Genomic DNA, 57,671 nt, shown 5'->3' with positions numbered 1-57,671 from the left:
TTTTTCGTGTTGTGGATTTTGTGTTTGCGGATTTTATTTTTGCGGGGGTAGGTTTTGGATAAGGTTTTGGGAAATATTTTTAGAAAGCATAAGCCCATTTGCATTATCCCCGCTAGAGGTGGTAGCAAGCGAATCCCGCACAAAAATATCAAACATTTTTGTGGCAAACCTATCATTGCTTATTCGATACAAAATGCCCTAAAATCTAATCTATTTTCTAGCCAAGATTTTTCGCATTTTTCGCAATCATCGCAATCATCACGCCAACATTTATCGCCAAAATCATCGCCACAAGACACACTTACGCAAAATCTATCTATTCAAAATCCATTCCCCCAAAATCCATTTATAATCGTTAGCACCGATGATAAAAAAATCGCTAAAATCGCGACAAAATACGGAGCTAGCGTGCCATTTATCCGCCCTAGCAATCTAGCAAACGACACCGCAGGGACACTTCCTGTGGTGGCTCACGCGATAGATTTTTTGCGCGATTTTGGAGGGGATTTGGGGGTGGAGATTTGTGAGCAAACGCCTGTATGCGTGCTATATCCTACCGCACCGCTTATTGATTTTAGGCATATTTTGCGAAGTTTTGAGATATTTTTGCGCGCTAGGGAGAAGTGTGAGTATGTGTTTTTTGCAAATGAGATAGCAAAAAATCCTCTGCGTAGCTTTGTGCTAGAATCTAATTTGGCAGGGGATTTGAGTGAGGATTTTAGCGGGGATTTTGGGCAAGATTTAAATGTAGATTTTGGCAAAAACATTGGCAAGCCAAAAATGCTTTTTAAGCAATATGAGAGCGTGCACTCGCAGGATTTGCCACGCGTATATGTCGATGCGGGCGTGCTTTATTGGGGCAAGGCTAGCACTTTTAGCGCGCAAAAGCCTATCTTTTCTAGCCACTCACTTGCCATAAAGCTAGATTCTAGCCACGCACAAGACATAGACACCATTAGCGATTGGAATCTAGCAAGGGCGAAATTTTTGGCATTACAAAAATCTAGCAAAGCTAAAAAAGCATAAACTAAAAAATGACTAGCAAAAAACAATCGCCACGCATTCACTGCGCAATCCTAACTAGCTTTGGGAAAAAGGCAGGTGGAGGGCATTTGCACCGAGCGCAAAAAATCGCCCACATACTAAAATCATATCTTTGTGAAAAATCTAAAAATATAGATTTTGCTATCCTAAATAGCGAGGAAAAAGGACAAAAAAATTGGATTTTTTTGAGTGAGTTTCGCGCTATTATGGCTAAATACGCCTTTATCATTATCGATAGCTATGAGATGAAATCTAGGCATTTTAAAGCCCTGCTAAAAGAGCAAAAAAAGCAAAAATCTAACAAAGTTTTGATACTTGATGATGGGGCGAAGTTTTTGGATTTTGTGCGTGAGAGAGTTGCAAAAAAAATGCGTGCAAAAAGCGAGCAAAAAAAAGCAGATTTTGCAAACGCGCTAAGGGGGATATATGTGCTAAATGGTGGGCTATCTAGCGAGAATCTTTTGAAGGATTTTACAAAAAAGCTAGCAAAAAAAACGGCAAAAAAAATCAATAATTTGGGTGCAAAAAAGACAAATAATTTGTGCGTAAAAAATCGCGCTTCAAATGCTATGGCTAATCGCTTAGATTTTGAGATTTTGCGTGATTTTCTTAAAAACAATGTCTTTTATGGTGCAAAGTTTTTTATCAAAAATACAGATTTTGATTTTGCACAAAAATTCGCACAAAAGAGACTTATAAAGCCACGCATCAAAGATATGTTAATCACATTTGGCGCAAGCGATAGCCTAAACTACACGCAAAAAATATCAAATATGCTACATAGAATTATCTTGCAAGATACAAAAATATCTAGCATTGTAGATTCTAACATTTGCCTACATATCGTGCTAGGCGGGTTTTATCCGCATAGTTTTTATCCAAAATCTAATATGGCAAGCCCAAAATCTAAGCAAAAATCTAGCCCCTCAAGCCAACGCATAAAAATCACTCACAAAATCTACCAAAATCTATCCTCAAAAAAACTTGCTAGGGTGATGAGAAAATGCGACATAGCAATAAGTGCGGGGGGGCAAAGCCTCTATGAGCTAGCACAAAGCACGCTTCCATTTGTCATTATCCCCACTGCTAGTAATCAACTAGCACAATCTAGCGCGTTTGCCAAAAAAACAGGGGCGATTTTGTTAAAAAACGCACCCCCAAATACACGCCCAAACACGCATAATAACACAAAAAATCATAAGATTTTGCGACAAAATCTAGCCACTTCTCTTTGTAGCCTTAGCCAAAAAAAGCGCGCAAAAATAAGCCAAAATCTAGCCAAACTAGAGCTAGGAAAATCCTCCATCAACATAGCGCGTAGATTTTTGGAGCAAGATTTAGACTAAGGCTTGCCCCACGCAAAAATATCGCAAAAACTTAAAATTTACAAAAAGTGGATAAAATCCTGCGAATTGTGTTTTCACATTTGTGTTTTACACAAAATCTACATTTTGGAGTATCTAAATGAACAAACAACATAACGCAACAAATGGCGCGATAAGCGCGACACACACAGCCTTTAGGGCAAAAGCAAAGCTAGCAAGTGTGCTAATGGCTAGCTTTTTGGGATTTGGCGGGGTAGATTTTGCGTTTGCAAAAGTGCTAGCCACAGTCGATGGAGTGCAGATAACTGATGCGGATTTTGATGAGATAAAGGCGCAAAATCCAAACTTTGAGTTTGACAAACTCACAAAAGAGCAAAAACAAGAGTTAGTAAATAGCGCGGTGATTAGTGTTTTAATCGCTAAAGAAGCGCAAAAAAATAAGCTAGATTCTACCCCAGAATTTACCCAAACCTACAACAAAATCACAAAAAACATAAAAGATAGGCTTCTAGTAGATATATGGCAACAAAAAGAAGCGCAAAATATCGCTAGCAAAATCACCGTAACCGACCAAGAAGCAAAGGCGTTTTTTGACAAAAACAGCGCGCAATTTTCTAAGCCAAATGTAACGGCGCGACATATCCTTGTCAAAACCGAATCAGAGGCAAAAAAAGTCATTGACGAGCTAAACAAAACTCCCAAGAACAAGGTAGAGCAAAAGTTTAGCGAAATCGCAAATAAGCAAAGTATTGACGCAGGAAATAAGCAAGTCCAAAACGGCGGGCTTATAGGTAGTTTTACCAAAGAGCAAATGGTAAAACCTTTTTCAGATGCGGCGTTTGCTATGAGCGTGGGCAACTACTCAAAAAGCCCTGTGAAAACGGATTTTGGCTACCATATCATCTATGTCATCGACAAGGCTGATAAATATGATTTTGACAAAATCAAAGAGGGGCTAAAACAAGAAATAGGACAACAAAAACTAATCGAAGAAATGCAAAAAAAGGTGGATTCTCTCCGCGCCAAAGCAAAGGTGCAAATTTCTTTATAGGGTTTTTGTAAGTTTGTAGAGCTTTGCAAGTTTTTTACGAAAGTAAAAAAAACGAAAAATCACATTATAAATTGCATTTTGGAGGGGGATTTTGGCTTAGATATGAGCGATTAAATAGCTTGGTAGGGAATCAAATAGGGGTTTTAAGATACACGATAACCTTAAAGTGAAGTAGATTAAAGGGGTTTTTATGTCTAGTTGCTTTAAAGTTTTTATCAAAATATTTTTTAGTTTTTTATGTTTTTTCTTGCTTATTTTTTATCCTGCCTTACTTTGTGCTAAATCAAAAAACTTAGACACAGAGTCTGCCAACATTGATTTGACTTATCAGACATTGCCACATCGGCAAAATCTAGCAACGCAAGATATTTTTGATATAGATTCTATGATGAGTGCGCACGCCACTTCACTTCTATCAAAAAAATTTGTCCAAAAACTACAATCCAAAAAAATCATCGCCATTTCAGACATAGAAAACACCACACAAGAATCTATCGACATAGAATCTATGATGATTGGTTTTAAACAAAGCGTTGTGGAAAAATTTGTTTTTACAAATGCGATTGCTAGCAATGCAAATAAGGCTGATAAACTTATCAAGGATTCTCGCACATTGCGAAACAATGCCGAATACAACCAATACACTACCAAAGAGGAGGGAGGCTTGCTAGCACCTGATTATTCGCTATCGGGCAAAATAAGCAAGAGGGCAAAATCCATAGGCAAAGAAGTGCGACTAGAATATGCGATTTTACTAAGGCTTACGGATTTAGCCACAGGCGTGGAAGTATGGAGTAATATCGCAAAATCGACTAAAATCTTGCCTAAAAATGTAGCCCAAAAATATCTGCAAGAATCCAAAAACCAAAAATCTACCGCTACACCAAACACGCCAAAAACAACAATAAGCAATAGCGAGTGGGAAAAGGCTTATGAAAAATGTTTGAGTGAGGATTTTGGTGCGTGTCAAAGATTGGTAGATAATGGTTTGGCAAATGTCGAGCAATGCGATAAAGAATCGTGTAATAAAATAGGGACTATTTTGCGTAATATTGGGCGTTTAGATGAAGCAGTGGAGTATTATAAGCGGGCTATTAGTTTGGGGGATTATGAGGGGTATCGTTATTTAGGGATTTTAGATAGTTCTTTTAAAAAAGATTTTACTAATGCAAAGAAAAACTACGAAATCGCTTGTGATAAGTATAAGGAAAAAGAATCTTGTTTTTTGTTGGCAATAATGTATGAAAAAAATGAGGGCATTCCACAAGATACACAAAAAGCTACTTATTACCATAAAAAGGCGTGTGATTTGGGTAGCGAAATTTGCAAATCTTTCAACTTACTAAAAACAACCTTGCAAGAATCAAAGCAACAATGGGAGGATTGCACAAAATATAAAAACGCTAGCGCGTGCAAAAAAATCATTGATAGTGGTTTTCCAAGTGCGGACAAATACGATGATAAGCAAGCCTGCAATGACATAGGAATAATTTACAATTTAGCAGGGTATCCCAAGCAAGCAATCCCCTACTATGAGAGAGCTATTTCTTTAGGATATGATAAGGCATATTTTAATCTAGGACTTTTATATCAACAAAACAACGATAAGGAAAAAGCAAAGAAATATTATCAGCCCGCTTGCGATAAAGGCATATACGAAGCGTGTTACGCGCTAAGCGCATTTTTTATAGAGGAGCGAGATTTTTTCAATGCAAAGAAAAATTTTGAAATTTTATGTGATAAATCAAATAGCAGTTTCAAAGGCGATGCTTGTGCTTTGTTAGGGACAATGTATGTTAATGGCGAGGGGGTAAGACAGGATTATAACAGGGCATTTGAATATTACAAAAAATCTTGCGAACTTAAATCGCCTGCGGGGTGCAATAATTTGGGCGTGGCTTATTATTTTGGGCAGGGCGTAAGAGAGGATTTTTCATTAGCAAAACAATATTATGGCAAGGCTTGTGATTTGGGTAGCCAAAAGGCTTGCGATAATTATAAAAGACTAAACTTGCAACATAATCACTAAAGCTACTTTTTGTCATATATTTGGCATTGTTAAAAACAAAGTATCTAAAATGAAACTGCAATTTTACAAAGCCTAGATTTTTGCAATGATGATTCATTAGTATTTACCCACCCCAAACCACTCCCGTAAGGGGTGGGGGTTTTTTAGATTTCACCGCCGTCATTATAGGCAAGGATTTACTTCCGTCATTGCGAGCAGTTTGGATTCTTTAGAATCAAAACTGCGTGGCAATATACAATGTAGAATAAAAATAGATTCCCACGCAAATCCTACTTTTGACAAAGTCGCATTTGCTTGCAAGGACGGCAAAAAACGCAGAATCTAAAAATTCACCCTCCATTGCAGATAGGGAAGTGTAGATTGCCACAAATCTAGCTTTTTTACAAAATTTAGATTTGTAGCCTAGACTCATAGCAATGATAAAAAGCAATGGATTGCCATAGCTTCCTATGAAAGTCTAGCAATGCCAAATAAAGAGAATCCAAAAACTCAATAATCCCCCAGCTAATGCGGAAAATCATATAGTATTTTTTGAAATCGTTGGGCTATGTCTTGCGCCCGCGAAATCATCTCATTAGCAGGTGTGCTATCAAACACTTCTTCACAAGAGCTCTTAAAAAGCCCTAGCCAAATCTCAAAAAACTCTCTAGGAAATGGCTCTAAATCCAAATGCGCTTTAAGCGGTGCGCCGTGATAGTCCTGCTCGCCTAGAAATATGCCTCCCCAAAAAGAAGCGATTTTTTGTTTGTGCGCGCTCCAGCTTGCCTCATCAGTGCCTATTTTGGCATTAAAGATTTTGCCTAGATTCTCATCTTTTCGCACTTTTGCGTAGAATATATCCATAAGTTTGGCGATTCCCTCTTTGGTTATTTGGGGGTTTTTTGGTGGTGTGTGTGGTGTGGTTGAAAACTGCATTTTGCGTCCTTTTTGTGAAAAATACTTCGTATCAAAAGCTATCAAAACCTGCCTTATAAAAAACCTATAAAAAACTTGATAAAAAACCTGCTAGGTTTTATCACAAGATTCTAAATATAGCGCAAAATCTTATTGCGCTATATTTTTGATTCTCTTTTGGCATAAAATGTAGCCTTAAACTCCGCCCATTTATCGTGCAAAATCGCCTCTCTAGCCCCGCGCATCAGCTCCAAATAATAATGCAAGTTATGGATACTAGCAAGACGATGATAGCTTAGCTCATTTGCGCGAAAAAGGTGGTGTAGATATGCGCGAGATACGGTTTTGCACGCGTAGCATTCGCAATCGCTATCGATTGGCGATGTGTCAAATCGATATTGCTGATTTTTTATGTTGATTCTCCCAAATGTGCTAAAAAGCGTGCCATTTCGTGCATTTCGTGTCGGCATCACGCAATCAAACATATCCACCCCCCTTGAAATGGCTTCGATTAGATTTTCGGGTGTGCCTACGCCCATAAGATAGCGCGGTTTATCGCGTGGCAAAAGTGGCGTGCTAAATTCTATCGTGTCATACATTTCTTGTGCTTCCTCGCCCACTGCTAGCCCCCCTAGCGCGTATCCATCAAAATCTAGCTCCACTAGCTCGCTAGCACTTTGTAGCCGAAACTCTTGGCTTACGCCACCTTGCACGATTCCAAAGATATGATTTCCCTCTGCCCTGCCATCATCTTTTTTTTGCTCATAGTAGATTTTGCTCTGCTTAGCCCATTTGGTAGTCGTTTCTACGCTTTGTTTTAGCCTAGCGTTATCCGCGGGCAATGCGATTAAATCATCTAGCACCATCATAATATCGCTATTTAGTGAGAGTTGCATATCTAGCACGCTTTGTGGCGTAAATAAATGCCTGCTTCCATCGATATGTGAAGCAAACTCCACCCCTTGTGGAATCTTTTTGGCATTGCCCCCTAGACTAAATGCTTGAAATCCGCCCGAATCGCTTAAAAAACTCCCGCTAAACCCGCTAAATCTATGCACACCTCCAAATCTATCAAACACCTCTGCGCCCGGTCGCAAATATGTGTGATAAGTGTTTGCCAAAATGATTTTTGCACCTAGTAGCGATAAATCATCTGCGCTAAGGGCTTTTACGCTAGCTTGCGTCCCCACAGGCATAAATACAGGCGTTTGCACCACTGAATGTGCCAAAGACAAAGTCCCAGCCCTAGCATTGCCACTGCTAGCTTCTAGCGTGAAAATAGACATTTTTTCTCCTTTTTGTCGTATATTTGTGGTGTTTATCGCTATTTTGGTTGTGATTTTGGCTTTATAAAAAAGCGCGTTAAAAATGCGCGTCTAAAAATGTGTATTGTGTATAAAAACTAAAATGATTTATATGTGTTACTTGGTTTTGGTATAATGTCCGTTTTTGCATTTTTGTTGGCATTTGTTTAGTAGCTTTGATTTTGTGTATTTTACGGATAAATCTATTAGAAATTAAGGATAAAGATTTTGAAAAAAGTCGTGTTGATTTTAGATGGCATTGTAGCAAAAAATTTCCTAGAAACCACCGCCCAAAAGTATTTTAGCAACAATTTATACATAGTCATCGCCAAAGATTCTAGTATGTTTCCAGAGAAAATCCCAAGCGCGTTTAGCTGCTATGAGTTTGACTATACTTCATCATTTCATTTAGAGCAAGTGCTAGTAGAGCACACTCGCGCTGAAATTAGCAATATTTTTATCATTATCGAAAATGTAGAGGAAAAACAAGCCGTCTTTAAAATCTGCAAAAAATTATGCAAGGATTCTAGGATAGTAAGCCTTAGCAAAGGGTTTAGCGAGAAAATCTTGCAAAAAAAAGATGACAAAGCGATATTTATCGATGAGACAAACTTGATAGTCGCACAATGCGTCTCAAGACTGCCAAATGTGCCTGTTATCCCGCGTGGATTTGGGCTAGGCAAAGGCGAGATTATGGAGATTGGCGTGCCATTTGGCTCTTTGCTTGCGTATCGGCATATCGGCTCTATCCAGCAAAAAAACTTCAAAATCATCGGCGTATATCGCCAAAATGAGCTGATTTTAGCGACATTTTCGCTTGTGGTGCAGCCTCAAGATATTATGCTTGTCGCAGGTGAGCCAAAGGCATTAAACAACCTTTATAAGCAAGTAAAATCTGATATTGGGCAGTTTCCATCTCCATTTGGGAGAGATATTTATGTGTATGTGGATATGTTTGCCCAAAGCAGTGAAGCGATTTTAAAAGAAATCGATGAGGCGATATATCTGCATTCTAAAATCCGCTCTACTAAGCTTTTTGTCAATGTCTTGCGCCCGCGAGATTTTGATACTATCGATAGGATAAAGCAAATGTGTGGCGTGGATTCTAGTATAAGCCTTATTTTTGATTATCAAAATCTAGATTTTAGGCAAAAGCTAAGCATCGATAGTGAGAAAAAAATCGGGCTTATCATAATAGGGGAGCAAATCTTTAGCAAAAGGGGCAATAGAGCGGCACTTTTTCGCACAAATTCTCCCGTGCTAAAATCTGCCAAAGAAAATCTAAAAGAAGCCACAACTTGCTTTGTCGTGCTAAATGAGCAGATGAATAAGGGCGAAAATATATCCTCTGTCATCTTTGATATAGCCGTGCAGATGAAGCTACAAATCGAAGTATATGACTTTGACCCAGATGCTTTGCACCAAGAGGATATTATCAAAGATTATGCAGCCCTTGCGAAAAGCTTCGGGGCAAAAATCGATTTTGTAAAAACAGAAAACAAAAATCCTATTTTTTATCTAAACGAATTAAAACAATCTAGATTGCATTTTTTGCCATTTGAAGAGTGCATAACAAAAAGTAGATTTTTTGCAGGATTTTCTAGCAAAATCGAGCAATTATCGGTATTTTTGGATAGACACCCACAGCTTTTAGTGCCAATCAGCAGGTAGATTTTGGCTAGATTTTGCTTTTTTGTTTTGCAAAATTTTGCACGATTTTTGCAAATTTTTTGAAAAACAACATTTTACAAGGAGTCATCATTGAAAGCAAAAAAACACAAAAAAACACGCACCGCAAAAGACACCCTCCAAGACATACTACTAGAAAATGCCCACAAAACTATCGGGCAGAATGTGAAAAAAGCTAGAGAAAGCGCAGGGCTAACCCAAAGTCAGCTATCTAATGCCATAGGACATACAAGCGTAAGTATCATATCTTGCGCAGAGATACACCACAAAGGGGGGCATTTTAATATCGAGCATTTGCTAAAAATCGCTTCGGTGCTAGACATTGATGTAAAAGAATTTTTTAATGGCGTAAAGATGAATGCGTAGGCAATGTATGGGTAAATCAATGTGGTAGAAAATCTAAACACAAATGAAAATATTTTGGCTTTTTTAGAGCTTTGATATGACAATTTTGTAGCCATTTGGCTTAACTCAATATGACAAGATTTTGCGACTTTTGACAAAAATCACAAAAATTTTGGGAATCTATTTTTATGACAAGATATTTTGGATACTTCGGCTATGTCTAAGTATGATAATTTGTGTAAGGGCGATGATTATAGATTGCAACGCGTGGCTTACGCCACGCTCGCAATGACAAAATGCGTGGCAACTCAAAATCTTATCACACTAAAATCTGTCATAATGATGGCGAAGTCTGAAAGTATCCAAAAAGCACATTTTGCAAAATTTTGCAAAATAATGTGATTTTGTGATTTAATGTGAGTTTGCAAAAAATTGGGTATTTTGGCTTTTTTAAAGCCAAAATATAACAAAAATCATTTAAATACTTTGGCTTGGAGCAAAAACAAAAGTATGGCAAAAAACGACATAGATTGCCACGCATTAGATTTTGCCAAAATGCAGAATCTAATTTCTCGCAATGACGGCAAAGATTCCCACTACATTGCAGAGGTGGCTAGGGGGTGAGTTTGTCATAGAATGTGGTAAACCATAAACATAATTTGCATAAGGCAAAAAATGACAAAAAGCTCTCAACAAAAAGCCCCAAATGTAAAATCTAATAGCTAGATTTTATGGCTGTTTTATGCTTAGAAGCGTGTCTATCATTTTGTCGATGGTGGTTATGACTTTGGCATTTGCGGCATACCCGCCTTGAAACTTTATCAAATCCACCATTTCCTCATCGATACTCACTTGCGTGATAGATAGATGCTCTTTTTTTGTGGCTTCAAAGACGGATTTTTTGGTATCTAGCGTGCGTTGGGTTTCCTCTGTGTCGGTGGCTATGCGTCCCGCGGCAAACTGATAAAACTCATTTACGCCCATTTTAAATGCCTGCTTTGTGTGCTTGTTGTAAAAATCGATTTTGTCGTATTGGAGTTGTTGCATCATATTTGCGATTTCAAAATTGCCCGCTGTGGGAGTTAGCCACGGACGGATTTGTGTGGCGTCTTTTTCATAGTCTCTATGTAGCCTCATATCTCTAGCACTATTTCCTTGCAAAAATTTGTTGATTCCCATAGCACCTGTGAAGTTTGTGCCATTGTCTTTGATAGCGACATATAGCCCTTCGCGTGGGTTTGTGGATTCGATGACAAATTGTCGCACTTCTGGGTCAAAAATCGCCCTAAAATAGTCATCAAAATCGTTTATGTCGTTGTTGTCGTTGTTGTCATCATCGTTGTGATTGATAGCGCGGATAATGTCGTGCATAGTGGTTGTATTATCGATATAGATTCTTTTTGTAGCGATTACATCGCCTTTTGTGTTATACGCCATCAAGTCAAACGAGCCGTTTTTGAAATTGTAGTTGGTATCTTTTAGTGCTTCATATCGTCCAAACTCCACCCTCTCGCCCACAAGGCTAGTGGCAGCTGATTGGGCGTAAATCGCGTTTGTAGCTTCCATAAATCCTTGCGCAAATGTATCAAGCAAGTCAATATAATGCTGTATATGCCCGATTTTTGTGCCTTTGTATCCTGTGTTATACAGCGCGATTAGCGAGCCTGCTTTGCCCTCATCTAGCTTGTCTGTAATATCCACATCTTTAAAATCATAAGTATGCCAATACGCGCGGTTTAGGTGCTCTGCGTTGTTTTCTTTGTCTAGCTTTATGGGGTGGAAAGTGTAGCCATCTACCATATTAAACCCTTTGGCGATATTCATCACATAGTTTTCATCAAAATCCGCATTTCTAGCTTGGAGCAAAGAATCTGTGCGGAGGTGGTTTTTATACACGCGCCCGCCTATGATTTCGATTAGGTGAAATTCATATTGGTCGCGTCTATCGCGCAATTCATTTGCTTGGCGGTATTGTTTGGCATCTTCCATTTCTTTGATTTTGCCATTTAGGTGGGCGATTTCAGAGCCTAGACGATTTGCCTCATTTACGAGGGTTTCTAGATTTTCACTTGCTTGGCGTTGGAGATTTACTAGCTTTACGCGGGTATCGCGGATATTGCGCGTAAGCACTTGGGTAGCTTCGGCTAGGACTTGCTTTTGGGCTGGGTCTTGGGAGTTTTTGGAGACATCTTTCCACGCGTTAAAATACGCTTCTAAGTCATTGTAGATTCCCACACCATCGACATCGGGGAAATACGCCGAAATCTCACGCAAAAAATCAAAGCTATTTTGAAAAAACGCCATTTCAGAGCCAGACTTGGTATATCTATCAAACACAAAATCATCGTGGATTCTGCGAATCGCTGGAATATCTACACCGCGCCCGATGATAAGCCCTTGGTGCATCACAAGCGGTCGCTCTGGCTGGGCTATCACGCGCTTGCGACTATAAAACTCATCACTTGCATTTGAAATGTTGTTGCTAGTGGTATCCACCATCACTTGGTGTCCCACAAGCCCCGTGTAAGAGGTATTTAGCGAAGATAGAATCCCACCCATAGTCTAAGCCTCTATTTGCAAAAGATTGATACTAGCGTTTGGAGTGGATTTTTTGTCGCTATAGCTTTGGGTTTCTTTGGGGATAAGTTTGTCCATAAGTGAGGTAAAAAACTCACTCACGGCAAAGACGATTTGCGCGTAATTAGAATTTAGCTTTTTTAGCTCTTTTAGTGCTTCGCCCATCTCATCAAAAAGTTCCTGCGTGCTAGAATCGATTAGCTCTTTTATGTCTTTTTGTGGATTTTTGGTTTTTAGAGTTAGCATTTCTTGGCTAATTAGTGCCTTTTTGGTTTCAAACTCTTTGATAAGCGCGTCTTTTTTGGGATTGCGCTCAAAGATTTCTTCGTGCCTAGCGGCTTTTATGGATTCTATGTCTTGTTTTGTGTAGTCGATAAGTGTGCGAAGGTCGGTGATAGCACCTTGAATGTATTGCATAACCATTTTGTATCCTTATTTGCCCCCTCTCGTGTTTTTGTCCGCCTTTTGGATTCTTGTGCCTTTGACACAAGATAGGGCAAACTCACGCAAATAAGGAGGTTTTGGTTATATATTAAGCAAATCTAGTGCCATTTTTTCGGAAGTTTTTTGCAAGTCAAGTTTGTATTCTTTTGCCGCGATAGAATCCCTAATTTCAGCGATTCTGTTTTGGGCTGCGACTTGGGCTTCATCGCTTTTGTTACTGCGGTGGGCTGATACTTTGGTATCTTCGTCCTTGTATGCGTTAGCGTTTCGCGCATTTAGCGAAGCGATGTTTGAGCTTATGGTATTCATTTGCACTCCTTTGTGTTTAGCATTGTTTGCTTGATATTTGTGTGTATGTGGGCTATATCGGTAGAAAATCCAAAAGATTTAAGCCAGCTACTCTCACTTTTTTATGGCTTTATTCATCTCTTTGGCAAAACTCTCCACGCTTGTCGCACCTTTTGACCCGCTATCTTGAAAAAGCGAGACATTGGGATTTACCCGATAAGTAAAAAACCCGACAAACACCATAACATAGCAAAACAAAAAAAAGCATAGCGTTGGGAAAATCCAAGTTTTCACATCCATTTTGCAACCTTTTTAAGTAAGAAATAAAGTGAAGTAGAGAAATGCCCCGCTATAATATAACGCAAGATACGCACACAAGGGCAAGCAAACGCTATCAACATACAAGCGATGCCCACACTCACGCGATAATCTCGCCTTACGAGGCACGATTATATAACAAAATCGGCAAAAGGTGGATATTTTTTGTCTCATTTTGTGCTAATTTTTGCATTTTTTGGGCTTTTTTGCAAAATTTAGCGTGAATTTTGCGATTTTTTGATTATTTTGCAACTAAATAATCTATCAACCAAGCTTAAAATCTATACATATACGAAAATGAAACCAGATTGGTAGGTTTTATTGTGGCAACAAAGTTTGTTTGTGTTGTTGGAGTGCCAGTGCCTGCTTTATTTTTTATGGTAGCCTCACTAGATTTTATATTTTTATCATTATATGTCTTGTATGTATAGCCTAAACCAAACTGATGATGATAGTTTTTAGTAGTAAATAAAAGTCCTATACTAACGATAGCTCCATAAGCATTAAATTTATCAAATGGATATTCTCTTTGCAGGCTTCCATTCCAACCCTGACTACTTCCAGCAAACGATTCGTTGATGTTGCCACCACTAAAATGGCTCATTTCAAACCCTGCTCCTAAGGATAATCCAAAAATCCTTGTGAATTGTAAAAGATATTGTGCCTGCAATCCCCAATTAAAAGCATTAAATGAACTGCTATTCATTGAAGTGCTACCACCATCTCCAGCTCTCGTATAAGTAAAATAAGGCACGATTCCACCATAGCCTAAATGTGCTTTTAATCCTAATCCCATTTTTTCTATGAAATACCACTGATACCCCAAAATAAGATTTCCAACTCCTCCAATCCCGCCTTTTTCATCGATGCTATCGGGGGCATTGCTATTGCCGTGATATATTTTCCCAGATATGTTGCTTGTGCTTACTACTGCCCCAACTTCAAATCCCACAAAACACGCACTCAAACTATGCTTACCACTGCATAGGGATTTTTTTGTGTTACTAGCTTCGCTAGACTCGTCATTACTATTTTGTGTGTTTTTGTTTGATATGTGTTCTTGCTTTTTGCTTGATTGTTTGGGCTGTTTAGCATTATTTTGTTTAGGATTTTGGGCGTCTTGCTTGGCTTGCTCGACTTGTTTTTGTAGCTCTAAAAGTCGCAGTTCTTTTTCTAGTCTTTCTATTTCATCATCAGTATTTTTAGAGGGTTTTGCTTGAGAAACACTAAGCGTTACAGCGACAATACAAAGACTTAAGATTTTGATAAATCGTGAAAAATCTAGGCGATTACGAGAGAGAGAGAGAGAGTAGTTGGCGTTTGTTTGATAATTGCTTTACGCAGTTGTTGTAGCCTTCAAAGCTATTGCGAATTAACAACTTGTGAGTATTCATTTTATGCTCCTTGCTAAAAATATAGTCTTTGCAAAATGCAAAGTTGCGAAGCATTGTAGCGTATTAAATTCATTTTTAAGGCAAACCGCTATGTAAATTTATGTTTTAAGTTTTGAAGTTTTTATCCAAAATAGTTTTGTTTAATGCGTTTGCTAATAAATGTGCTAGCATTTCATTTCATTTTAATTGATTCATAATCAAATCTATGCTTAAAGGCTATCATAACAACTAGATTATAAAATGCAAAAAAAAAGGAAAAAAGTGTCAAAAACCTCCACAAATTTCGTTGATTTTACTTACGCATTTATTTTTCTAAGCACCAAGACGCGCAAAGAAATCGCTCCATTTGAGGCGATTTTGTGTGCTCTAGCAAGAGAGCACGATTTAGATTTTGCTAGCGTTTTTTGCACAAATCAGCATAGCACAAAGCCAAATAAGCTACATTTTTTTGTCCGCCCATCTTTAGATTTTCTAAACCCAAAATCTAATCAAAATCCACAAAATCTAATCATTTCCTTTGCAAATGCTATAAGCGAGAATCTACCTTTGAGTATGGATTTTGTATTTGGCGAGATAAAAAAAGCTAGCGAGCTACAACAAGATATGCCAAATATACTGCCAAAAAGATTTTCTAGCACCTTGCCAGCCCTGCTAAAAAAAGCAAAATCTATCCCCACAGTGCTACAAACAAAAAAACTTTTGCAAGATTTTGAAGTAGCTTGCAATGCAAAATCTAGCACAAATCAATCCCTGCTAAATGCGACATTAAAGCCATTTTTTGTAGATATAAGCATAAATGATAAAAAAATAGATTTTGCCAAAAATAAGGCAAAATCTAGCGAATTGAGTGAATTGGTTGTAGAGATTTTGCGTGTGAGTGAGGCGTTAGCACAGGGGCAGTCCGTGCAGATACAAACCACTAGAGGCGATATTTGTTTAAGCACAAAAGACAAAACCCCGCTTGTAATGTTTTTTGAGCTAGGTGCGGTGCAAAGCTATATGCGTGTCCATAAAGCCCAAATAAGCCTGCTAGGGAGCTTTGAAAAGCCGAGTATGAAACTATGCCCAAAAGAAGTGTTTGGGAAAGAATTTTTCCCTAGCGATAATGCCACAAACAAAGACATTGAGTGCATACTAGCATTTGAGCCACTTTTGGCATTGCTAGGCGTAGGGGCTAGGCTAAATGGCGTAGAATTTGCATTTGTAAGCCCGCTAAATGCAAAAACTTTTGGCACAAAACCGCTTGATATAAGTATTTTTAGCAACGCAAAAACGACAAAATCTAAATGCGATTTTCAAAAAAAATCCACAAAAAAAGATTCTAACTCCCCAAAATCTAACAACGCAGAATCAATAATGCTAGATTTTGCGCTAGATTCCACTCTTTCATACACTATCCCCCCTCATAAGCGCGTAGTATGCGACAAAAACGGCATATATATCGAGGATAAATACACTTCATTAAACCTATTTTCGCTTATTCGCAAGCATTATCCACAAACGCTAGAATCTAGCCTAAAATCTAGCACAAATAATCCCCCAAGTAACGCCACCAAAGCAATGTATGCCTCTCAAATGCTTGTAATCTATCTCTCAAAATCCAACAATAGCGCGATATGGGTGTATAAAGCAAATCCGCCACAAGAGGATTTACCCCAACAAAACAATCAGCCACAAAAAAAAGAAGCACGCACACAAAACCAGCCACAAAAAGACACATTTAGCGAGATTTTGCACATAGATTTTCCTACAAATCCAAGTGAGATTTTAGCACGCCTAGCCACATACAAAAACGGCGATAAACTAATCGCAAATTTTAAAGCGCATTTTGGTGCAAAATCATTAGATTTTGGCAACCCCACAAACGATGCCACAAGCAATATTGCGCACGATACCAAAAACAATGCCAAAGAAGATTCTAGTCAAAATCTAATCGCATTTTTTGCTATCATCGCCAAAGTGCTAGGCTATTGCGATAAGCACACAAATACCCAAGAGGGCATACAATCCTTGCTAAATAATGCCAAATTGTTTTTGAGAGATAAAGGACCTCGCATAGACTACAAAACGATAAAAAATCAACAAGGTAGATTAGAGCTAGATATGCCAAAAATCTTGCGAAGTGCGATGAGCTTCGCGCTGGCGGGCGTGGATAGCGCGACTTTGTGCTATGGGGTGGTGGATTCTTTGTGCGAATTTGTAGGGGGGCTAGCTAGAGATATGTCTCAAAACTACGCTATTAACAAAATCTTTTTATGTGGCGATATGCTAGTAGAATCGATATTTTTAGATAAAATCCTGCACTACATTCCAAAAGATTTAGAAATCATCTTGCCCCAAGATGGCTTTGTAGATACGATATAATCACGCAACCGCGCAACCGCTCAACAAGCGCAAAATCAACAAACAAAAAGGATAAAACTATGCAATGTGAAATGCTTTTTTCCAAAATCCACCGCGCAACACTAAGCGAGGCAAATATCAACTATGTAGGTTCGATTACGATTGATTCTGCGCTCTGCGAGGCGGCGGGACTGCTAGAGGGTATGAAAGTCGATGTGGTAAATGTCAATAATGGAGAGCGATTAAGCACTTATGTGATAAAAGGCGAGGCAAATAGTGGCACAATATGTCTAAATGGCGCAGCCGCACGAAAAGCAAGCATAGGCGATATAATCATCATCATAGCGTATGTGAGTATGGATTATGAGCTAGCAAAAAGCCACAAGCCAAAAGTCGTATTTGTCGATGGCAAAAACCACATAACAAAGGTAGAATCACATATTGATTCTTATCCAAATGAGTGATTGATAGCATACAAAATACAAAGCTAGCAAAAGCAAATAATAGAATTTGATTTTTTAGATACAATACACAGCACAACAAATTGAGGTATTTATGAGTAAAAAAGACGGCGTGAAAGCAAATATAAATTTGTCTATCGCGCTAATGGTGCTACTTATATGAGCGTTATTTTTTGTTTTGGCATATCTTTTTATCCATTTTAGGACATTGATATTGCTTGAATTGTGTATCGTGGTATTTGTTGCTTTTTCACTTGTGTGTGGTGTAGTATGCGCATCTTTTTTGTATATAAAAAATGTTAGAAAGATAGAGAAAATGAAATGACAGCTGGAATGATTGCTTTGATTTTTTGCGCATTTGCATTTGTTTTTGCAGTGGGCGTGGTGTGTTTTGCGCTTTATAAAGCATAGATAGCGTTTTTTGGTGCAAAATGTGAAAAATTTAATGAAATAAAGGAACAACAATGTTTGATATGAAAAATCTAAGTCAAATGCTAGGCGGAATGCAAGAGCAAATGCAAGAAATGGAAAAACAAAGCAAAGAAATGATTATGACTGCAAAAAGCGGTGGAGGGCTACTTAGCGTGAGTATCAATGGTGCGGGCGAAGTGGTGGATATAGCCATAGATGATAGCCTGCTTGAAGATAAAGAGTCATTGCAGATTTTGCTTATCTCCGCGCTAAATGACGCGTATAAAAATGTCGAGGAAAATCGCAAATCGCTAGCCTTAGGAATGCTAGGCAAAATGAGTCCTTTTTAGGATTTTGTCAAAATCTAAAATCATCGCAAATCCATAAAATCTACAAAATCCACACATAAAATCAACAACCAAAATCTATGCAAACGGAGCAAACAAAGTGCAAAAACTAATCATCATTGATACTTTTGGATTCTTTTTTCGCAATTTTTTCGCGCTCCCACCATTGCGCAACAAAGATGGATTCCCCACAGGGCTTCTTATGGGGTTTGCAAATCTCATAATGAAACTACACAAAAACAACGAGGGGGATTTTGTGGTGTTTGCATTAGAAGGCGAGGGGGTAAATAAGCGCAAAGAATTTTATGCCAACTATAAAGCAAACCGCGCAAAAGCCCCTGAAGACTTAATCTTGCAACTCCCAATCGCCATAGAATGGATAGAAAAAATGGGCTTTGTAAATCTATCTATCAGAGGCTATGAAGCCGATGATGTCATAGCCTCTCTTGCCACGCTTGCCGAGCGCAAAGGGCTACACACGCAAATAATAAGCCACGACAAAGATTTATACCAGCTAATAAATGAGCATATTTACTTGCTAGACCCTGTGAAAAATAAGGAAATCCACGAGGAAGAATGCTTTGAAAAATTTGGCGTGTATCCCAAAAATTTTATTGATTATCAAAGTTTGGTAGGCGATAGTAGCGATAATGTCCCGGGCATAAAAGGCATAGGCGCAAAAACTGCTTCAAAGCTAATAGAGCGATTTGAAACGCTAGAAAATATCTATGAAAATACAGAATCTATCGCGCAAATCGTGGGTGAGAGGCTAGCAGGCGTGATAAAAGATAGCAAAGATTCTGCGTTTTTAAGCAAAAGGCTTGTGAGTTTGGAGAGGGGACTTTTTAGCGAGTTTGACTTCTCAAAATCGCTAATGCCCCCAAAAAACCCGCTTAGCAAAATCCTAGATGAAATGAAAAAATATGAGTTTGCCAAAATCGTGCAAAGACTAAGCAATGAAAATCCAAGCGTATCTTTTAGCCAAATCATCGCACAAGATAATGCAAATAATGGCGTTTTAAGCGATGCAAAAAATGGGCTATCAAAAAAGGGATTAGCAAAAAAAGGACTAGGGGGTGTGGAAGTAGAATCTAGCCCAAAAATCCACACCATAAACGATGGGCAAACAGGGCAGATTCAAGCACCAAATGTGGATTTTGGGATTTTTGGCTATGTGAGAGAATCTAGCCTAGAATCAACAATAAATGAAAACCTAGCAACATCGCCATTTCACTTCAAAGCGACAAAAATACAATCATTTGCAGAGCTAGAAAATATACTAGATTCTATCCCGCAAGATTGTCTAATCGCGTATGATTGCGAGACTACCGCGCTTGATACCAAAGAGGCAAATATCGTAGGTTTTAGTTTTTGTGCTGATGGGGTAAATGCTTATTATGTCCCCATAGCCCATAGCTATCTAGGCGTAGAATCCCAGCTAAGCATAGATGAGGCAAAAAAAGCAATCCAAAAGATTTTTGCCCACTCTCTAATCGGGCATAACCTCAAATACGACTTAAAAATCGCTCAAAATCTAGGAATCAACTACGACTATAAAAATGGCAGAATCTATGATTCTATGGTGCTTGCGTGGCTTTTTGATAGTGTGAGTAAAGTCGGGCTAGATGAGCAGATGAAAAAATGGTTTAATTATTTGATGATAAGTTTTGGCGAGGTTTTAGGCAAGCTAGATGATTTTTCTCAAGTGCCAATCCCAAATGCCACCAAATACGCCGCTGAAGATGCCGCAGCTAGTTTTAGGCTATTTTTTCGGCTAAAAGCCGAGCTAGATTCTAGGGGATTGTCGCATATATTTGATTTAGCGCAGAATGTAGAATTTCCTTTTATCAAAGTGCTACTTGCGATGGAAGAAGAGGGCATAGCTATCGATGAGGTGCATTTTAGGGATTTGCAAGAGAGATTTGCCAAAGAAATCGCACATATCGAGCAAGAGATTTTCTCTCTTTGTGGCAGTGTGTTTAATCTAAATTCCCCAAAACAGCTTGCTTCTATGCTATTTGACACGCTAAAGCTAAAAGCACAAAGGCAAATAAAAGGCGGATATAGCACTGATGAGAAAACTTTGCAAACTTTGCTAGATGCCCACCCCGCTATCCCTAAAATCCTAGAATACAGAGAGCTAGCCAAACTAAAAGGCACTTATGTCGAGCCTATGCTAAAACTCCAAAAAAACCACAAAATCTACACTTCATTTTTGCAAACAGGCACAGCCACAGGGCGACTTAGCTCAAAATCCCCAAACTTGCAAAATATCCCCGTGCGAAGTGAGCAGGGCAGGCTTATCCGCGCAGGATTTTGCGCTAGCGATGATTCTAAGATTTTGCTATCGATTGATTATTCGCAAATCGAGCTTAGGCTTTTGGCACATTTTTCCAAAGACCCCGTGCTTTTAGAAGCGTTTGCCAATGATTTAGACATTCACTTGCAAACCGCAAAAATCATATTTGGCGAGAGTAGCGCAGAGCAAAAGCGCAATGTCGCAAAAAGTATCAATTTCGGGCTTATCTATGGAATGGGCGCAACAAAACTATCCCAAACGCTAAAGATTCCACTAAAAGAAGCAAAAAGCTATATTCAAGGATATTTTCTCTCTTTTCCCACGGTCAAAGATTTTCTAAAATCCAAAGAAGAAGAGATTTTGCAAAAAGGCTATGCAGAGACTTTGCTAGGGCATAGGCGGTATTTTAGTTTTTCAAATGCGACAGAATTTATGAGGGCAAATTTTTTGCGCGAGGGAATCAACTCAATATTTCAAGGCAGTGCAGCAGACATAATCAAACTAGCAATGCTAAAAATCCACACTCTTTTGCAAGAAAAACATAGCGGTGTAAAAATGCTTTTGCAAGTGCACGATGAGCTAATATTTGAGCTAGACAGGGAGGGAGCGGAGCAAAAAGCAAAAGAGCTAACCAACATAATGGATAATATCTACACGCTAAATGTCCCACTAAAATCAAGCTACGCGCTAGGCAGGACTTGGGCAGAGCTAAAATAAGCCAACGCAAAAGAATCTACATAATAAAGAATATTAGCAAGTTAAAAAACACTAAATGGAATTTATGCTATAATCCGCAAGTTGCTTTTGACATAGGATTTTAAGGTAGTAGCGGAGTTTGTGATAGAGAGTTTGCAATAAAAGACAAAAATAACCAAAAGGATAAAAAATGACAAAAAAACCTATGAGTGTATTTGTGATTTTAGGGCTTGGATATGCGGCATTGGTAGCGATAATGTTGCTTGTGTGTATCTATGCGATAATACAGATTGGTTCTATTAGAGACAAACTCACCGAAATAAACGAAGTAAATTCTGTCAAACAACGCATTGCGATTGATTTTCGTGGAAGTGTGCATGATGAATCTATCGAAGTGCGCGATGTGGTGCTAACAGATATAAATGACACCGCCACGCTAAACAAACTAAACCGCTCCATCTCACAGCTCCAAGACAAATACGAAAACGCACGAACTAGAATGAAAAACACTTTTGAAAACAAAAAAGATGGGCTTGGCAAGGTAGAAAAAGAGATTTTGGGACGCATAGATGATATAGATTCACGCGCCCGCCCCATCATCGCACAAATCCTTGATGCAAAAAAAGCTGGCGATGATAGCTCTGCGATAAACGCGCTAAACAAAGCTCGCCCGCTGTTTGTAGAATGGCTTGCGACAATCAATGAATTTATCGATTTAGAAGAGAGCAAAAATCAAGCGGTTACCCCTGTGGTGCAAAATGCCGTAGCGGTGTTTCGCGGGGTGTTTATCATCAGTGCGATTTTAGCCATAGTCGCTAGCGTGCTTATCGTGTGGTTTATCATAGGCTATCTTGTGAGGCTACTAGGCGGAGAGCCAAGCGTGGCTTCGCGCAGTGTGAAACTAATCGCTAGCGGGGATTTGAGCGAAAATCTATCTAACAACATAGGTATGCTAGGCGAAATCGCAGCTATGCAAGAGAGGCTAAAAAAAATCGTGGGAGAGATTTTGCTATCTGCAAATGATATTTTTAAAAATACCCAACTTGTCGCAAGTGCTAGCTCGGATTCTCAAAAAGCCTCTATCACGCAAAGTGAGACGGCTAGAAACTCCGCAAAACAAATCGTAGAAATCTCTGAAGGCATAGCCCAAATCGCCCAAATCGCCAAACAAACAGAGGAAAACTCCGAAAAAACCCTAGCCCTATCTCGCAAAGGACAAGAGGCAATGACCGATACACAAGAGACCGTAGAAGCCGTTACGCAAATGGTAATATCCTCTGCAAACCAAATCCTAGAGCTAGAAAAACAATCTAGTGAAGTAGGCTCATCAGCCTCTCTCATCGCAGAAATCGCCGACCAAACAAACTTGCTAGCTCTAAATGCCGCTATCGAAGCGGCTAGAGCTGGAGAGCACGGCAGAGGGTTTGCCGTAGTCGCAGATGAGGTGCGCAAGCTAGCCGAGCGCACAAGCGGTGCTACTTCGCAGATTTCAGCGATGATTTCACATATCAACCAAGAAATCCAAACCGTAGCCCAAGCGATGAATCAAGCCGTCCCACAGGCACAAAAAAGTATCGAGCTAGCCACGCAAACCGCTTCTGTGCTAGATGAGATAAAAGAGCAGGCGACAGATTCTCTCACAAAGGCAAAAGATGTCAGCGACTCATCAAGACATCAAGATGAAAGCGTGAAACATATCCGCGAAGAAATGGACGAAATGGTGCAAATCTCACGCAACACCACAGAACTTATGAATAAAACTTCTAGGGCGGTAACGGATTTGGAAAATATCTCTACAAAACTCAAAGAAAATATTGGATTTTTCAAAGTTTCTTAGCAAACATTTTTCAATGCTTTTTTATGCTAGATTTTGCATTCTTAAATAATGCTAACAACATTGCAAAATCTAGCTAACAGCTTTAATCCAAATCGTTTTTCACAAACAAACTAAGCAAGACTCATTTATCTTTACTTACGATAAAGCCACGCATTACAAACAGGACTTATGGGACATTTATGTTAAAAATCGTAAAGCATAATCTAAGTGTATATTTTATGGTGCTTGCAAGTTTGGATTTTGCGCTTGTGGGGGCGTGTGCGAAAATTTTAAGTAGCGAGGGATTGCCTAGCATAGAAGTGGTATTTTTTAGAAACTTAATCGCTGCTATTTATCTTTACTATCTTTTTACAAAATCCACGCTCAAATCAAAAGAGGGTGGGCATTTTGGGCTTTTGGTATTTCGCGGAGTGGCAGGCGTGCTATCGCTTTATTTATTGTTTTACAATATCGAGCATATCACGCTAGGCGGGGCGTATTCTTTCCAAAAAACTGCGCCTATTTTTACGACACTGATTGCGTTTTTGATTTTTAAAGAAAGCATAGGATTTAGAGGCTGGATAGCCGTGCTAGTAGGATTTTGTAGCGTGTTGCTTATTTCGCAACCTTTTGCAAGTGAGGAATTTCACACAGGATTTGAGGCAAAAAATTGTCTTTTAGGCTTGCTATGTGGATTTTTATCGGCATTATCTGTGGTGAGTGCGCGCAAACTTAGGCATTTTTATACTACGGAGAAAATCGCGCTATCATTTATGCTAGTTGGCACGATTGTGCCATTAGCTTCGATGGTAGTTGGCGAGTTTTACGCGCCAAATGAGCTAGATTTTATCATCTGTGAGTTTAGCCTGCCAAATCTAAAATCTATCATTTTTATCATCATTATGGGGATTTTGGGTGCATTGTATCAAATCCATTTGACAAAATCCTATGGCATAGCCAAAAAGGCTGGAATCGTAGCAGGCGTTAGCTATCTTGATGTAGTGTTTTCGCTTATTTTAGGACTATTTTTGGGAGATAGTTTCCCTAGTGTTATGGTGCTTATGGGGATTTTAGGCATTATTGGTAGTGGGATTATATTGGTGCTTAGCAAAATCTAATGATTTTCTTTTATAAAGTAAAATGTGAAAATTTTATGAACACATAAGGCTAGCTATGTTAAAAGTCATCAAACACAATCTTGGCGTATATTTTATGGTGCTTGCAAGTTTAGATTTTGCGCTTGTGGGGGCGTGTGCGAAAATTTTAAGTAGCGAGGGATTGCCTAGCATTGAAGTGATGTTTTTTCGCAATATCATAGGCGTAGCCTTTATGCTATACTTGCTTAGCAAAGTCAAAATCCACAAAGAAGGCGGACATTTTTGGCTATTATTTTTTCGCGGGCTTACGGGGGCTATTTCACTATATTTGTTTTTTTACAATATTTCTAGCATATCGCTTAGCGGGGCATTTGCATTTCAAAAAACCTCCCCTATTTTTATCACACTTATCGCGCTTTTTGTATTTGGTGAGAGGGTAGGGCTAAAGGGCTGGATAGGCATTTTTGTGGCTTTTGGTGGAGTATTGCTTGTCTCACAGCCTTGGGCAAACCCTGATATGCACACTGGTTTTGATTTAAAAAATTCTATTATAGGCGTTATAAGCGGATTGTTTGCGGCGTTGGCATTAGTGAGTGTGAGGAAATTGCGCAAATTTTATCCTACGGAATATGTGGCGTTTTCGTTTATTTTTTTGGGAGCGTTATTGCCGTTTATATCAATGATAGTAGCAGAATTTTACGCGCCAAAAGAGCTAGATTTTATGCTTGCGCCATTTGTGATGCCTAGCCTAAAGGCGTGGATTTTTATCATCATTATGGGAGCTGTGGGGACAATCTATCAAATCCACACGACAAAATCCTATGGTGTCGCAAAAAAAGCTGGAATCGTAGCAGGCGTTAGCTATCTTGATGTGGTGTTTTCATTTGTTTTGGGGTTATTTTTGGGGGATAGTTTTCCTAGTGTTATGGTGTTTGTAGGGATTTTAGGCATTATACTAGGTGGGCTTATCCTTGTTTATCGCAAAGACTAATATTTTATGCAAGATTTTGCAAAATAGATTTTGCTAATATCTAAAAACGGAGCAACGCTATGTATTATCTAATCGCTTTATGTATGGGCGTGGCTATCGCTACGCAAGCCCCGATAAATGCAGCTCTTGCGCGCTATTTGCACGGCACTTCTTTTGTCTCGCTTCAGCTTGGCTCTCTTTTGTCTGCGTTGATTTCGTTTGGGATTGGCACGATTTGTCTAGGATTGGTGGCGTATTTTAGTGGTGCTTTAAATGCAGAAGTCATAAAATCCATTCCACAGCAGATGTTCTCTCATCAGTGGTGGAAGTTTTTGGGCGGTGTGCTGGGCGCGTTTTTTGTGTTTGGCACGATTTTGCTAGCTCCTAAAATCGGGCTATTAAATATGTTTTTACTAGCCCTTGTAGGACAGCTTATCACAAGTTTGGTGCTTGATTATTTTGGTGCATTTGGACTAGGGGTCAAACCCATCTCGTGGCAAAAGATACTAGGGCTAGGCATAGTTTTAGCTGGGCTTTTGGTGTTTTTTTCAAAAGAATTGCAAAAAAATTAAAATCTTTTAGATTTTGTTTTTTTAAGATTTTGCTTTTGTAATTCATAATTTTGCACCCCCCACATTTGCTTGTATGCTTTTTGTTTGCGTGTCAAGTGTTTGGCAAGTATTTTTGCAAATGTTTTGTAAAAATATTTGCAAAAATCCCCCTCGCTATTTTCTTATCTAAAATCCTAATAATCTGGCTTTGGAGTTTTTAGCGTGCTAGGTGGCAATATGGGCTGAATGATATTAGGATATTTTCCATTTAGCGATTCAAAAAACTTCTCTATTTTCCTTGCCTCATCATCATCGATGATTTTGCCTAGCTGGATTTCGCCCATCGTCTTTATAGCATCTTTGATTTCCCAATATTGCCCATTGTGATAATACGGCGCAGTATGCAGGATATTTCTCAAAGTGGGGACTTTGACTTCGCCATCTTTGTTGCCTCGAAATCCACCTATGTGAGCAAACTCATAAGGCTTTTTGACTTGAAAAGGCTGCATAGAGCCACCTAGATTTATGCCTTTGTGGCAGGTGGTGCAGCCTTTTTCGATAAAAAGACTTAAGCCTTCTTGCTCTTGCAGGCTTAGTGCTTTGACATTCCCGCGCAAAAAATCATCATACCTGCTAGGCGTATTTAGCGTCATTTCAAATAGCGCAATCGTATCAGCGATTAGCTTAAAATCTATGACGACATTATTGCCATACGCAGCTTGAAATTCTTTGACATAAGCGGGGATAGATTGTATCGTGGCGATGATGTCTCTCTCTGTATTTGCCATTTCTACGGGATTTTTTAGCGGTTGCTGGGCTTGGTGGGCTAAATCTTTGACTCTTCCGTCCCAAAAATGCACGCGATTAAATAGGGTATTAAACACAGAGGGGGAGTTTAGGTGCTGTGGGTTTGACTGCCATTTATGCCCGATAGCAGCGGGCAAAACCTCTGCCCCGCCTAGCCCTAGATTGTGGCAACTAGCACAAGAAATATTGCCCGAGCGAGATAATCTTGGCTCAAAAAATAGCTTTTTGCCTAGCTCTACTTGCGTGGGCGTCATTTTTGGCGAATAGTTTTTGATGATGCCTTGTTTTTCGATATTTAGTCGCTGATAGTCTTCTAAATCTTTGCCTTGAGGCATAGGGATTAGCCCCGCATCTTTTGCCTCTTCGATAAGCTCTCTAGGGGTTTGTGCTTGAAGTGCAAATCCTCCAAACCATACACAAAAAACCGCCACAAAAGATTTTGCAAAAAATCGTGCAAATGCTTTTGGCACAAATGCTTTTGCAAAAGTATCTGCGTGCAAAAAACAAGCATTAAAAAAAGTTAGCAAAAGAGTGTAAAAGCGCATTTTAGCTCCTTTTTGGGTTTGATTTGAAGTGGATTTGCAAGCAAAAAAAATCAGCGATGAAAATCTAAAATCTATCAATTATCAATTTTAGCTAAATTATGATAAAAAAGATTTAATTCACATTTATCTAGTATTAAAAATCTAAAAAAATTTAGCAAAAAATACGCAAAAATTACGATACTTTATTTGTGATTTTGTAGCATAAATTTGCCAAAATGTCTTATAAATAACCATAGAAAATTTGCGCTAAATTATCGCGCTAAATCGCCTTAAATTTATGCAAATTTTTAAAAAAAGCCTCTTAAAACGCATAAAATCTACTTAAGACAGAAGGATTATCTATGAGCTACACTCACTTACATTTACACACCGAATACTCCCTACTAGATGGTGCAAATAAGCTAGAAGTCCTAGCCAAACGACTAAAAGAGCTAGGTATGACTTCTGTGGCGATGACTGACCACGGAAATATGTTTGGCGCGATTGATTTTTATACAAAAATGAAAAAATACGGCATAAATCCCATAATCGGTATGGAAGCCTACTTGCACAACAACGAAAATATAGGCGATAAAGCCACGCCACAGAGATTTCATCTATGCCTTTATGCCAAAAACGAAGTAGGCTACAAAAATCTAATGTATCTTAGCTCACAAGCCTTTATCAATGGATTTTACTTCTATCCTAGAATCAACAAAAAGATTTTGCGTGAGCGAAGCGAGGGGCTTATATGCTCAAGTGCGTGTTTGGCTGGGGAAGTGGATTGGAATCTAAATCTAACCGAAAAAAATCTAACCAGAGGTGCGGGAGGCTATGAAGCTGCCAAAGCTGCTGCGCTAGAATATAAAGACATTTTTGGGGAGGATTTTTACCTAGAAATAATGCGACACGGAATCTTAGAGCAAGAAAATATCGACACGCAGATTTTGCAAATCGCAAAAGAATGCGACATAAAAATCATCGCTACAAATGACGCGCACTATGCTACAAAAGATGATGCGGATTTCCAAGAAATCATAATGTGTCTAGGAATGGGCACGACTATGAGCCAAAAGCGACTGCGACATTCTGTCAAAGAATTTTATGTAAAATCTACGGAGGAAATGGAGCGACTTTTTGCAGACATACCCGAAGCCATAGCAAATACCCAAGAAATCGCGGATAAATGCAAGGATTTTAAAATCGATTTAAAAGATGATAAAACCAACCCTCCCACGCCACCTAGTTTTAAATTTACCAAAGAATATGCCAAAAAAGAGGGGCTAGATATTGATAATGACGAAGAATATTTTAAATACAAAACTCACAAAGGCTTAGAAGAGCGGCTAGCAAATATCCCACCAGAAAAACACCAAATCTACAAAGATAGGCTAGAGTATGAAATCAGCATCATTTGTTCGATGAAATTCCCCGGATATATGCTTATCGTGTGGGATTTTATCAAATACGCCAAAGAGCAGGGGATACCTGTAGGACCGGGCAGAGGGAGTGCAGCAGGTAGCCTAGTGGCGTTTTGTCTACATATCACCGATATTGACCCGATAAAATACAATCTGCTTTTTGAGCGGTTTTTAAATCCCGAGCGGGTTAGTATGCCTGATATTGATACGGATTTTTGTCAGCGCAGACGCCAAGAAGTCATCAAATATATGGTGGATAAATACGGCAAATACAATGTAGCCCAAGTTATCACATTTAATAAAATGCTAGCAAAAGGCGTGATACGCGATGTCGCACGCGTGCTAGATATGCCCTACAAAGAAGCAGATGAGTTTGCAAAACTAATCCCCGATGAGCTAGGAATCACCCTAAAGGGCTATGAAAAAAATGGCGAGTTTAAAAAAGGTGCGTGGGAGCTAGAGCCAAAAATACAAGCATTGGTAGAATCAAATCCCCTTGCCAAAAAAGTATGGGAAAATTCCTTAAAGGTTGAGGGTTTTAATCGCAATGCAGGCAGGCACGCAGCGGCTATCGTGGTGGATAGCGAGCAAGAATTGTGGAATAAGATTCCGCTTTTTACCCTGCTAGATTCGCGAAATAAGAAAAAAAAGAAAAAATCTAAAAACGCTAGCGCAAATGAGGAATCTAGCGCAGAATCTAGCAATGCTAATAACGCAGAATCTAGCGCGCAAAATATGCTAGATTCTAATGCTACAAATATGGATTTTGCCAAAGAGCAAAATGTAGAGCAAACTTCGCAAGAATCAACGCAATCAGCACCGCAGGAAAATGAGCGCGTGATTGTTACGCAGTATTCGATGAAGTATTTAGAGCCTGTGGATTTGGTGAAATTTGACTTTTTGGGGCTAAAAAACTTAACGCAGATTGATGATACGCTAAAGCTAATCAAAGAGCGATATGGCACGGTGATAGATTTTACCCAAGTAGATGTAAATGATGCAAAAGTCTATGATCTTATCCAAAGTGGCGATACGCTAGGGGTTTTTCAAATAGAATCTGGTATGTTTCAAGGGCTATCTCGCAGGCTAAAACCTAGCAATTTTGAAGATATTGTCGCTATCATCGCGCTAGGGCGACCCGGACCTATGGAATCAGGTATGGTAGATGATTTTATCAACCGCAAGCACGGAATAAGCAAAGTAACTTATATGTTTGATGAGCTAAAGCCGATTTTGGAGGCGACTTATGGGACGATAGTCTATCAAGAGCAAGTGATGCAAATCGTGCAAAAAATCGGTGGATTTTCGCTTGGCGAGGCGGACTTAATCCGCCGTGCTATGGGGAAAAAAGATGAGCAAATAATGGCGGATAATAAAGATAAATTTGTCAAAGGTGCGATAAAAAATGGACACGATGGGGCAAAAGCAAGTGAATTATGGGAGCTAATCGTAAAATTTGCAGGCTATGGGTTTAACAAATCTCACTCCGCAGCCTATGCGATGCTAACCTTTCAAACCGCGTATTTAAAGACTTATTACAAGCACGAGTTTATGGCTGCCCAGCTTACAGTAGAATCTGATAAAATCACAAAAGTAGCAAAATATATCCAAGAAACGCGCAATATGAGTTTAGAAGTCTTGCCCCCCCATGTAAATCTCTCCGTAGAGTTTTTTGGCGTGGCTGATGTGGCAGAATCTAGTGAGCTAGAATCTAGCACGATAAATTCTAACAAAGCCGAATCTAACCAAAAAGATTCCCAACAAATAGAATCTAGCCCAAAATCAAACCAAACAGATTCTAGCACGGCACAATCTAGCACCAAAAAAATCGTATTTGGACTTGGCGCGATAAAGGGCGTGGGCAAAGATGTCATAAGCGATATTATTGAGACACGCAAAATCGGGGGCAAGTTTAAAAACTTGCAAGATTTTGTGCAAAGGGTGGATTTCACAAGGCTAAATAAACGCTCTTTAGAGCCACTTATCAAATCAGGCAGCTTGGATAATCTAGGGTTTAGCCGAGCGTGTATGATGAAGCATATTGACACGATTTGTGAAATCGGACGCAACAAACAAAAGCTAGAAGAAACCATCGGGGATTCTCTTTTTCGGGGCTCAAAAGAGGAACTATCCGAAGTCATATTTGATTTTAGGGATATAAAAGAGTTTGACACAAAAACAATGCTTGAATACGAATATGAGAGCTTAGGAATCTATATCACAGGACACCCCCTAGATGAATACGCCAAAGAAATCAAATCCATAAAAAGCGTGGTGGGAATCGACAAAATCGAGGAACTAAAAGTCGGCTCAAATGTCCTGCTTATCGTAAAAGTGATGAGTGTGGCAAAAAAAGTGGGCAAAAAAAGTGGCAAGGTTTATGGGAGCTTGAAAGTGATTGATTTGCACGGCGAGCTAGAAATCACTATCTTTGAGCAAACGCTTCTAAAACTAGATATGATGGATTTAGATAAACCTGTGGTGCTAAAAGGCAGAATCGATGAGCGTGAGGAAGAAAATGAAGTGCGCGTATTTGATATATTGCCATTTGAGGAAGCAAAAAAACAGCGCGTGCGCATAGAATACAAAGCGAAAAATATGGATAACTATGAACATCAAGATGTGATTCCAGCGGGTATCAAAGAAGTGGGATTTGGGCATGGTTGCCCGCTAGGACTTGTGCTAAATACGCGCATACAGCCAAAGCAACTAGAAAAAATCTCTAGCCTAGCAAAATCAAACGCAGGAGCGCGAGAGCTACATATCATCATCAAAGAGGAAGGGCGTCAATATGTGTTTAAAAGTCATTTTTTGGTAAGCGATAGTATCAAAGATGAGGTTTTGGCTGTGGAGGAGCTAGATGGATTGGCGTGGCTTGATTTGGCATAGGATTTACTTATGGCGTTAGGTTGATAAATTTTAATTTGCATAATTTGATTTGGCAAAATCTATTTTTTTTAAAAATGCAATTTTTGCAAAAAACTAACTTGCCAAAATCTATTTTTCAAAATGAATTTTCAAAGTAGAATTTGATAGGGTGGGAATTTGGGGTTTTTTTAAAAACAACATATTACAAAAGCAAAAAAGATTTTGGCTTTTGTGTTTTGTTTATGTGGAATGCCTCTTGCTTTTTAGAGATATAAAAAAGCGCAAATAGCATTTTGCAAAAAAATTATTTGCAAAATGTTTTATTTGTAAAAAGTCTTAAAAAGTCGTTGTAAAAAGTGGATTTAACGACATATAAAAAGCAAATTAAAGGAGTTTTTATGTTTGTGATTGTGGCTTTGTATGCGTTGCCAATCGTGGTAATGGGCTATATGCTGTATAAAGAGGTAGAGAGACATCGCTACGCTGTGCGAAAGCAAATCAAAGATATGCACTTCAAAAAAAGTCTGCATTCATTAAGCGTCTTGCAAAATCCACATAGCTCAATAAATAGCATAAAAAATATGGATAGTTTGCATAGTTTGGAGGAATTAGAGAGTTTGACTTTGCAAAATATGCAGAATGTAGATTCTAAAAGCCCTGCTCCCAAAAGTGCGTAATAAAAAAAGTGCTTAGTGAAAAAATGCGTAATATAAAAAAGTGTTTAATGAAAAAGCGCGTAGTGAAAACGCGCAATAAAAATGTGTAGCGCAAAACGCTTGTGAAGCGATTTTATCCGCGCTAAAATTGCGCAGTTTGATTTGCTAGCGTTATATTTGCTAGCGCGATTTTGCAATATTTTTGAAATTTAGAATCTACAAAGATTTTATTATTTTTGCAGGCTTTGCAAGGATTTAGATTTTGCTTCTTTTTGCAAAATCTAGCAAATACGATTCTAATGCCTTGCATACTTGCGACCAGTCGCCATTTATCCCTTGAGCTAGCACTTCCCCGCCACATAGCCCGCCAAAGTTTGCTTTGCTATCTTGCGCTTCTTTTTGCAAAGCGATATTTTTGCCTATCTCTTCCCACCGCCAATCATATCTTTTGTGCGCTATGACTAAGCAAGGCACGCCTAGCGCGATAGCTAGATGCGCGGGCGCAGAATCAATGCTTACCATTATATCAAGCCCGCTCATCACTTTTGCCGTGTCTAAAAAACTATGCAAATCATAAAATCTTATGTTGTCATCATTGTTGTTGTTGGCATTAGATTTTGTGCTAGATTGTGGTTTTTGGCTATTGTTGGTGATTTTGGCGATATTTTCTTGTGCGTGGATTTGGAGTAGGGATTCTGGTTGGAGGCAATGCAATTCTATTTTTGTGTTTTTTGTGAAATGTTGTTGCAAATTATGCTGCGTGTTATCGCTTAGCAAGGACTGCACGCGCAAAAGGGCGGGCAATATAAAATCTAGCGGGATAGATTTGTCTTTGGCATTTGAAGAGCCTGAAGTAGAGGCAAAGAAAAAACCGATTTTAAACACTTTATTTGCGCTATTTGCGATATTTTTGCTATTTGTGCCATTCGCACTTTTTGTCAAATGCGTGAAGCTAGAATCCTCTGTTTTTTTAGTTGTGCTATTTGGCAGATATTCCCTCACAAAATCGTTATTTGCAAAACCCCCCTTTGCAACCCCTCTAGATTTATCCCCTAGATAGCCTGCTAGATAGTTTTCATTTTGACTAAAATCTTTCAAAGATTTTACCCCCAAAATATATGCCAAACTCATCGCGCTCACGCAATAATCAAACCCGCCAAAATCCCTCTCTACGACATTATATCGCAGGCTAAAAAGCCCTTTTAGCTCATCTCGCACGCATAGATACACCTCGCTTCCACACGCACACTTCAAAGCATCAATAAACCTCCCAAACATTATCATATCGCCTAGCCCCTGCTCCCCAAAAATCAGCACTTTTTTGCCTTTTAGCATTGTTTGGATTTCATCTGGGCTAGCACTTAGGCTATGCAAATATTTGCTTGACGCAAAAAAATCCGCATTAAACACATCAGCTTTTTCTAACGCCAATCGTTCCTCATACAGCTTAAATCCAAGTGAAAAATTTTGCAAACTAAGTGCCAAATGCGCATAATTTATCGCACAAAGTGGATTTGCATCTAGGCAATACGCACAGCCATAAAGATAAAATGAAAGCATATTAAATCCCGCGTATCGTGCGGTGTTTGCGTAGTTGAAATAAAATTGTGAAATATGCTTTTGTGGCGTGCTAGATTCTTGTATGTGGCTTTTGTAGGTGGCGATTTTTTCTAGCGTGGCTTCATCAAACTGCTGAATAGAGCTAATATGTTGTTGCGTGCGTTTTTTGGGCATATTTGGCAAAATATTGCTACGAAAATACGAATCTAGCGCGTCTTTGTCAAACTCTTTTCCCTCCATACTTAGTGGCAAAAATCCACACTCTTTGGCAAAGCCAGATTCTAACTCCGCATAGATTTTACACGCCTTTTTGCCCTCATCGATTTGATTGTATAAAAATGCTAGATTTAGCTTGGCATTTAGCGTGCCACACACTTGATATAGCGCGATAGCTTCGCTGTATTCGCCATCTTTGGCGTGCAAATTTGCTAGATTGTAGATGGCGTCTTTATCATTTGGGTTTAGCTCTATGGCGGCTTTGTAGGCTTGCTTTGCTTGGGTTAGCAAGAGGGTAGATTTTGGGTTTGGCTTTATCTGTGGTTCGTAGGGGTTTATGAAATATTGTGGATTTGTAAGCGTCTCTAGTGAGATGGATTCACTCATATCATTTGTAGGGTTATTTTCTTGTTTGTCGTTTGGTATTGCTAGATTTTGCGCGCTTTTGCGGTTTTGGGAAGTGGTTAGATTTTGCAAATTTTTCATTGTTGGGGAGTTGCTTGCTTGTATTAGATTTTGTGCGTTTAGGCTCTCTGCTTGCGTGGTTAGCGCACGCGCAAGGTTATAATACACATCGCCATTTTGGCAAGGCACAAACGCGCTCAAAATCTCAATCGCAGCTAGCGCGTTGCCATTTTGTCGCAAAATCTCGGCTAGATTAAACGCGATTTTTTCATCATTTGGGGCTAGGGTTAGGGCGATTTGGAGGGATTCTATGGCGCGCGGGATATTTGCTAGATAATAAAGGCTCATACCGCAGACAAACCACACTTGTGGCGCGCTAGGATTTTCGCTCAAAAACGCCGTGCAAAGCGCAATCGTGCGGTTATAATCCGTAGCTTCAAACGCGCTTATAATCTCGCTTGGGATAGTATTTTGCAGTTTTTGCAGTTCTTGCATTTTTTGCAATGTGGCAGAATCTATTTTTTTGCTACTTGTGTCGTTTGTGGCAGTGTGATTTGTAGGGGTTGATTTTGTGGTAGATTTTTTGTTGGTGGATTTTGCTTTTTTTGGTTTGGCTAGGTTGGTAGCAATGTCTTTGGCAGGATTGGTAGGTGGTTTATTTTTGGAGGTTTTTTTGGTGGAATTTTTTTGTAAAGAATGTGGGCTATGTGGAGATGGGCTATGAGTGGGAATGGCTAGATTTTCTTTCATCTGCGCTTCTTGCGTTGGTGGCTTTCATATTTTGTTGTTATTTGGGTTATTATTTAGATTGGTTAGTTGGGGTTATTTATGGGGTTTTTGCGCTACTCTAGCGTGGCTAAACCCCATTTATGTGTCGCTATTTTTGTGTCTTTCGATATTCTAAAATCATCGCATAGACTTCATCTTTTAGTCGAAGTTTTTGCTTTTTTAGCGTATCGATTTGCGTATTTGATAGCGGCTCTAAGCCATTTTCGGCATTTTGGATTTTTTGGTCTAAGTCATTATGCTCATCAAAAATCTTTTCAAAATGCGCATCGGTGGTTTTTAGCTTGCTGATTTCTTCGCGGTATTCGTGGAACATTTGGACTCCTTTTGTGTTTGGCTTTTTCTTGGGTTTTTGCCTTTTTTGGTTGGCTACTTTTGATATTTTTTGCAAAATCTTACAAAAGCACTAAGAGAAGCATTTTACAAAAATTTTGTTAAGTTTGTCCTTAGATTCTGCTATCTCTTTGCAAAACTCACAATAAAAGCGCAAAATCGTGTAAAATCCTCCATAAAATTGCCTTTAATGCTTTTTTAAGCATTAAAACGGCTTTAAGCGCACCGCACGGAGTTTGCAAGAAGTGGATAATCCCACCACGCGTTACAGCGATATTATCAAAATCTACAAGGCAGGGAAAAATGCCAAAGTGGATAGCACGCTGTGGAATCTAGATGAAATCTATATCGAGGATTTTATAAGCGACAGCGGGGCGGATTGGAATTTCGACCAGCATAAAAAGGTGGATTCTAAACCCACTTTGCAGGATTTTAAAAAATGCGTGAGCGAGTATTTCGCGTGGGAAGTCGCAAATGTCTTAAAAAAGGATTGTCTTTAGCGTAGAGAAAATTACCCCACCAAAAAACCCCTCACGCAAAGGGAGGGGCTTATAATGATTCTCTTGCAGAAAGCGACTCTCAATCTCTCCCCCTCCCTTGCGGAGGGGGATTAATGGGGTGGGCAAATAATCTCGCGAATCTTGAATCAGAATTTATCGCACAAGGTGGCAAATGGGAGGAATTTAGACTTATTGATATGTTTAACTACAAGCGCGGAACGCGACTCGTAAAAAATGCGGTAAGCAAAGGCGACTTGCCTTTGCTTACCGCAGGTGAATTTAATCAAGGCGTAAAAGAATTTATCAGCAATCAAAATCAGCAAATTTTTAGCAATGCCATAACGATTGATATGTTTTGCAATTCTTTTGTGCATATTGAAAATTTTTGTTGCGATGATAATATTTTGGTTTTGAATCCAAAAGAACCGATGAATAAATATCATTTGCGATTCATAAGCACGATAATTAACAAGGACAAATCAAAATATGGCTATGGCAAACAATACAGAATGGGCAGTTTAGAAAATCATAAAATCCCGCTACCCACGATAGAGGGCAAAATCGCCTTTGATTTTATGGAAAAGTTCATTAGCGCGGTGCAAAAAGAAGTGATACAATCCGTAGTGCTATGGAGTGCAAAACGCATAGAAACCACCAAAGCGATTGTCAAAAACCGCTAATAATACACTAAATCTATAAAGATTTGGTATTGACAGCATAAGTCAAAAGTGCTATAATTCCCGCGCATTAAAGGCGGTGCTTTACCGCCACCATTAAAATCCACTCTTAATCTTCACAAAATCACATAAACTTCAACTAAAATATCCTCCCAATTCACTATCAAAAGCATTTATCATATCATCTAAAAACACCTCCATTTTGTCGCTATCTATCCCTACGCCGACTTTGACTTTACCAAAAATTTGGCAAGTAGAGAGCCTAGAAGTCCCATTTGCATTGCGCTTATAAAGATTTTCAAAGTGAAATGCGCGGTTTCTCATCGTGCGAAAAAGCGCGTAGGCAACGATGACTTTTTGATAATTACGCATTTTGTCCTTGCGATTAAAGCGTGAGTATTTTTTAAAATCAAGCGAGTTAAGATTGACAAGTGCGTTGTGGATTTTGCGCTCGTTTATTGTGTCGCACCAAAATCCTAGCGTTTGCTTTGCGATAAAATCATCATCATTTATTTGCAAAATTTGTGCGACTTTATTGCGCGTGATAATCTCTAAAAGCCCGATTTTCGCGCATAGATTTTGTATCAGCAAGAAATTATCTTTGTGTTGCGTAAGTGATTCATAGCTTTGCAAGCGTTTGTGCGAAAATAGCGCGATTTGCCTCTCTAAATCCATAATATGCCTTTATGTGCGCAAAGCCGTGAATCTAGCATAATTTAAAAAACGCGCAAAAAAACGCGTATTAGTCAAATCAAAAAGCCAAAACGCAACATTTACAATAGCTTAGTTTTATAGTTTTGCCCCCTGCGCCAAGCTTTGCACCAAGACACCAAAAGCATTTTTACTACCCCAAAAGCGTTTTTACCATTTGTGAGATTCTGCTTCCATTGGCGTTTAGCCCTTTTGCTACGCCCATCACTTTGCCCATATCTTTTGGGCTTGTAGCACCTACTTCTTTGATGATAGATTCTAGCTTTTGCTTTAGCTCATCATCGCTAAGCTCGGCAGGCAGGTAGCTAGTGATGATGTCTAGCTCTTTTTGTTCTTTGTCTAGCAAATCATTTCGTCCACCTTTTTTGTATGCTTCTATGGCGTCTTTGCGCTGTTTTGAGGCTTTTTGGAGGATTGCTATGATTTTGGTATCATCTAGCACTTCGCGTGTATCGACTTCTACGCGCTTTATGTCTGCGTTTAGCAGTCGTAGAGTGTCTCGCAAAAATGTATTGCCTGATTTCATCGCTTCTTTTAAATCATTATTTAGTCGCTCTTTTAGATTTTGCATTGTGATTCTCCGTTTGTGTTTTTTTAGGATTTTGTCCGCTTTTGCTTTGGCAAAATAAATTTTGCATTATATCAAAAGAAATGCCAAATAACGATGATTATAGATTTTGGCGTTTTTGGATTTTGCAAAATCTATATGCAAACCTCATCACATTTTTTATCATATTTTTAAGCAAAATCCAAGACGCAAAATCTATCAAACACATATTGTGTTTTTATGAAACATTTGGTAGAAAATTTGCAATTTTTTGCAAACACATATTGTGTTTTTACATTTTTTAAGATAGAATGCGATTCAAGGTTTTTGCAAATTTTTGCGTTTTTGTGCTAGATTTTATCGATTTTGGCGATAGATTTGCGAACAAGTAGTCAAAAAATAGCGACAAAATAGAGACAAAATCTAAACCCAAAAATACCAAAAACAAGACAAAAACCCCAAAATCTTAAAAAAGCCAAAATCCGTATTTGCAAAATCTGCATTTACAAACATACATTTTGGTAGATAAAACTAAGGAGCGACAATGAGTAAGGCTACAAAGCAGATTAGTTTCAATGCCTTTGAGATGAACTGCATAAGTCATCTAAGCCCGGGGCTTTGGCGGTATCCAAATGACCAAGCCCTGCGCTACAAAGATATAGAATATTGGCAAAATCTCGCACAAATCGCAGAAAAAGGGCTATTTGATGCGATTTTTATCGCTGATGTGATTGGCGTGTATGATTTGTATGGTGGCAATGATTTAGGTGCGCTAAGGACGGCTTTGCAAGTGCCTGTAAATGACCCTGTGCAGTTAGCCGCAGTGGGCGCAGCAGCGACTAAGCATATAGGATTTGGGATTACTGCTGGTGTGCCTTTTGAGCATCCATTTCCCTTTGCTAGGAGGCTTAGCACGCTAGACCACCTCACAAAAGGGCGCGTAGGCTGGAATATCGTAACGGGATATTTGCCAAGCGCAAATAAAAATATGGGTGAGAGCGAGCTACCGCACGATGAGCGATATGAGCTAGCTGATGAATATATGGAGGTGATTTATAAGCTATTAGAGGGGAGTTGGGAAGATGATGCGGTGATTTTAGATAGGGAGAGCGGTGCTTTTGCAAATCCTAACAAAATCCACCACATAGGGCATAAGGGCAAGTATTTTAATGTCCCCGGGATTCATATTTGCGAGCCTAGTATTCAGCGCACCCCTGTGCTATTTCAAGCGGGTAACTCTGTGCGTGGACGAAAATTTGCCGCTATGCACGCAGAGGCGATTTTTATCTCACCTCCGACAAAAGAATACGCAAAAGTCGCTGTAAAACAAGTGCGAGACGCGCTAGTGCAAGCAGGGAGAGACCCATATAGTGCCAAAATCTACCTTCTAGCCACCATCATCACGGACAAAACCCAAGAGCTAGCAGAGGCAAAATACAAAGACTTGCTAAAATACGCAAGCACAGAGGGGGCTTTGGTGCTAAATTCTGGTTGGCTAGGCGTGGATTTGAGCCGATATGAGCTAGATGACCCGCTAAGCAATATCAAATCAAACGCCATAGTCGCACAAGTCGAAGCCCTCACAAACTCCACCACAGATGAGGGCAAGACTTGGACTTTGCGAGATTTGATAAAACTATCAGGCATAGGCTCACAAGGACCAAAAATCATAGGTAGCCCACAAAAAGTCGCCGACATCGTGCAAGAATGTATCGAATATAGCGATGCAGACGGGTTTAACCTAGCCTATGCTACAACGCCCGGGACAATACAAGATGTGGTAGATTTTGTCGTGCCTGAACTCCAAAAAAGAGGCGCGTATAAAGAGCAATATGTCGAGGGAAGTCTGCGAAATAAACTATTTGGCAAAGGCGATAGGCTTGATTATTCACATATCGCTTCGCAATACCGCGTAGGTGGGGCAAAATCTAGCATAGATGACTACACAGGCACAGGCAGAGTAAAATCTAAAAAGGAGACAGATTATGTTATATAACAATTTGCAAAAAGGCATTTATATCTTGCACGAAAATCCCGAGTGGATTCCGCCTTTTGCGCTAGCGTTTGAGCGAGCGGGGGTGGAGTTTGGCGAGATTATCCTCACAAATGGCAGTATAGATATTGACAAAGAGCCACCTAAAGGGGTTTTTTGGAGTAGGATTTCTGCTTCAAGCCACACGCGAGATAATGCCTTTTCTAAAGAATACGGGCGAAGTATCCTCTCTTGGCTAGAATCCCATAATCGAGCGGTGATAAATGGCTCTAGCGTGCTAGAGCTAGAAGTAAGCAAAGTGCGACAATATCTAGCCCTATCTCAAGCAGGATTTCGCACGCCAAAAACCATCGCTGTTTTTGGCAAAGAGGATTTATTAGAGCAGGCAAAAAAACTTCAAACGCCATTTATCACTAAGCACAATCAAGGTGGCAAAGGGCTAGGCGTTCGGCGATTTGATAGTTTGCAGGATTTTAGCGAGTATGTAGAATCTAGCGAGTTTGAAACGCCTATTGATGGCGTTACGCTGTTGCAAGAATATGTCCGCTCTAAAGAGCTTTTTATCACTAGGGTAGAATTTATCGGTGGTAGATTTCACTATGCTGTGCGCGTGGATACAAGCGGAGGTGCGTTTAAGCTATGTCCAGCAGATGCCTGCGCGCTAGAAGATGCACAAAATGCAGAATCTAACAAAGAGATTTTGCCCCAAATCGCAGGGGCGGCGTGCGATATAAATAGCAATAGCGGTGGGGTTAGCAAATTTAGTCTGCGTGAGGATATAAATGAAAACACGCCTTTAGTCCAACAACTAGAGGGGTTTTTAAAATTACACAAAATCCAAGTCGCAGGCGTGGAGTTTATCGAAACGCAAAATGGCGAAATCGTAGTGTATGACATAAACACAAATACCAACTACAACAAAGTCGTAGAGGATTCTTTGCGCGCTCAAGGCAAGCAAGCCGCAAGCGATAGAATCGTGGAGTTTTTGCGAGAGCAATTAGACAAAACAAACGCTAAACAAACAGCGTAAATCAAACAAAAAAAAGGAGCAAAAGATGAAAATGAAGTTTGGATATTGGACACCTGTATGGGGTAGCTGGCTACGAAATGTCGATGATGACACGACACAATGCAGTTGGGAATACATAAAAGACTTGGCACTAAACGCAGAGGAGCTGGGCTATGTGCTAACACTTGTGCCTGAACTCTACCTAAACGACATAAAGGGCGAAAAAGCCCCCGTGCTTGATGCGTGGGCTATCGCAAATGGGCTAGCAGCGATTACCAAAAAAATCGAGATTTTAGCAGCACTTCGTCCACAATACCACCAAGTCGCCCTCACAGCTAAGCAAATCGCTACCATTGCCCAAATCAGTGGGAATCGATTTAGCGTAAATATGGTAAGCGCGTGGTGGGAAGAGGAAGCAAGACAATATGGAATCAACTTTGACGCCCACGATGATAGATATGCCCTAGTCAAAGAATACACCGATGTGCTAAGGGGATTTTGGAAGGACACTCCGCTAAATCACAAAGGCAAGTATTTTAACTTTGTGGATTCTTATAATGAGCCAAAACCTACCAAAATGCCTCTTGTATATGCGGGCGGGGAGAGCGATGTGGGGCGCACCACAATCGCGCAATTTGCCGATAGGTATCTAATGCACGGAGGCACGGTAGAAGAAGTGTGGGAGAAAATCAACGATATGAAAGAGCGCAGGGCAAAAGCGGGCAAAGAGCCTTTTAGCGCGTTTGGAATGGCGACTTATATCATCGTGCGCGATACTGAAAAAGAAGCCCAAGATGAGCTAAAAAGAATCACTACGATAAAAAATTATAGCGATTATGCAAGCTCATATAGCGATTTTACGGGCAATTCTCAACTTGATTTAGAAATCACCAAGCAAGAATACAGCGTCTCAAATCGCGGACTTCGCTCAAATCTAATCGGCACGCCAGAGCAAGTCGCAGAGAAAATCCGCGCATATCACAAAGCAGGGCTAAATCTGCTAATCGTGCAATGCGCAAATGTGCGCCAAGAGCTAGAAATGATAGCCAAAAAGGTGTTTCCACTGCTTTAGTTTGTAGCGTAAAAACTAAGGTGATTTTTTGGTAAATTTGGGGATTTTAGATTTTGGGGTTTGAATGTAGTTTGCGACAATATACGACAAAAAGCGACAAAATGCTACATAAATTTTTCGCGAAAATCTAATCAAACTTTGCGTAGCAATAGCAAGACAAAAAGGACTACAAATGCAAACAAAACCCCATATCCCAAGCCTAATCGCCGCAAGCAGTGGAAATCTCATAGAATGGTTTGATTTTTATATTTATGGATTCTCTGCAATATATTTTGCGCATAATTTTTCAAACGCTACTTCGCCCCTACTAGCCCAAATCGAAGTCTTTGGAGTCTTTGCCGCAGGGTTTTTGATGCTACCTGTGGGGAGTATCATTTTTGGGCGCATAGCCGATAAAGATTCTCGCAAAAAAGCGATGATAATTTCGATTTTGTGTATGGCGTTTGGCTCGTTTGTGATTGCGTTTTTGCCCGATAAATCTAGCATTGGCGATAGCGCGATTATCTTGCTTTTGTGTGCTAGGCTTTTGCAGGGCGTAGCGGTTGGAGGGGAGTTTGGCATTGTCGCGGCGTATTTAAGCGAAATCGCCTCTAGCGGAAAGCGAAGTTTTTATTCATCGTTTCAATACGCCACTATCATCGGCGGACAACTACTAGCGGTGGCTAGCATTAGTTTGTTGTTTTTGTTTTTTGATGAAGCGCAGATGAGGGATTTTGGCTGGCGGATTTTGTTTGTAGCAGGTGGGATTTTGGCATTAGCTAGTCTTATTTTTCGTGGATTTATGAGAGATGATAGCGCGCAAAATCTACTTTCTTTTAGCGATAGAGGGAGTTTTAGGGCATTGGCAAAATCGTGGAAATCACTAGCCCTAGTCATTGGCGTAACGGCTGGCTGCACCATAGGATTTTACACCATCACCACATATCCTAAAATCTATATGATAAACAACGGCATAGCCTCACATATCGCAAACAACATTATGCTAGGGGCGTTATGCGTGCTGTGCGTGGCTATCCCACTCGTAGGCTATGTGAGCGATAAAATCGGCTTTAAAGCCTCGCTTAGCGTGTATTTAGGATTTTGCATAGTTGGAATCTATCCGCTATTTTTGCTTATGCGTGAGGCACAAAGTGTGTTTGTGCTATTTATCATCGCTAGCTTTATGTGCTTTATGCTTAGCTTTTATACCGCTGTGGCAGCCATTTCTAAAACCTCGCTTTTCCCTACACATATCCGCGCACTAGGTGCGGGGCTTGGGGCGATGATAAGTGTGGGGGTTTTTGGCGGGAGTGTGAATTTTGTCGCGCTAAATTTTGTCAAACACGGCATTGAATGGGGATTTTTTGCATATTTTGCGTTTTTTGCGTTTATCTCGCTTATATGCGTCTATCTTATCCCCAAAAAACGCGAATTAGAGTAGCATTATTTGTGCTATGGATTTTGCTAGCGCAAAAAAGAATCTAAAAAAATACAAAGCATAAAAAGGGGCAATGATGAAATTTAAACCAAAATGGAATCTAAAAAAGCATTTTCACAAGCACGATAAACACGATAAGCACGACAAGGGCGACAAAAATGAGTTTAACAAAAGCATTAGCGATTCTAAAAGAATCCAAAGCGTAATCGCCGCAAGCAGTGGCAATCTCGTAGAATGGTTTGATTTTTATATTTATGGTTTTGCGGCGGTGTATTTTGCGCATAATTTTTCAAACGCTACTTCCCCGCTAATTCAGCAGATTTCGGTATTTGGCGTGTTTGCTGCGGGGTTTTTGATGCTCCCTGTTGGCAGTGCGATTTTTGGCTCTATCGCCGATAAAATCGGGCGAAAAAGCTCTATGGTAGTCTCAATCATCTTTATGGCATTAGGCTCTTTTAGCATTGCTTTTTTGCCTGATAAACATAGCATTGGCGATATTGCGATTGTGTTGCTTTTGCTAGCGCGACTACTTCAAGGCGTAGCAGTAGGTGGCGAATACGGCATAGCAGCCGCATACCTTAGCGAAATCGCACCAAAAGGCAAGAGGGGATTTTACTCATCATTTCAATACCTTACCCTTATCGGTGGACAGCTACTAGCGTTGGCTAGCATTAGTTTTTTGTTTTTGTTTTTTGATGAAGCGCAGATGAGGGATTTTGGCTGGCGGATTTTGTTTTTTGCAGGTGGTGTGCTAGCGTTGCTAAGCCTGCTTGTTAGGACATTTATGAGTGATGATTCTAGCGAAATCCTAAAAAAATACGAAGATAGAGGTAGCCTAAAAGCCTTGCTAAAATCGTGGAAAAGTGTCGCTTTGGTGCTAGGCATCACTGCGGGGTGCTCCCCTGCTTACTACATAATCACGGTGTATTCTAAAGTCTATATGATAAATAACGGCATAGACGCACATATCGCAAATAACATTATGCTAGGCGCGATTTTGTTGCTTTTTATTGTCGTGCCTTTTATGGGTGCGCTAAGCGATAAAATCGGGCTAAAAAACTCGTTACTTATTTTTTGCGTGTTTGCATTTTTTGGGATTTATCCGTCATTTTTGCTGATGAGAGAGACAACAGAACCACTACTGCTCTTTGCAATCGTGGGCTTTATGTGCTTTATGCTTGGATTTTATAGCGCGGTGGCTGGGATTTTTAAAACGACTTTGTTTCCACCGCAAGTAAGGGCTCTTGGCACGGGGATAAGCTACACTATTGGCGCAGCAGCATTTGGAGGAAGCGCGAACTATGTCGCATTGCAATTTAAGGCAAATGGGATAGAGGAAGGGTTTTTTATCTATTTTGCTGTGCTAATGGCAGTGGCTACTATCTGCGTGGTGCTAATCCCCAAAAAACGCGAACTAGACTAGCAAAATCTCACTAGATTTGAGGGGTGGGTATTTTTATTTAGAAAAAGACATTTTTGTCATATTTAGGCGAATGCGAAATATCTTGTCATTGCGAGAATCTGCAAGCGTAACGAAGCAAAATCGTGGCAATCTACATTCACAAAGCGAAAAATAGATTGCTACGATAATGCTTACGCAAAATCTTGCAATCACAAAAATAAAACCTTGTCATATTTAGGCGAATGCGAAATATCTTATCATTGCGAGCATTGCTTTTGAATACAATGCGTGGCAATCTACACCACAAATTGTCATACTTAGGGCGTAGCCCAAAGTATCTCAAAAATTATAGATTGCCACGATTTTGCTAGCGCAAAATCTCGCAATGACGGGAAATCTTGTTATATTGAGGCTTTGCAAAAGCCGAAATAACTCTGTTTTTGTGAGAATTAGAGATACTTCGGTTTGTGCCAAACGCAGTATGACAAGTTTTTGATAAAAAAATAGATTTTGTGTAATCAAAATCTACCCACCCTTAGCACCTCCACAAAATATGGGAAAAATCTATCATTGCAAGCCACGATTACGCAGCGTGGCAATCCATAAACCAAATCATAAAAATAACTTGCCACAAAATCTAACGATTTTTCTAAAAAACTGCGCTTTATTTTTTTTGCCTGCTTTATTTGTTTTCGCTTGCAATGACACAAACAATAACTCCCCACGATTCTAGTTTTGTAAATCTTAACATTTTGCAATAATAGAAAATCACTTACTTCACTCATTTTTGCAATTATCTTACAACTTACAACTTACAACTTACAACGCGCAAGACATAAACACTCTGTTTAAAATCCGTTTTTTTTTTTTTTTTGTAGCATACCCGCTGTTGTTTTTAGCGTGCCATAGGCATTATTAAAGCAACAAAAATCTACAAAAAAGGACAAAAATGAAAAATGTAACTACTAAATGTGTGCTAGCTATTGCACTAGCAAGCCCTCTAGCCATAGCTGAGCAAAGCGGTGCTTTTGTAGGGGTGGAAGTTGGTTATGGTGATGCGCATTTTAAAAGTGTTGTTTTTTATACTGATACAAATCTCAATGAAAAAGCAACATATTCTTACACAGGAGATGGCGTCACAGAGGGTTTTATCGCAGGGTATAAACATTTTTTTACGCCATTTTTAGGATTGAGGGCATATATAAATGTAAATGCTTTGCACGGTAGCATAACGATGAGTGGTATAACATATTCTGGCACACAACTAAATTATGGCGCAAATGTGGATTTTCTAGGGAATTTTATCGCTAAAGAGAATATCGATTTTGGTGGATTTGTAGGGCTTGGGCTTGGTGGCAATACTTGGTTTGGAAAAGATATTGATAATGAAGAAAAACAAATGCAACAAAAGCTGACAAAAACTAGCTTTGATGTCGCGCTAAATGTAGGTTTGCGCACAAATATCGCTAAACATCACGGGGTAGAAATAGTCGCTAGAGTGCCGTTTTTGCCAACGACATTGCTAAATCGAAAACGACAATATGACGATGGTAGTGGCTATTCAGCAAAATGGAATCTGCAATCAAGGTATAGCATAACTGCTAGATATACTTTTAGCTTTTAAGCAAGATTTATCGCTGTTATTGTGCCTTGCCATTGCTAGATTACCATTGTGAAAATCCGTAAGCCTTGCAACTTGCTTGCAATGAATGTGGATTTTTATCTACATTTCGGAGGGGGAATTAAGGATATGGGTATTTTTCATTAAAAAGACTATTTTTGTTATTGCCACGCATTGCTTTTGAATACAATGCGTGGCAATCTACATTCTATAAAATCGCAAAAACACACATTTAGCAATCTAATAAAAATAGATTGCCACGATTTTGCTTACGCAAAATCTCGCAATGACGGGAAATCTTGTTATATTGAGGCTTTGCAAAAGCTGAAATAACTTTGTTTTTTGTGAGAATTAGAGATACTTCGGTTTGTGCCAAACCGCAGTATGACAAGACTTAAGATTTTGGATACTTTGGAGTTTATTTGCTTAAAAGACACAAAGTATGATAGATATTCCCCCCTCCCTTGCGGAGGGGGCTAGGGGGTGGGTATTTTTTAGAAAAAAGACATTTTTTTCATTGCGAGAATCTGCAAGCGTAGCGAAGCAGATTCGTGGCAATCCACATTCACAAAGCAAAAAATAGATTGCCACGATTTTGCTAGCGCAAAATCTCGCAATGACGGGAAATCTTGTTATATTAAGGCTTTGCAAAAGCCGAAATAATGTTGTTTTTGTGAGAATTAGAGATACTTCGGTTTGTGCCAAACCGCAGTATGACAAGATTTTGATAAAAAAAATAGATTGCCACGCGGATTTTATGCAAAATCCGCTCGCAATGACGAAAAAATGACTGGAAAATGACAAAAAATAGATTTTTGTGTAATCAAAATCTACCCACCCTCTTAGTCCCCTCCGCAGAGAGAGGGGGATTTTGTCATATTTAATGGTAAGTAAAATATATCAACAATATTAAAAATTCGCTTGTCATATTGCACAAACAAAGTGAGCGAAGTATCACTAAAATCTAAAACATAAATAGAGATATTTTGCTTCGTGCTACGCGCTTTGCTCAATGAAAAAATTGGCAGTTATTGTGGGATTTGTGCTAGCGCAAAATCTAATCGCGCTAAATGTCAAAAAACTACAAACAAAAATAGTAAAAAACCAAATTCTATTGACAAAAGATAAAAATGGAAAAAAACGAAATTACAAAAACCAAAATCTATTGACAAGAAAACGAAATGACAAAAACTAAATTCTAATGAAAAAAAAACTAAAAATAGCAAAAACAAAAACCTAAGTGCGCAAAAATGTCAAAAAAACTAAAGTAGCAAAAGCGCAAAAAACCAAAATCTACTGCGTCTTTGCCGCTCTTTGCTGGCGCAATAGTCCTTGTTTTTCTAGCTTTTTGATTTCTTGTATGTTTTTATAGACTTTGTTGTAGTATTTTTGTGCCGTTGCAGAATGCACCTTAAACCCTGCGTTGTAGCTTTTGATAGCGTATTCTAGGGGATTTTTTTTGCGCTTAGCCCAATACTCATAAAAATATTGAAGCGTATCAAGCGCGGCATTTATCGATAAATCCTCATTTACGATTAGATTGCCACAATAGATATTGCGATTTAGCGGGGAATCTTTGATTTTATTAAACCTAAGATAGCTTTTTATATTGATATGTAGCACGCCACAATCATAAGTTTGCAGATTTAGCGGATATAGCCCAAGCCTAGATTCTGCATACGAAATCGCAATCAGTGCATAGTGCAAATCATAGGGCTTGCCGACATTCCAAAGTTTTTTTAGTAGCGTTTTTTGTGTCTCTTCTAAATCGTCCCAATTTAGCGTGTGCGATTTGGCTGGGATAGAGTTTAGCAGGCAACCACCTAGTATCAATGCTACTAATGCTAGATTTTTGATAGATTTTTGCAAAAAATACGGCTTAAATAAGTGCAAATCTGCAAAACGCATACAAACATTAGCGATTTTTGCAGCGATTTTTGCTAATGTTGCCAAAAAAGCCCATTTTTGTGAAAATCTAGCAAATATATGTTTGTTTGATGTGTCTTGGTTTTGATATTTTGTGCGCATTTGGCTATGTTCTCCTTGCGGATTCTTTTACATTTGGTTTGCTTGCTAGCAAAATGTATTCCAAAGTAAATACACCACAAATGATAAATAAACCATACACAAACAATCAACAAACAATAGGCAAACAACCCCACAATATCATAAATCTAGCCTTTTAGGCTAGTCTAAAAATGCAAAAAAAGCGTAATGCAAAATCGTTTTATCGCATAAAATGAGTAGTCAAAAAAATCTAAAATCTAAAATGCAAGCCTTAGTCCGCCATTTACTTGCGTTAGGGTTGGCACACCGCGCGAATCCAAATGCGTATTTACCACATTTACCACGCCTATGACATTATCGCTAAACCAAATCTCAAACCCCGCATCAACTTCATTTTGCGTGGATTTTATGCGATTTAGCGTTGGGATACCATTTGTGCTTGTGCTAGATTCTAATGCGTCATAAAAAGTCCCACCATACGCCACAAAAAAGTTAAATCGCTTTAATTTTGCAGAGATTTTGCCATAGATTAGATTTGCGTTTGGCTGTGTTTTAAAAGCGCGTCCACCCCATACAAAAAACGGGCTAATATCCTCCCCCAAAAGTCCCAAACTCCCCCAGCCAGCCTTATATCCCGTCAGCACATATCCAGCCGCGATTTCAAAGGTATTTTTCATCGAAAAATTCCCTTGCAGATAAAACACCCCCCCGTCATTTTTGCCACTAGATTGCACGATTTGCAATGCGTTTTTATGCTCAAAGCTATATGCTCCGCCCGTCCTTGCTTGGAGGGTAAATTTTTCTGCTATGTCAAAATCTGCTTGGAGATTCCCCCCCACAGCGGTAAAAATCGGTGGCGCAAAATAAGTGTAAGCCTTTAGCGTTAGCCTATCATCTAAAAAATAATACTTCGCCCCCAAATAATACACCCCCGCTTCACTAGGGCGCACAAAATGTGTCATCGCATAATAATCAATCCGCCCAAAATCATACGCCCAAAATCCCTCTATAAGCAGGTTTTCTAGCGAGCGGTTGCGCACCCAAATCGCATCGGTAAGCGTATTTATCCATTCGTTTTTTATGTCGATTCTGCCGAGTTTGACATTGGTATCGCCATCAAAATATTCGATAAAAGATTCTGCTAGGGCTGCTTGATTGGAGTTGAAAAAATCCTCTTTGACATTGCCCGCACCTTTTTTAGAATCATAAAAGCTAGCCATAGCGCGAAAACTCACACTTGCACGGAAGTTTTTATAAAAACCTGAAGTGTATCCTAGCCCGACATTGCCCAAAAAATAGCCCATATTTCCCAAATATCCATAGCTTGCAAGCCCTGCATTTTTGTTTGAAACTGTGCGCTGTGTGCCGCTTACACCGCCTATGAAATTGCCATAAAAGATTAAATCCCCCTTGCTTACGCCATTTTTTAGCGCGTCATCGATACTCTCAAACGCCACACTTAGCGAAATCGCACATAGCAAAAAAGTCGCAACGAAATATTTTTTTATCATTATGTCTCCTAAAAATGTCGCTTAGAATCTTGCGTGAGGTATTTTGGCATATTTTTGGGATTTTATGGCTTATTTTAGGGCTTTATGCTTTGATTTTATCCATATTTGACAATCAAAAATTTATAGCCATAGATTTATAATCCAATTTGATAGCCAAATTTTATAGCCACAGATTATCAAGCAAGCGGGTTTTGCCTACAAATCCTGCGAGCAAGATTATGCTTTTATTTGGCGTTATGTGGCTTATTTGCCTTAGTTCGTAGTCGCAAGTGGTTAGGTATTCTAGCTTTATTTGGCTATTTTTTAGCACCGCTAAGCCTGCTTCAAGGATTTTGCTAGAATCGATATTTGTGCGATTTTTAGATTTTGCATTAGAATCTAGGATTTTTTGATAGGCATTTTGTATAGATTTTATAGCCTTTGGGATAGATAGCGCACACTCTCGCTCTTGTGGGGATAGATACGCATTTCTTGAGCTTAGAGCTAACCCATCTATATCGCGCACGATAGGGCAAGGCACGATACAAATGGGGATAAAAAAATCTTTCACCATTTTTTGAATGATTAAAAGCTGCTGGGCATCTTTTTGCCCAAAATACGCATTATCAGGGCGCACAAGCCAAAAAAGTTTCATAACTACTTGTAGCACCCCGCTAAAATGGCTAGGGCGGGCAAACCCTTCTAGCACAAAACCAAGTGATTTTGGCGCATTTAGCACCGCTTCATCATCGCTAGCATACATATCGCTAGCATTTGGGATAAATACCGCGCTTGCTCCTAGTTCTTCGCATTTTGCTATGTCAGAATCTAGTGTGCGCGGATATGTGGATAAATCCTCATTTGCCCCAAATTGCGCAGGATTTACAAAGATTGATACGATGGTGTGGGCGTTGTCTTTTGTGCTTTTTGTGATTAGTGATGCGTGTCCTAGATGCAGTGCGCCCATCGTGGGGACTAGCCCTAAAGTGGCGTTATTGTTTGTGGATTTTAGCTTTGCGCAGTAGGTTTGTAATTCTTGCGGGGTTTTTAGGATTTTGATTTTGCTCATTGCTTGCCTTATGATAGATTTTGCATTTGTTGTAGTATGTCGCGCAGGGCGTTTTGTGGTGATGGGGCATTATAGATAGGGCGTCCCACTACGATAAAATCCGCTCCCGCATTATACGCCTCTTGTATGCTTGCTACGCGTTTTTGGTCATCTTTTGTTTTATTTTGTGTTTTGTCTTGTGTCTTGTTGCTAGATGTTTGTGGGCTATTTTTTGCAATATTTGTGGTTAGATTTGGGCGTATGGCGGGCGTTAGGGTAAGCAAATGCGGGTAAGATTTTTTGATAAATGCGCACTCTTGCACGGAGCAAACCATACCATTTATGCGCGATTTATCACACATAGAGGCAAAATCACTCACAGCTTGTTTAATGCCTTTATGATACACCGCGCTAAATTCTGCTTCATCAAAGCTAGTGAGCGCGCTAACCGCCATTATGAGTGGTTTTTTGGGATTATGTTTTGGCAAATCTATGGCGTGGGTAGAATCTGCTTTTGGATTTTGCGCAAGATTTTGATTTGCAAGATGTTCATTTGCAAGATTTTGATTTGTAAAATTTTCAAGTCTAGCCATTATTTCTTGCATAGCCCTTTGTCCTGCGCTTGCGTGGATTGTCAGCATATCTATGCCGATTTTAGCGCATTCTTGCACTGCATCTGCCATCGTATTTGGTATGTCATAGAGCTTTAAATCCAAAAAAATAGGCAAATCACACGCATTTTTTATCGCTTCTATCCCCGCTATGCCATCGCGCACAAACGCCCTAAGCCCGACTTTTAGCCAGATTTTAGATTTTAGCTCGCTAGATTTTAGCTCGCTAGATTTTAAGTCGTGTGAGGTAGAATCTTTTAGAAAATCTAGCGATTTTATTAGGCGTAGATTTTGCTCTAGGCTAGGCAAATCAAGCGCGATGACTAGGTTCATTTGTGGATTCTTTTTTAGATTTTATGATTATTGTTTGTCATTTTTGTGGCGGGATTTGTAAATAAAAGCATAGATAAGCCCGACAATACAGACAAAACCTAGCGTGCCAAAGGCGATATAGCGCAAGTTTTGCTTCACAGAGGCAAACTCTGCAATGCCAGCTTTTGAAGAAAAAATATCCACAATGTTGCTAATGCTTAAATCATCGCCAAACCACACACCCAAATAATACCCAAACACCGCTAAAATAGCTATCCAAATGCTCGCTCCCAAAGTCGTATAAAGGCTAAATTTTACGATATTCATTCGCGCTAGTCCAGCGGGCAAGGATATGTATTGGCGCACGCCCATAATCAGCCTGCCTAAAAATGTGCTGATTTCGCCGTGTTTTTGGAAAAAGCTATCCATTTTGTCCATCGTTTTTTGCGTGAAAAAGAAATATTTGCCATATTTTAGCAAAAATCCTCGCCCAAAATACAATGCCAAATAGTAGTTAAAAAGCGCGCCAGCTAGGCTTCCTAACGCCCCTGCTAAAAGTGCTAGATACATATTCATCTCGCCACGATACACAAGGTATCCAGCGGGAATCATCGCCACTTCGGAGGGGAATGGAAAAAAGCTAGATTCTAAAAACATCATAATAAAAATGCCTGTATAGCCAAAAGAGCCTACCGCATCGACAATGGTGTGGATAATGTGGTTCATATTTTGCCTTTTAATGTTTTGTTTGGGGTTGTTTTTGCTTTGTTTATGTCGTTTTTTGTTGAGCTAGGATTTATGCGCCCAAAAAGTCTTTGATTTGCTTATCAAAAAGCACGGGGTTAAATTCGATGATTTCATAGTTAGCGGCGTTTTTTAGGTAGTATGGGTCATTTTTGGTAAAATCTCTAGCTTCTTGCAAACTAGCAAATCGCCCGATGATGATTCCGCCTGTTTTTGGATTTCGCGGTCCTGAGGCTAGCAAAAATCCAGCTTCATAGCCCTGTGCTAGATACGCCCTATGCTTTCTTACAATAGAATCTATCACTTCTAAACTCGCAGTGTAATTTACTTCTATGATAAATAAATTTGTGTGGTTTGATACATTTGTGGAGGTAGCCATTTTTGTCCTTTTTTGTAGGGTTTTATGTTTAAGTCATTTTGCGGATTTGCGATAGATATGATAAAGACGCATAAAGCGATAATGTTAGCAAAAAATGGCAAAAATTGCCTAAATGCCTAACCCCAAAATCTAAAAACCATAAAACAAACGATTTTGGTGCAGCACAAATACGCACAAAAAATAATTCTAGCAAAATCTTATAAAACAAAATATATAAATGATTTTGCATAAAAAGACATAAATTTTCTATGATATTTGCCAAGATATTTTTCAAAATTTCACACAAAAATATCAAATTTACATAAAAATTACACAAAAATTGTGTTTTTTAAAAATTGATTAACTTTTTATAGGCTACAATTCTAATTGATAATTTTTATTGATTATCATAAATCTTAACAAAAAGGAGTAACTATGTTAGTTACAAGAAAAGCACCTGATTTCAATGCACCAGCAGTGCTAGCAAACAACCAAATCGTAGAGAGCTTTGAGCTTAGCAAAAATCTAGGCAAAAACGGCGCAGTCGTGTTCTTTTGGCCAAAAGATTTTACTTTTGTATGTCCTAGCGAGATTTTGGCTATGGACCACCGCGTGAAAGATTTTGCCGAAAAAGGCTTCAATGTCATAGGCGTGTCTATCGACTCTGATGTCGTGCATTTTGCGTGGAAAAATACGCCCGTAGACCAAGGCGGTATCGGCAATGTAAGCTTCCCTATGGTTTCAGACATTACCAAGCAAATTTCACGCGATTATGATGTGCTTGTAAATGGAGCAGTCGCGCTTCGCGGTAGCTTCCTAATCGACAAAGACCAAATCATTCGCCACGCGGTTATTAATGATTTGCCACTTGGACGAAATATGGACGAAATGCTACGAATGGCAGACGCACTACTATTTGTCCAAGAGCACGGCGAGGTATGCCCAGCAGGCTGGCAAAAAGGGCAAGCAGGTATGAAACCCACAGCCGATGGTGTGAAAGACTACCTAAAAAATAACGCTAGCAAGCTATAAGATTCTACATTTTTGCAAAATTTGCAAAATCGCATTAGATTCTAGCGTTGCTAAGTCTTTGTCGTTAAAATCGATAAAGGCTTAGCATTTTTTTTGCCCCATTTTTTAAGCAATTTATGAAAAATCATCAAAATCAAACTATCAAAACTTACCAAAAAATCCCCAAAAAATCCCTAAGATTCCCTCGAAATATTTTATAAACGCTTTTTGTCCCATTTCAAACCCCGCTTCAAATCTCATTTCAAACAACATTTCAAACAACTTTTCAAAAATCTTGCAAACACTTCTTGGCAAACACTTCTTGCAACTTTTTTGCAAATCCACAAAAGCATATCCAAAATCTAGCACAGCTCCATCGTCACAATTTTTTACATTTTATGCCAACACTACCTACTTTACGCGATATTTTGTATTTTTAAGGTTGTTATAAGTTTATAAATAGTTTAATTTCTATTTACAAAAGGCTTAAAAATGTTTAAGCCTTTTTCAGTCAAAAAATGTGGATTTAGCAGTTTTAGCAGTTTTAGCAAAAGTAGTCTAGCAAAACCTGCTTAAACGCAAGCCTAATAAGGCTTTATCTAACGCCACGCAAGGCAATCAAGGGAGAAAAAATGAAAAAAATGACACAAATAAAGCAAATAAAACAAACCACAAAAAACAAAATACAACATCTACCACCGCCAAATATGCTAAGTCTAAGCAGGCTAAGTCTAAGCACACTAGCCATAGCTCTAGCCACCCAAAATCTACACGCACAAGATGCGACTTTTTCAAGTGCTATGCTAGAAAATATCGCGCTCACTCATTTGCGAAATACCGCCATAACAGATAGCATATTAGATTCTATGACGCGAAAAAGTTTCCACTCAAACTACGGCAAAAAAACCGCAGTAGGCGAGCTAAAAGAAGCAGAAGAATCTATCCGCAATAGGGACTATGACTATGAAGCCATCGAAGTCTATGTCGCTAGCAAAGTCGCAAAAGAAAAAATCGAAATCACCAAACTAGAATCCAAACTAGAATCCCTAAACGCCCAGCACGATGATTTGCGCGAAAAAGGCACTAAAGACGCCATAGAAGCCGAAAAGGACAAACAAAAAGAAACCCTAATCCAAAAAGCCAAAACCCTAGCCGAGCAAAAAGCAAAAACCGCCCTACAAAGCAAAATCCAAGCTCACGAGAGAGAAAAACAACGGCTAGCACGGCTAGAGACAGAGGCAAAAAACAAAGCCCAAGCAAAACTCCAAGCACAAGAAAGAGAGCAAATCGCTACCAAAAATAAGCAACGAGATAGCGAATTAAACGAGCAAAACGCCCTAGCTAGCAAACTCCAAAACCAAATCTCCCAAAGCAAATCCCACAAAGCAAACCTAGCCAAAACTCTAGAGCAAGAAAGCGCGCGTATAAATGCTGAAATCCGCCAACTACAAAAAGACTACGAAGCAGACGCGCAGATAAAAAACCTAACCCCCACGCAAAAAACCACACAAAAAGAGCGACAAAGAGACATAGCAAGCCTTGATGCTAAGCTAAAAAACCTAAACACCAAGACAAAGCAAGAATCCCAAAACCAAGACGCCTTAATCGTAAATAGCGAAAAAGAGCTTTTAAAAGTGAATGCCAAACAAAAAGAGATAAAATCCGCCTATGAGCGCGACATAGACACCATAAAAGAGCACACCAAGCAAGAATACCAAGCCCAAGCAAGCGAAATCGCAAAACAGCACTACTTAGCCCCACTTGATACCAAAGCCGAGCTAGAATCACTAAGAGCAGAGCATACCCAAATCGAAGTTGCAAAAGCCCAAAACACCGAAATCAAGCTAACCCCAAATGTCATTAGCGCAATCCAAACAAGGCTAAGGCAGTTTTACGCCCAGCCAAACGCAGGCAAAAACCCCGAGATAGCCCAAACCAAAAACCAAATCGAGCAAGCAAAATCTAAACTAAAAGAAAAAGAAGCGTTTTTTACCGCTCAAGCCAAGCTAGAGCAAGACAAAAAAAAGCAACTAGAGTTAGATTCTGTGCGAGTGGATTTGAGCGAGGTAAATAAGATTCGCTTAAAAGGCGTGGATTTAGACAAACAAGAATGGACAAATCAGCAGATTTTAGACGCGCTTGATAGGGTGTTTATCCCGTATTATGGCGATAAAAAACAGCATTTTTTCATCGCCCCCTACGCGACACATACATATCTAAATGCCAAAGCCAAAGCGCAAGGACACGATATAGGCGGTGGATTCTTAGCGGGCATAGAGCGAAATCTAGGACCACTCTCTGGGCGATTTGGCGCGTATATAGGCTATGATTTTAGCTATTTATCGACAAGCACAAAAAGCGCGACTGATGACATCAATGTAGCAAGGCAAAATCACGGCATAAACGGAGGTTTTACTTATTTCAAACCATTTGCTACGCACGGAACAAATGAATGGTTTATAAAGACTATTTTGAGGGGAGGGGGGAGGTTTGTAGATTTGCGTGCGTCTTATGAGCGTGCCACGCAAAATCCACAGCCTGATATGCTAAGCGCGTGGAATGTCGGGCTAGACATAAAAGCGGGCAAAAAGTTTTATTCTGTGAAGCGAAACTCATATTTTTCCCCAGAATTTGGCATAAGCTATGATATGCTCCAAACGCTAAAATGGAATGCTATAAGCGGTGGCATCATAAGTGGTGGCGGAATCCCCACTTATGACGCCAAAGAAGTAAAATCAAACATATTTCATCTACCTCAAGCGATGGTGCAGATACACTACCACAAAGCATTGAGAAATACTTTTAGATTTTCCGCGACACTTGGCGCTGTGTATAATATGCTTTATAACCCTAGCATTTTTTATCTAAACGATAATGGCAAGCAGGATAAAAGCAGGCTTAATTTATCCGCTGTGTATGGTATGGCGGATATAAACTTGCATTGGGCTTTGAAGGGAAATACAGAATTGACACTTGGCTACACAGGGGCGTATTTTAGCTCGGCTATCTCTACCGCACTTATGCTAAAAGTCTCTAAATGGTTTTAGTATGGATTTAATGTCGCTAGGATTTTTTGATTTTGCATAATTGACACAAAATTTGACACAAAATTTGACACAAACGCTTTTAATTTTTTGCAATTTTTGTCAATAGCATTTTTTTTCTCTGCAAAAAACACGCTTAAAACGCCCTTGCCTTAAGCCTTTGAAGCACTGCAAAAATATAAACTCAAAGCCTTACAAGTCCCTAAAATACGCGTTTAATATTTTTTGTAAATTTTTGGCTTTTTTTGATTTTGGCATTGTCCGCTTAGCGTGGCATTTAGCGCGTTTTAGCGCATTTTAGCGATTGCAAAAACCCATTAAGATTATCATCAAAATACCAGCCAAAATGCCAGCCAAAATCCCCGCTAGATTTTTGCATTTGCAATTTTTCCCGCTAGATTTTTGCAAGACGCCCTGCAATTTTTTCACAATTCCACCTCGCTAAATTTTTTTCTAAAGGCAAAAAGAAATTAAGCAAAAATACCCCTAAAATTTTGCCCGCGTCTTTGTGCGGGGTGTCTTTGTGTGCGGGCGCGTGCGTGTGATAGAATGCGGGGGAGTGTGTGGCAAAATCGTGCGTGCAAAAAAAAGGGGGATTATCGTGTGCGTGGCTAGTTGTTGCGGAGTGATATTTTTGTGTGGTTTTTGCTTTTTTGTGCATCTTGGTAGCAAATACTAGACTACAAAAAAGACTAATCTACCAAAATCAAAAATCAAAAAAACAAAAACTAAGCCACCAAAAAAGCGCGGGTTATTTTATCGTGGCTAAGTAGCGTTGCAGTGAGTTTATCTCTTGCAAAATGTTTATACTGCTTGTAATTTGAGTTG

54 protein-coding genes and 3 pseudogenes are annotated in these 57,671 nt (G+C 39.4%); 30 read left to right on the top strand and 27 right to left on the bottom strand.

Annotated features, from left to right (window positions below; all coding sequences use genetic code 11):
* Positions 1-96 precede the first annotated feature (96 nt).
* The 4 genes and pseudogenes from ACWIUO_RS04395 to ACWIUO_RS04380 all read left to right on the top strand — a co-directional run.
* A pseudogene (locus tag ACWIUO_RS04395) lies at positions 97-222 on the top strand (cytidylyltransferase domain-containing protein); the annotation flags it as partial.
* Positions 223-1,034: 812 nt separating this feature from the next.
* The gene (locus ACWIUO_RS04390) at positions 1,035-2,390 is read left to right on the top strand and encodes a hypothetical protein (RefSeq protein ID WP_454176708.1); all 1,356 of its coding nucleotides are present in this window, start codon (positions 1,035-1,037) and stop codon (positions 2,388-2,390) included.
* 118 nt (positions 2,391-2,508) lie between these two features.
* Positions 2,509-3,420 carry a peptidylprolyl isomerase gene (locus tag ACWIUO_RS04385; protein ID WP_454176707.1) on the top strand — a complete coding sequence of 304 codons (912 nt, stop codon included), beginning with the start codon at positions 2,509-2,511 and terminating at the stop codon, positions 3,418-3,420.
* Positions 3,421-3,610: 190 nt separating this feature from the next.
* Positions 3,611-5,449: a tetratricopeptide repeat protein gene (locus ACWIUO_RS04380; RefSeq protein WP_454176706.1), complete on the top strand. Its 1,839-nt coding sequence runs from the start codon at positions 3,611-3,613 to the stop codon at positions 5,447-5,449.
* A 214-nt stretch (positions 5,450-5,663) separates the two neighbouring features.
* Here the strand turns inward: ACWIUO_RS04380 and ACWIUO_RS04375 are convergent, their stop codons facing one another.
* The 3 genes from ACWIUO_RS04375 to tgt form a co-directional block, all read right to left on the bottom strand.
* A complete protein-coding gene (locus ACWIUO_RS04375) occupies positions 5,664-5,879 on the bottom strand; it encodes a hypothetical protein (protein WP_454176705.1) in 216 nt (71 codons plus the stop codon).
* A gap of 74 nt (positions 5,880-5,953) precedes the next feature.
* The gene (locus tag ACWIUO_RS04370; RefSeq protein WP_454176704.1) at positions 5,954-6,364 is read right to left on the bottom strand and encodes a group III truncated hemoglobin; all 411 of its coding nucleotides are present in this window, start codon (positions 6,362-6,364) and stop codon (positions 5,954-5,956) included.
* A gap of 137 nt (positions 6,365-6,501) precedes the next feature.
* Positions 6,502-7,629, bottom strand: a complete 1,128-nt coding sequence (gene tgt / locus ACWIUO_RS04365; protein ID WP_454176703.1) for a tRNA guanosine(34) transglycosylase Tgt — start codon at positions 7,627-7,629, stop codon at positions 6,502-6,504.
* Positions 7,630-7,875: 246 nt separating this feature from the next.
* Here tgt and ACWIUO_RS04360 point away from each other — a divergent pair, with 246 nt between their 5' ends.
* The 3 genes from ACWIUO_RS04360 (at position 7,876) to ACWIUO_RS04350 (ending at position 10,083) form a co-directional block, all read left to right on the top strand.
* On the top strand, positions 7,876-9,318 hold the full coding sequence (locus ACWIUO_RS04360; RefSeq protein ID WP_454176702.1) for a COG3400 family protein: 1,443 nt from the start codon (positions 7,876-7,878) through the stop codon (positions 9,316-9,318).
* A gap of 90 nt (positions 9,319-9,408) precedes the next feature.
* The gene (locus tag ACWIUO_RS04355; protein ID WP_454176701.1) at positions 9,409-9,702 is read left to right on the top strand and encodes a helix-turn-helix domain-containing protein; all 294 of its coding nucleotides are present in this window, start codon (positions 9,409-9,411) and stop codon (positions 9,700-9,702) included.
* Between the two features lie 195 nt (positions 9,703-9,897).
* Complete coding sequence (locus tag ACWIUO_RS04350; RefSeq protein WP_454176700.1) at positions 9,898-10,083, top strand: hypothetical protein; 186 nt, start codon at positions 9,898-9,900, stop codon at positions 10,081-10,083.
* Positions 10,084-10,410: 327 nt separating this feature from the next.
* On the opposite strand, the gene flgK is transcribed toward ACWIUO_RS04350, so the two are convergent.
* From flgK to ACWIUO_RS04325, 5 genes are all read right to left on the bottom strand, one after another.
* The gene (flgK, locus tag ACWIUO_RS04345; protein ID WP_454176699.1) at positions 10,411-12,240 is read right to left on the bottom strand and encodes a flagellar hook-associated protein FlgK; all 1,830 of its coding nucleotides are present in this window, start codon (positions 12,238-12,240) and stop codon (positions 10,411-10,413) included.
* Positions 12,241-12,243: 3 nt separating this feature from the next.
* A complete protein-coding gene (locus ACWIUO_RS04340; protein WP_454176698.1) occupies positions 12,244-12,681 on the bottom strand; it encodes a hypothetical protein in 438 nt (145 codons plus the stop codon).
* 102 nt (positions 12,682-12,783) lie between these two features.
* The gene (locus tag ACWIUO_RS04335) at positions 12,784-13,011 is read right to left on the bottom strand and encodes a hypothetical protein (protein ID WP_454176697.1); all 228 of its coding nucleotides are present in this window, start codon (positions 13,009-13,011) and stop codon (positions 12,784-12,786) included.
* Between the two features lie 93 nt (positions 13,012-13,104).
* On the bottom strand, positions 13,105-13,290 hold the full coding sequence (locus ACWIUO_RS04330; RefSeq protein ID WP_454172838.1) for a hypothetical protein: 186 nt from the start codon (positions 13,288-13,290) through the stop codon (positions 13,105-13,107).
* Positions 13,291-13,582: 292 nt separating this feature from the next.
* Positions 13,583-14,275 (bottom strand): hypothetical protein, encoded by a 693-nt coding sequence (locus ACWIUO_RS04325; protein WP_454176696.1) that lies wholly within the window; start codon positions 14,273-14,275, stop codon positions 13,583-13,585.
* Between the two features lie 688 nt (positions 14,276-14,963).
* Between ACWIUO_RS04325 and ACWIUO_RS04320 the strand changes: the two genes are divergently transcribed.
* From ACWIUO_RS04320 to ACWIUO_RS04285, 8 genes are all read left to right on the top strand, one after another.
* A complete protein-coding gene (locus ACWIUO_RS04320) occupies positions 14,964-17,066 on the top strand; it encodes a hypothetical protein (RefSeq protein ID WP_454176695.1) in 2,103 nt (700 codons plus the stop codon).
* A 59-nt stretch (positions 17,067-17,125) separates the two neighbouring features.
* Positions 17,126-17,509, top strand: a complete 384-nt coding sequence (gene panD / locus ACWIUO_RS04315; RefSeq protein WP_454176694.1) for an aspartate 1-decarboxylase — start codon at positions 17,126-17,128, stop codon at positions 17,507-17,509.
* 461 nt (positions 17,510-17,970) lie between these two features.
* Positions 17,971-18,267: a YbaB/EbfC family nucleoid-associated protein gene (locus ACWIUO_RS04310; protein WP_454176693.1), complete on the top strand. Its 297-nt coding sequence runs from the start codon at positions 17,971-17,973 to the stop codon at positions 18,265-18,267.
* A gap of 97 nt (positions 18,268-18,364) precedes the next feature.
* Positions 18,365-21,280, top strand: a complete 2,916-nt coding sequence (gene polA / locus ACWIUO_RS04305; protein ID WP_454176692.1) for a DNA polymerase I — start codon at positions 18,365-18,367, stop codon at positions 21,278-21,280.
* Between the two features lie 169 nt (positions 21,281-21,449).
* On the top strand, positions 21,450-23,096 hold the full coding sequence (locus ACWIUO_RS04300; RefSeq protein WP_454176691.1) for a methyl-accepting chemotaxis protein: 1,647 nt from the start codon (positions 21,450-21,452) through the stop codon (positions 23,094-23,096).
* 179 nt (positions 23,097-23,275) lie between these two features.
* The gene (locus ACWIUO_RS04295) at positions 23,276-24,193 is read left to right on the top strand and encodes a DMT family transporter (RefSeq protein ID WP_454176690.1); all 918 of its coding nucleotides are present in this window, start codon (positions 23,276-23,278) and stop codon (positions 24,191-24,193) included.
* A gap of 55 nt (positions 24,194-24,248) precedes the next feature.
* Positions 24,249-25,163 carry a DMT family transporter gene (locus ACWIUO_RS04290; RefSeq protein WP_454176689.1) on the top strand — a complete coding sequence of 305 codons (915 nt, stop codon included), beginning with the start codon at positions 24,249-24,251 and terminating at the stop codon, positions 25,161-25,163.
* A 59-nt stretch (positions 25,164-25,222) separates the two neighbouring features.
* Entirely contained in the window at positions 25,223-25,714 is a 492-nt protein-coding gene (locus ACWIUO_RS04285) for a DMT family transporter (RefSeq protein WP_454176688.1), read from the top strand.
* A gap of 173 nt (positions 25,715-25,887) precedes the next feature.
* Here ACWIUO_RS04285 and ACWIUO_RS04280 read toward each other — a convergent pair whose 3' ends face one another.
* Complete coding sequence (locus ACWIUO_RS04280) at positions 25,888-27,045, bottom strand: cytochrome-c peroxidase (RefSeq protein WP_454176687.1); 1,158 nt, start codon at positions 27,043-27,045, stop codon at positions 25,888-25,890.
* Positions 27,046-27,386: 341 nt separating this feature from the next.
* Here ACWIUO_RS04280 and dnaE (ACWIUO_RS04275) point away from each other — a divergent pair.
* From dnaE (ACWIUO_RS04275) to ACWIUO_RS04265, 3 genes and pseudogenes are all read left to right on the top strand, one after another.
* A pseudogene (gene dnaE / locus ACWIUO_RS04275) lies at positions 27,387-29,138 on the top strand (DNA polymerase III subunit alpha); the annotation flags it as partial.
* Positions 29,139-29,180: 42 nt separating this feature from the next.
* Positions 29,181-30,920: pseudogene (gene dnaE, locus ACWIUO_RS04270) on the top strand (DNA polymerase III subunit alpha); the annotation flags it as partial.
* 791 nt (positions 30,921-31,711) lie between these two features.
* Positions 31,712-31,990, top strand: a complete 279-nt coding sequence (locus tag ACWIUO_RS04265) for a hypothetical protein (RefSeq protein ID WP_454176686.1) — start codon at positions 31,712-31,714, stop codon at positions 31,988-31,990.
* 234 nt (positions 31,991-32,224) lie between these two features.
* Here the strand turns inward: ACWIUO_RS04265 and ACWIUO_RS04260 are convergent, their stop codons facing one another.
* Together ACWIUO_RS04260 and ACWIUO_RS04255 are read right to left on the bottom strand one after the other, a co-directional pair.
* On the bottom strand, positions 32,225-34,900 hold the full coding sequence (locus ACWIUO_RS04260; protein ID WP_454176685.1) for a tetratricopeptide repeat protein: 2,676 nt from the start codon (positions 34,898-34,900) through the stop codon (positions 32,225-32,227).
* A gap of 127 nt (positions 34,901-35,027) precedes the next feature.
* Entirely contained in the window at positions 35,028-35,252 is a 225-nt protein-coding gene (locus ACWIUO_RS04255; protein WP_454176684.1) for a YdcH family protein, read from the bottom strand.
* A gap of 253 nt (positions 35,253-35,505) precedes the next feature.
* Between ACWIUO_RS04255 and ACWIUO_RS04250 the strand changes: the two genes are divergently transcribed.
* Together ACWIUO_RS04250 and ACWIUO_RS04245 are read left to right on the top strand one after the other, a co-directional pair.
* Positions 35,506-35,769 carry a hypothetical protein gene (locus tag ACWIUO_RS04250; RefSeq protein ID WP_454176683.1) on the top strand — a complete coding sequence of 88 codons (264 nt, stop codon included), beginning with the start codon at positions 35,506-35,508 and terminating at the stop codon, positions 35,767-35,769.
* Positions 35,770-35,882: 113 nt separating this feature from the next.
* Positions 35,883-36,449: a restriction endonuclease subunit S gene (locus ACWIUO_RS04245; RefSeq protein ID WP_454176682.1), complete on the top strand. Its 567-nt coding sequence runs from the start codon at positions 35,883-35,885 to the stop codon at positions 36,447-36,449.
* A gap of 132 nt (positions 36,450-36,581) precedes the next feature.
* Here the strand turns inward: ACWIUO_RS04245 and ACWIUO_RS04240 are convergent, their stop codons facing one another.
* Together ACWIUO_RS04240 and ACWIUO_RS04235 are read right to left on the bottom strand one after the other, a co-directional pair.
* Entirely contained in the window at positions 36,582-37,121 is a 540-nt protein-coding gene (locus ACWIUO_RS04240) for an ATPase (RefSeq protein WP_454176681.1), read from the bottom strand.
* A gap of 169 nt (positions 37,122-37,290) precedes the next feature.
* Entirely contained in the window at positions 37,291-37,728 is a 438-nt protein-coding gene (locus ACWIUO_RS04235) for a GatB/YqeY domain-containing protein (protein ID WP_454176680.1), read from the bottom strand.
* 520 nt (positions 37,729-38,248) lie between these two features.
* Between ACWIUO_RS04235 and ACWIUO_RS04230 the strand changes: the two genes are divergently transcribed.
* The 5 genes from ACWIUO_RS04230 (at position 38,249) to ACWIUO_RS04210 (ending at position 44,618) form a co-directional block, all read left to right on the top strand.
* Positions 38,249-39,700, top strand: a complete 1,452-nt coding sequence (locus ACWIUO_RS04230) for an LLM class flavin-dependent oxidoreductase (RefSeq protein ID WP_454176679.1) — start codon at positions 38,249-38,251, stop codon at positions 39,698-39,700.
* On the top strand, positions 39,690-40,727 hold the full coding sequence (locus ACWIUO_RS04225; protein WP_454176678.1) for an ATP-grasp domain-containing protein: 1,038 nt from the start codon (positions 39,690-39,692) through the stop codon (positions 40,725-40,727). The genes ACWIUO_RS04230 and ACWIUO_RS04225 overlap by 11 nt, the downstream gene beginning before the upstream one ends.
* A 25-nt stretch (positions 40,728-40,752) precedes the next feature.
* A complete protein-coding gene (locus ACWIUO_RS04220) occupies positions 40,753-41,778 on the top strand; it encodes an LLM class flavin-dependent oxidoreductase (RefSeq protein WP_454176677.1) in 1,026 nt (341 codons plus the stop codon).
* Between the two features lie 172 nt (positions 41,779-41,950).
* The gene (locus ACWIUO_RS04215; RefSeq protein WP_454176676.1) at positions 41,951-43,198 is read left to right on the top strand and encodes an MFS transporter; all 1,248 of its coding nucleotides are present in this window, start codon (positions 41,951-41,953) and stop codon (positions 43,196-43,198) included.
* Positions 43,199-43,271: 73 nt separating this feature from the next.
* Positions 43,272-44,618: an MFS transporter gene (locus ACWIUO_RS04210; RefSeq protein WP_454176675.1), complete on the top strand. Its 1,347-nt coding sequence runs from the start codon at positions 43,272-43,274 to the stop codon at positions 44,616-44,618.
* Positions 44,619-44,651: 33 nt separating this feature from the next.
* Here the strand turns inward: ACWIUO_RS04210 and ACWIUO_RS04205 are convergent, their stop codons facing one another.
* The 3 genes from ACWIUO_RS04205 to ACWIUO_RS04195 form a co-directional block, all read right to left on the bottom strand.
* Positions 44,652-44,810, bottom strand: coding sequence for a hypothetical protein (locus ACWIUO_RS04205; protein ID WP_454176674.1), 159 nt, complete (start codon positions 44,808-44,810; stop codon positions 44,652-44,654).
* 126 nt (positions 44,811-44,936) lie between these two features.
* Positions 44,937-45,119, bottom strand: a complete 183-nt coding sequence (locus tag ACWIUO_RS04200) for a hypothetical protein (RefSeq protein WP_454176673.1) — start codon at positions 45,117-45,119, stop codon at positions 44,937-44,939.
* Positions 45,116-45,382 (bottom strand): hypothetical protein, encoded by a 267-nt coding sequence (locus tag ACWIUO_RS04195; protein WP_454176672.1) that lies wholly within the window; start codon positions 45,380-45,382, stop codon positions 45,116-45,118. The genes ACWIUO_RS04200 and ACWIUO_RS04195 overlap by 4 nt, the downstream gene beginning before the upstream one ends.
* 164 nt (positions 45,383-45,546) lie before the next feature.
* Here ACWIUO_RS04195 and ACWIUO_RS04190 point away from each other — a divergent pair, with 164 nt between their 5' ends.
* Positions 45,547-46,221 (top strand): outer membrane beta-barrel protein, encoded by a 675-nt coding sequence (locus tag ACWIUO_RS04190; RefSeq protein ID WP_454176671.1) that lies wholly within the window; start codon positions 45,547-45,549, stop codon positions 46,219-46,221.
* Positions 46,222-46,398: 177 nt separating this feature from the next.
* Positions 46,399-46,551 carry a hypothetical protein gene (locus tag ACWIUO_RS04185; RefSeq protein WP_454176670.1) on the top strand — a complete coding sequence of 51 codons (153 nt, stop codon included), beginning with the start codon at positions 46,399-46,401 and terminating at the stop codon, positions 46,549-46,551.
* A 93-nt stretch (positions 46,552-46,644) separates the two neighbouring features.
* On the opposite strand, the gene ACWIUO_RS04180 is transcribed toward ACWIUO_RS04185, so the two are convergent.
* The 4 genes from ACWIUO_RS04180 to ACWIUO_RS04165 all read right to left on the bottom strand — a co-directional run bounded on the left by ACWIUO_RS04180 (position 46,645) and on the right by ACWIUO_RS04165 (position 49,736).
* Positions 46,645-47,022, bottom strand: coding sequence for a hypothetical protein (locus ACWIUO_RS04180; protein WP_454176669.1), 378 nt, complete (start codon positions 47,020-47,022; stop codon positions 46,645-46,647).
* Positions 47,023-47,060: 38 nt separating this feature from the next.
* Positions 47,061-47,231, bottom strand: a complete 171-nt coding sequence (locus ACWIUO_RS04175; RefSeq protein ID WP_454176668.1) for a hypothetical protein — start codon at positions 47,229-47,231, stop codon at positions 47,061-47,063.
* A gap of 280 nt (positions 47,232-47,511) precedes the next feature.
* On the bottom strand, positions 47,512-48,246 hold the full coding sequence (locus tag ACWIUO_RS04170) for a hypothetical protein (protein WP_454176667.1): 735 nt from the start codon (positions 48,244-48,246) through the stop codon (positions 47,512-47,514).
* A gap of 236 nt (positions 48,247-48,482) precedes the next feature.
* Positions 48,483-49,736 carry an Opr family porin gene (locus tag ACWIUO_RS04165; RefSeq protein ID WP_454176666.1) on the bottom strand — a complete coding sequence of 418 codons (1,254 nt, stop codon included), beginning with the start codon at positions 49,734-49,736 and terminating at the stop codon, positions 48,483-48,485.
* A 14-nt stretch (positions 49,737-49,750) separates the two neighbouring features.
* Between ACWIUO_RS04165 and ACWIUO_RS04160 the strand changes: the two genes are divergently transcribed.
* The gene (locus tag ACWIUO_RS04160) at positions 49,751-49,876 is read left to right on the top strand and encodes a hypothetical protein (RefSeq protein ID WP_454176665.1); all 126 of its coding nucleotides are present in this window, start codon (positions 49,751-49,753) and stop codon (positions 49,874-49,876) included.
* 20 nt (positions 49,877-49,896) lie between these two features.
* On the opposite strand, the gene panC is transcribed toward ACWIUO_RS04160, so the two are convergent.
* The 4 genes from panC to ACWIUO_RS04140 form a co-directional block, all read right to left on the bottom strand.
* Positions 49,897-50,775 (bottom strand): pantoate--beta-alanine ligase, encoded by an 879-nt coding sequence (panC, locus tag ACWIUO_RS04155; protein WP_454176773.1) that lies wholly within the window; start codon positions 50,773-50,775, stop codon positions 49,897-49,899.
* Between the two features lie 17 nt (positions 50,776-50,792).
* Positions 50,793-51,707 carry an orotidine 5'-phosphate decarboxylase / HUMPS family protein gene (locus tag ACWIUO_RS04150; protein WP_454176664.1) on the bottom strand — a complete coding sequence of 305 codons (915 nt, stop codon included), beginning with the start codon at positions 51,705-51,707 and terminating at the stop codon, positions 50,793-50,795.
* Between the two features lie 27 nt (positions 51,708-51,734).
* Complete coding sequence (locus ACWIUO_RS04145; RefSeq protein WP_454176663.1) at positions 51,735-52,412, bottom strand: DedA family protein; 678 nt, start codon at positions 52,410-52,412, stop codon at positions 51,735-51,737.
* 70 nt (positions 52,413-52,482) lie between these two features.
* Positions 52,483-52,809, bottom strand: a complete 327-nt coding sequence (locus ACWIUO_RS04140; protein WP_454176662.1) for a YciI family protein — start codon at positions 52,807-52,809, stop codon at positions 52,483-52,485.
* A gap of 414 nt (positions 52,810-53,223) precedes the next feature.
* Here ACWIUO_RS04140 and ACWIUO_RS04135 point away from each other — a divergent pair, with 414 nt between their 5' ends.
* Positions 53,224-53,820: a peroxiredoxin gene (locus tag ACWIUO_RS04135; protein WP_023926841.1), complete on the top strand. Its 597-nt coding sequence runs from the start codon at positions 53,224-53,226 to the stop codon at positions 53,818-53,820.
* A gap of 141 nt (positions 53,821-53,961) precedes the next feature.
* Here the strand turns inward: ACWIUO_RS04135 and ACWIUO_RS04130 are convergent, their stop codons facing one another.
* Positions 53,962-54,168 carry a hypothetical protein gene (locus tag ACWIUO_RS04130; RefSeq protein WP_454176661.1) on the bottom strand — a complete coding sequence of 69 codons (207 nt, stop codon included), beginning with the start codon at positions 54,166-54,168 and terminating at the stop codon, positions 53,962-53,964.
* A 263-nt stretch (positions 54,169-54,431) separates the two neighbouring features.
* On the opposite strand from ACWIUO_RS04130, the gene ACWIUO_RS04125 reads away from it, so the two are divergent.
* Entirely contained in the window at positions 54,432-56,846 is a 2,415-nt protein-coding gene (locus ACWIUO_RS04125) for a hypothetical protein (protein ID WP_454176660.1), read from the top strand.
* A 294-nt stretch (positions 56,847-57,140) separates the two neighbouring features.
* Here ACWIUO_RS04125 and ACWIUO_RS04120 read toward each other — a convergent pair whose 3' ends face one another.
* Positions 57,141-57,272: a hypothetical protein gene (locus tag ACWIUO_RS04120; protein WP_454176659.1), complete on the bottom strand. Its 132-nt coding sequence runs from the start codon at positions 57,270-57,272 to the stop codon at positions 57,141-57,143.
* A 57-nt stretch (positions 57,273-57,329) separates the two neighbouring features.
* On the bottom strand, positions 57,330-57,515 hold the full coding sequence (locus ACWIUO_RS04115) for a hypothetical protein (RefSeq protein WP_454176658.1): 186 nt from the start codon (positions 57,513-57,515) through the stop codon (positions 57,330-57,332).
* Positions 57,516-57,671 lie beyond the last annotated feature (156 nt).

The organism is Helicobacter sp. T3_23-1056, assembly GCF_053654535.1.
This window is presented reverse-complemented; position numbering and strand designations above follow the sequence as displayed.

Excerpts from the sequence above, each read along its gene's own strand:
- ACWIUO_RS04265 (WP_454176686.1), top strand. The coding sequence starts at position 31,712 with ATGTTTGTGATTGTGGCTTTGTATGCGTTGCCAATCGTGGTAATGGGC.
- flgK (WP_454176699.1), bottom strand. The coding sequence starts at position 12,240 with ATGGGTGGGATTCTATCTTCGCTAAATACCTCTTACACGGGGCTTGTG.
- ACWIUO_RS04380 (WP_454176706.1), top strand. The coding sequence starts at position 3,611 with ATGTCTAGTTGCTTTAAAGTTTTTATCAAAATATTTTTTAGTTTTTTA.
- ACWIUO_RS04240 (WP_454176681.1), bottom strand. The coding sequence starts at position 37,121 with ATGGATTTAGAGAGGCAAATCGCGCTATTTTCGCACAAACGCTTGCAA.
- ACWIUO_RS04385 (WP_454176707.1), top strand. The coding sequence starts at position 2,509 with ATGAACAAACAACATAACGCAACAAATGGCGCGATAAGCGCGACACAC.
- ACWIUO_RS04335 (WP_454176697.1), bottom strand. The coding sequence starts at position 13,011 with ATGAATACCATAAGCTCAAACATCGCTTCGCTAAATGCGCGAAACGCT.
- ACWIUO_RS04340 (WP_454176698.1), bottom strand. The coding sequence starts at position 12,681 with ATGGTTATGCAATACATTCAAGGTGCTATCACCGACCTTCGCACACTT.
- ACWIUO_RS04195 (WP_454176672.1), bottom strand. The coding sequence starts at position 45,382 with ATGAGTGAAGTAAGTGATTTTCTATTATTGCAAAATGTTAAGATTTAC.
- ACWIUO_RS04190 (WP_454176671.1), top strand. The coding sequence starts at position 45,547 with ATGAAAAATGTAACTACTAAATGTGTGCTAGCTATTGCACTAGCAAGC.
- ACWIUO_RS04230 (WP_454176679.1), top strand. The coding sequence starts at position 38,249 with ATGAGTAAGGCTACAAAGCAGATTAGTTTCAATGCCTTTGAGATGAAC.
- ACWIUO_RS04170 (WP_454176667.1), bottom strand. The coding sequence starts at position 48,246 with ATGCGCACAAAATATCAAAACCAAGACACATCAAACAAACATATATTT.
- ACWIUO_RS04210 (WP_454176675.1), top strand. The coding sequence starts at position 43,272 with ATGAAATTTAAACCAAAATGGAATCTAAAAAAGCATTTTCACAAGCAC.
- ACWIUO_RS04215 (WP_454176676.1), top strand. The coding sequence starts at position 41,951 with ATGCAAACAAAACCCCATATCCCAAGCCTAATCGCCGCAAGCAGTGGA.
- ACWIUO_RS04150 (WP_454176664.1), bottom strand. The coding sequence starts at position 51,707 with ATGAACCTAGTCATCGCGCTTGATTTGCCTAGCCTAGAGCAAAATCTA.
- ACWIUO_RS04300 (WP_454176691.1), top strand. The coding sequence starts at position 21,450 with ATGACAAAAAAACCTATGAGTGTATTTGTGATTTTAGGGCTTGGATAT.
- ACWIUO_RS04140 (WP_454176662.1), bottom strand. The coding sequence starts at position 52,809 with ATGGCTACCTCCACAAATGTATCAAACCACACAAATTTATTTATCATA.
- ACWIUO_RS04280 (WP_454176687.1), bottom strand. The coding sequence starts at position 27,045 with ATGCGCTTTTACACTCTTTTGCTAACTTTTTTTAATGCTTGTTTTTTG.
- ACWIUO_RS04285 (WP_454176688.1), top strand. The coding sequence starts at position 25,223 with ATGTATTATCTAATCGCTTTATGTATGGGCGTGGCTATCGCTACGCAA.
- ACWIUO_RS04260 (WP_454176685.1), bottom strand. The coding sequence starts at position 34,900 with ATGAAAGAAAATCTAGCCATTCCCACTCATAGCCCATCTCCACATAGC.
- ACWIUO_RS04245 (WP_454176682.1), top strand. The coding sequence starts at position 35,883 with ATGGGGTGGGCAAATAATCTCGCGAATCTTGAATCAGAATTTATCGCA.
- tgt (WP_454176703.1), bottom strand. The coding sequence starts at position 7,629 with ATGTCTATTTTCACGCTAGAAGCTAGCAGTGGCAATGCTAGGGCTGGG.
- ACWIUO_RS04390 (WP_454176708.1), top strand. The coding sequence starts at position 1,035 with ATGACTAGCAAAAAACAATCGCCACGCATTCACTGCGCAATCCTAACT.
- ACWIUO_RS04160 (WP_454176665.1), top strand. The coding sequence starts at position 49,751 with ATGTCGCTTAGAATCTTGCGTGAGGTATTTTGGCATATTTTTGGGATT.
- ACWIUO_RS04235 (WP_454176680.1), bottom strand. The coding sequence starts at position 37,728 with ATGCAAAATCTAAAAGAGCGACTAAATAATGATTTAAAAGAAGCGATG.
- ACWIUO_RS04145 (WP_454176663.1), bottom strand. The coding sequence starts at position 52,412 with ATGAACCACATTATCCACACCATTGTCGATGCGGTAGGCTCTTTTGGC.
- ACWIUO_RS04255 (WP_454176684.1), bottom strand. The coding sequence starts at position 35,252 with ATGTTCCACGAATACCGCGAAGAAATCAGCAAGCTAAAAACCACCGAT.
- ACWIUO_RS04295 (WP_454176690.1), top strand. The coding sequence starts at position 23,276 with ATGTTAAAAATCGTAAAGCATAATCTAAGTGTATATTTTATGGTGCTT.
- ACWIUO_RS04290 (WP_454176689.1), top strand. The coding sequence starts at position 24,249 with ATGTTAAAAGTCATCAAACACAATCTTGGCGTATATTTTATGGTGCTT.
- ACWIUO_RS04165 (WP_454176666.1), bottom strand. The coding sequence starts at position 49,736 with ATGATAAAAAAATATTTCGTTGCGACTTTTTTGCTATGTGCGATTTCG.
- ACWIUO_RS04220 (WP_454176677.1), top strand. The coding sequence starts at position 40,753 with ATGAAAATGAAGTTTGGATATTGGACACCTGTATGGGGTAGCTGGCTA.
- ACWIUO_RS04350 (WP_454176700.1), top strand. The coding sequence starts at position 9,898 with ATGTCTAAGTATGATAATTTGTGTAAGGGCGATGATTATAGATTGCAA.
- ACWIUO_RS04310 (WP_454176693.1), top strand. The coding sequence starts at position 17,971 with ATGTTTGATATGAAAAATCTAAGTCAAATGCTAGGCGGAATGCAAGAG.
- ACWIUO_RS04135 (WP_023926841.1), top strand. The coding sequence starts at position 53,224 with ATGTTAGTTACAAGAAAAGCACCTGATTTCAATGCACCAGCAGTGCTA.
- ACWIUO_RS04330 (WP_454172838.1), bottom strand. The coding sequence starts at position 13,290 with ATGGATGTGAAAACTTGGATTTTCCCAACGCTATGCTTTTTTTTGTTT.
- panD (WP_454176694.1), top strand. The coding sequence starts at position 17,126 with ATGCAATGTGAAATGCTTTTTTCCAAAATCCACCGCGCAACACTAAGC.
- ACWIUO_RS04125 (WP_454176660.1), top strand. The coding sequence starts at position 54,432 with ATGAAAAAAATGACACAAATAAAGCAAATAAAACAAACCACAAAAAAC.
- ACWIUO_RS04225 (WP_454176678.1), top strand. The coding sequence starts at position 39,690 with ATGTTATATAACAATTTGCAAAAAGGCATTTATATCTTGCACGAAAAT.
- ACWIUO_RS04370 (WP_454176704.1), bottom strand. The coding sequence starts at position 6,364 with ATGCAGTTTTCAACCACACCACACACACCACCAAAAAACCCCCAAATA.